Source organism: Agromyces binzhouensis (assembly GCF_042672355.1).
Taxonomy (GTDB): domain Bacteria; phylum Actinomycetota; class Actinomycetes; order Actinomycetales; family Microbacteriaceae; genus Agromyces; species Agromyces binzhouensis.
This window is the reverse complement of record NZ_JBHXVJ010000006.1, coordinates 285,128-331,274: the sequence shown is the minus strand read 5'-3', so window position 1 is coordinate 331,274 and position 46,147 is coordinate 285,128. Positions and strand designations below refer to the sequence as shown.

43 protein-coding genes and 2 tRNA genes (1 of these 45 only partly in view) are annotated in these 46,147 nt (G+C 72.6%); 33 read left to right on the top strand and 12 right to left on the bottom strand.

What is annotated here, in order from left to right; all coding sequences use genetic code 11:
* Positions 1 to 48: 48 nt before the first annotated feature.
* On the bottom strand, positions 49 to 312 hold the full coding sequence (locus ACFVHK_RS12800) for a DUF6458 family protein (protein ID WP_129234796.1): 264 nt from the start codon (positions 310 to 312) through the stop codon (positions 49 to 51).
* A 139-nt stretch (positions 313 to 451) separates the two neighbouring features.
* On the opposite strand from ACFVHK_RS12800, the gene ACFVHK_RS12795 reads away from it, so the two are divergent.
* The 4 genes from ACFVHK_RS12795 (at position 452) to ACFVHK_RS12780 (ending at position 4,041) form a co-directional block, all read left to right on the top strand.
* The gene (locus tag ACFVHK_RS12795) at positions 452 to 1,522 is read left to right on the top strand and encodes a 3-isopropylmalate dehydrogenase (RefSeq protein WP_376929116.1); all 1,071 of its coding nucleotides are present in this window, start codon (positions 452 to 454) and stop codon (positions 1,520 to 1,522) included.
* 47 nt (positions 1,523 to 1,569) lie between these two features.
* On the top strand, positions 1,570 to 2,667 hold the full coding sequence (locus ACFVHK_RS12790; protein WP_376929129.1) for a branched-chain amino acid aminotransferase: 1,098 nt from the start codon (positions 1,570 to 1,572) through the stop codon (positions 2,665 to 2,667).
* Between the two features lie 70 nt (positions 2,668 to 2,737).
* Positions 2,738 to 3,517 carry a fumarylacetoacetate hydrolase family protein gene (locus tag ACFVHK_RS12785; RefSeq protein ID WP_376929115.1) on the top strand — a complete coding sequence of 260 codons (780 nt, stop codon included), beginning with the start codon at positions 2,738 to 2,740 and terminating at the stop codon, positions 3,515 to 3,517.
* Positions 3,517 to 4,041, top strand: a complete 525-nt coding sequence (locus ACFVHK_RS12780) for a group III truncated hemoglobin (protein WP_376929114.1) — start codon at positions 3,517 to 3,519, stop codon at positions 4,039 to 4,041. The genes ACFVHK_RS12785 and ACFVHK_RS12780 overlap by 1 nt, the downstream gene beginning before the upstream one ends.
* Before the next feature lie 34 nt (positions 4,042 to 4,075).
* On the opposite strand, the gene ACFVHK_RS12775 is transcribed toward ACFVHK_RS12780, so the two are convergent.
* Entirely contained in the window at positions 4,076 to 5,167 is a 1,092-nt protein-coding gene (locus ACFVHK_RS12775; protein ID WP_376929113.1) for an aminotransferase class V-fold PLP-dependent enzyme, read from the bottom strand.
* Positions 5,168 to 5,248: 81 nt separating this feature from the next.
* On the opposite strand from ACFVHK_RS12775, the gene ACFVHK_RS12770 reads away from it, so the two are divergent.
* The 3 genes from ACFVHK_RS12770 (at position 5,249) to ACFVHK_RS12760 (ending at position 7,976) form a co-directional block, all read left to right on the top strand.
* Positions 5,249 to 6,265 (top strand): LysR family transcriptional regulator, encoded by a 1,017-nt coding sequence (locus ACFVHK_RS12770; RefSeq protein ID WP_376929112.1) that lies wholly within the window; start codon positions 5,249 to 5,251, stop codon positions 6,263 to 6,265.
* Complete coding sequence (gene gltX, locus ACFVHK_RS12765) at positions 6,258 to 7,772, top strand: glutamate--tRNA ligase (protein ID WP_376929111.1); 1,515 nt, start codon at positions 6,258 to 6,260, stop codon at positions 7,770 to 7,772. Before ACFVHK_RS12770 ends, gltX begins: the two co-directional genes overlap by 8 nt.
* A 132-nt stretch (positions 7,773 to 7,904) precedes the next feature.
* Positions 7,905 to 7,976: transfer RNA gene (locus ACFVHK_RS12760), tRNA-Gln, on the top strand.
* Positions 7,977 to 8,197: 221 nt separating this feature from the next.
* Here the strand turns inward: ACFVHK_RS12760 and ACFVHK_RS12755 are convergent.
* Genes ACFVHK_RS12755 through ACFVHK_RS12740 form a run of 4 tightly spaced genes read right to left on the bottom strand, consistent with a single transcriptional unit; the run spans position 8,198 to position 11,349 of the window.
* Positions 8,198 to 8,671, bottom strand: coding sequence for a DUF3237 family protein (locus ACFVHK_RS12755; protein ID WP_376929110.1), 474 nt, complete (start codon positions 8,669 to 8,671; stop codon positions 8,198 to 8,200).
* Positions 8,668 to 9,165, bottom strand: coding sequence for a MarR family winged helix-turn-helix transcriptional regulator (locus tag ACFVHK_RS12750; RefSeq protein ID WP_376929109.1), 498 nt, complete (start codon positions 9,163 to 9,165; stop codon positions 8,668 to 8,670). The genes ACFVHK_RS12755 and ACFVHK_RS12750 overlap by 4 nt, the downstream gene beginning before the upstream one ends.
* Positions 9,162 to 10,496, bottom strand: coding sequence for a flavin-dependent oxidoreductase (locus ACFVHK_RS12745; RefSeq protein WP_376929108.1), 1,335 nt, complete (start codon positions 10,494 to 10,496; stop codon positions 9,162 to 9,164). Before ACFVHK_RS12745 ends, ACFVHK_RS12750 begins: the two co-directional genes overlap by 4 nt.
* A 40-nt stretch (positions 10,497 to 10,536) precedes the next feature.
* Positions 10,537 to 11,349 (bottom strand): TSUP family transporter, encoded by an 813-nt coding sequence (locus ACFVHK_RS12740; RefSeq protein ID WP_376929107.1) that lies wholly within the window; start codon positions 11,347 to 11,349, stop codon positions 10,537 to 10,539.
* A gap of 44 nt (positions 11,350 to 11,393) precedes the next feature.
* Between ACFVHK_RS12740 and ACFVHK_RS12735 the strand changes: the two genes are divergently transcribed.
* The 3 genes from ACFVHK_RS12735 to ACFVHK_RS12725 all read left to right on the top strand — a co-directional run bounded on the left by ACFVHK_RS12735 (position 11,394) and on the right by ACFVHK_RS12725 (position 15,502).
* A complete protein-coding gene (locus ACFVHK_RS12735; RefSeq protein ID WP_376929106.1) occupies positions 11,394 to 12,302 on the top strand; it encodes a hypothetical protein in 909 nt (302 codons plus the stop codon).
* Between the two features lie 52 nt (positions 12,303 to 12,354).
* Entirely contained in the window at positions 12,355 to 13,032 is a 678-nt protein-coding gene (locus ACFVHK_RS12730; RefSeq protein WP_376929105.1) for an SDR family oxidoreductase, read from the top strand.
* 133 nt (positions 13,033 to 13,165) lie between these two features.
* Positions 13,166 to 15,502, top strand: coding sequence for a transglycosylase domain-containing protein (locus ACFVHK_RS12725; protein ID WP_376929104.1), 2,337 nt, complete (start codon positions 13,166 to 13,168; stop codon positions 15,500 to 15,502).
* A 39-nt stretch (positions 15,503 to 15,541) separates the two neighbouring features.
* Here the strand turns inward: ACFVHK_RS12725 and ACFVHK_RS12720 are convergent, their stop codons facing one another.
* Positions 15,542 to 16,186: an MBL fold metallo-hydrolase gene (locus ACFVHK_RS12720; protein WP_376929103.1), complete on the bottom strand. Its 645-nt coding sequence runs from the start codon at positions 16,184 to 16,186 to the stop codon at positions 15,542 to 15,544.
* Positions 16,187 to 16,247: 61 nt separating this feature from the next.
* Here ACFVHK_RS12720 and ACFVHK_RS12715 point away from each other — a divergent pair, with 61 nt between their 5' ends.
* The 11 genes from ACFVHK_RS12715 to ACFVHK_RS12665 all read left to right on the top strand — a co-directional run bounded on the left by ACFVHK_RS12715 (position 16,248) and on the right by ACFVHK_RS12665 (position 26,742).
* Positions 16,248 to 17,150, top strand: a complete 903-nt coding sequence (locus ACFVHK_RS12715) for a diacylglycerol/lipid kinase family protein (protein WP_376929102.1) — start codon at positions 16,248 to 16,250, stop codon at positions 17,148 to 17,150.
* Positions 17,151 to 17,230: 80 nt separating this feature from the next.
* A tRNA-Glu gene (locus tag ACFVHK_RS12710) sits at positions 17,231 to 17,306 on the top strand.
* Positions 17,307 to 17,475: 169 nt separating this feature from the next.
* Entirely contained in the window at positions 17,476 to 18,588 is a 1,113-nt protein-coding gene (locus ACFVHK_RS12705) for a TerC family protein (RefSeq protein WP_376929101.1), read from the top strand.
* A gap of 120 nt (positions 18,589 to 18,708) precedes the next feature.
* A complete protein-coding gene (locus tag ACFVHK_RS12700) occupies positions 18,709 to 19,572 on the top strand; it encodes a PP2C family protein-serine/threonine phosphatase (RefSeq protein ID WP_376929100.1) in 864 nt (287 codons plus the stop codon).
* Positions 19,573 to 19,638: 66 nt separating this feature from the next.
* On the top strand, positions 19,639 to 20,238 hold the full coding sequence (locus ACFVHK_RS12695) for an FHA domain-containing protein (protein ID WP_376929099.1): 600 nt from the start codon (positions 19,639 to 19,641) through the stop codon (positions 20,236 to 20,238).
* A 121-nt stretch (positions 20,239 to 20,359) separates the two neighbouring features.
* Entirely contained in the window at positions 20,360 to 21,838 is a 1,479-nt protein-coding gene (gene leuC, locus ACFVHK_RS12690; protein WP_376929098.1) for a 3-isopropylmalate dehydratase large subunit, read from the top strand.
* Positions 21,839 to 21,840: 2 nt separating this feature from the next.
* The gene (leuD, locus tag ACFVHK_RS12685) at positions 21,841 to 22,458 is read left to right on the top strand and encodes a 3-isopropylmalate dehydratase small subunit (protein ID WP_376929128.1); all 618 of its coding nucleotides are present in this window, start codon (positions 21,841 to 21,843) and stop codon (positions 22,456 to 22,458) included.
* Entirely contained in the window at positions 22,459 to 23,829 is a 1,371-nt protein-coding gene (gene murA / locus ACFVHK_RS12680; protein ID WP_376929097.1) for a UDP-N-acetylglucosamine 1-carboxyvinyltransferase, read from the top strand. It abuts the gene before it with no gap.
* Between the two features lie 7 nt (positions 23,830 to 23,836).
* Complete coding sequence (locus ACFVHK_RS12675; protein ID WP_242492274.1) at positions 23,837 to 24,613, top strand: lysophospholipid acyltransferase family protein; 777 nt, start codon at positions 23,837 to 23,839, stop codon at positions 24,611 to 24,613.
* Positions 24,606 to 25,742, top strand: coding sequence for an NAD(P)H-dependent glycerol-3-phosphate dehydrogenase (locus ACFVHK_RS12670; protein ID WP_129234435.1), 1,137 nt, complete (start codon positions 24,606 to 24,608; stop codon positions 25,740 to 25,742). The genes ACFVHK_RS12675 and ACFVHK_RS12670 overlap by 8 nt, the downstream gene beginning before the upstream one ends.
* Entirely contained in the window at positions 25,642 to 26,742 is a 1,101-nt protein-coding gene (locus ACFVHK_RS12665; protein WP_376929096.1) for a D-alanine--D-alanine ligase family protein, read from the top strand. Before ACFVHK_RS12670 ends, ACFVHK_RS12665 begins: the two co-directional genes overlap by 101 nt.
* A 39-nt stretch (positions 26,743 to 26,781) precedes the next feature.
* On the opposite strand, the gene ACFVHK_RS12660 is transcribed toward ACFVHK_RS12665, so the two are convergent.
* Positions 26,782 to 27,312: a DUF3515 family protein gene (locus ACFVHK_RS12660; protein WP_376929095.1), complete on the bottom strand. Its 531-nt coding sequence runs from the start codon at positions 27,310 to 27,312 to the stop codon at positions 26,782 to 26,784.
* Between the two features lie 25 nt (positions 27,313 to 27,337).
* Here ACFVHK_RS12660 and thiL point away from each other — a divergent pair, with 25 nt between their 5' ends.
* On the top strand, positions 27,338 to 28,336 hold the full coding sequence (gene thiL / locus ACFVHK_RS12655; RefSeq protein WP_376929094.1) for a thiamine-phosphate kinase: 999 nt from the start codon (positions 27,338 to 27,340) through the stop codon (positions 28,334 to 28,336).
* Here thiL and rsmD read toward each other — a convergent pair.
* Entirely contained in the window at positions 28,306 to 28,908 is a 603-nt protein-coding gene (gene rsmD, locus ACFVHK_RS12650; protein ID WP_376929093.1) for a 16S rRNA (guanine(966)-N(2))-methyltransferase RsmD, read from the bottom strand. The two genes, thiL and rsmD, sit on opposite strands and share 31 nt — an antisense overlap.
* Positions 28,909 to 28,956: 48 nt before the next feature.
* Here rsmD and ACFVHK_RS12645 point away from each other — a divergent pair, with 48 nt between their 5' ends.
* The 10 genes from ACFVHK_RS12645 to mutM all read left to right on the top strand — a co-directional run bounded on the left by ACFVHK_RS12645 (position 28,957) and on the right by mutM (position 39,827).
* On the top strand, positions 28,957 to 29,772 hold the full coding sequence (locus tag ACFVHK_RS12645; RefSeq protein WP_376929092.1) for a hypothetical protein: 816 nt from the start codon (positions 28,957 to 28,959) through the stop codon (positions 29,770 to 29,772).
* The gene (locus ACFVHK_RS12640) at positions 29,769 to 31,958 is read left to right on the top strand and encodes an ATP-dependent DNA helicase RecG (protein ID WP_376929091.1); all 2,190 of its coding nucleotides are present in this window, start codon (positions 29,769 to 29,771) and stop codon (positions 31,956 to 31,958) included. Before ACFVHK_RS12645 ends, ACFVHK_RS12640 begins: the two co-directional genes overlap by 4 nt.
* A 51-nt stretch (positions 31,959 to 32,009) precedes the next feature.
* Positions 32,010 to 32,501, top strand: coding sequence for a pantetheine-phosphate adenylyltransferase (gene coaD, locus ACFVHK_RS12635; RefSeq protein WP_376929090.1), 492 nt, complete (start codon positions 32,010 to 32,012; stop codon positions 32,499 to 32,501).
* A gap of 35 nt (positions 32,502 to 32,536) precedes the next feature.
* Positions 32,537 to 33,511: an AAA family ATPase gene (locus ACFVHK_RS12630; RefSeq protein WP_376929127.1), complete on the top strand. Its 975-nt coding sequence runs from the start codon at positions 32,537 to 32,539 to the stop codon at positions 33,509 to 33,511.
* Between the two features lie 5 nt (positions 33,512 to 33,516).
* Complete coding sequence (locus tag ACFVHK_RS12625; RefSeq protein ID WP_376929089.1) at positions 33,517 to 34,884, top strand: DUF58 domain-containing protein; 1,368 nt, start codon at positions 33,517 to 33,519, stop codon at positions 34,882 to 34,884.
* Positions 34,874 to 37,282, top strand: coding sequence for a transglutaminaseTgpA domain-containing protein (locus tag ACFVHK_RS12620; RefSeq protein WP_376929088.1), 2,409 nt, complete (start codon positions 34,874 to 34,876; stop codon positions 37,280 to 37,282). Before ACFVHK_RS12625 ends, ACFVHK_RS12620 begins: the two co-directional genes overlap by 11 nt.
* 11 nt (positions 37,283 to 37,293) lie before the next feature.
* Entirely contained in the window at positions 37,294 to 37,857 is a 564-nt protein-coding gene (locus tag ACFVHK_RS12615) for a YceD family protein (protein WP_242492394.1), read from the top strand.
* Positions 37,858 to 37,866: 9 nt separating this feature from the next.
* Entirely contained in the window at positions 37,867 to 38,070 is a 204-nt protein-coding gene (gene rpmF / locus ACFVHK_RS12610; RefSeq protein ID WP_092669520.1) for a 50S ribosomal protein L32, read from the top strand.
* 67 nt (positions 38,071 to 38,137) lie between these two features.
* Positions 38,138 to 38,809, top strand: a complete 672-nt coding sequence (gene rnc, locus ACFVHK_RS12605; RefSeq protein ID WP_242492395.1) for a ribonuclease III — start codon at positions 38,138 to 38,140, stop codon at positions 38,807 to 38,809.
* Position 38,810: 1 nt separating this feature from the next.
* Positions 38,811 to 39,827 (top strand): bifunctional DNA-formamidopyrimidine glycosylase/DNA-(apurinic or apyrimidinic site) lyase, encoded by a 1,017-nt coding sequence (gene mutM / locus ACFVHK_RS12600; RefSeq protein ID WP_376929087.1) that lies wholly within the window; start codon positions 38,811 to 38,813, stop codon positions 39,825 to 39,827.
* On the opposite strand, the gene ACFVHK_RS12595 is transcribed toward mutM, so the two are convergent.
* Both ACFVHK_RS12595 and ACFVHK_RS12590 read right to left on the bottom strand, forming a co-directional pair.
* On the bottom strand, positions 39,769 to 40,872 hold the full coding sequence (locus tag ACFVHK_RS12595) for a GNAT family N-acetyltransferase (RefSeq protein WP_376929086.1): 1,104 nt from the start codon (positions 40,870 to 40,872) through the stop codon (positions 39,769 to 39,771). The two genes, mutM and ACFVHK_RS12595, sit on opposite strands and share 59 nt — an antisense overlap.
* Positions 40,869 to 41,942: a GNAT family N-acetyltransferase gene (locus tag ACFVHK_RS12590; protein WP_376929085.1), complete on the bottom strand. Its 1,074-nt coding sequence runs from the start codon at positions 41,940 to 41,942 to the stop codon at positions 40,869 to 40,871. The genes ACFVHK_RS12595 and ACFVHK_RS12590 overlap by 4 nt, the downstream gene beginning before the upstream one ends.
* Positions 41,943 to 42,148: 206 nt before the next feature.
* Between ACFVHK_RS12590 and smc the strand changes: the two genes are divergently transcribed.
* Positions 42,149 to 45,676 (top strand): chromosome segregation protein SMC, encoded by a 3,528-nt coding sequence (gene smc / locus ACFVHK_RS12585; protein WP_376929084.1) that lies wholly within the window; start codon positions 42,149 to 42,151, stop codon positions 45,674 to 45,676.
* A gap of 39 nt (positions 45,677 to 45,715) precedes the next feature.
* Here the strand turns inward: smc and ACFVHK_RS12580 are convergent, their stop codons facing one another.
* Positions 45,716 to 46,147, bottom strand: partial view of an alpha-amylase family protein gene (locus ACFVHK_RS12580; protein ID WP_376929083.1) — the 3' portion only. It continues 1,233 nt past the right edge of the window; the window shows 432 of its 1,665 coding nt (coding positions 1,234-1,665); its start codon lies beyond the right edge, outside the window — the gene reads right to left on this strand; it ends in the stop codon at positions 45,716 to 45,718.

The window sequence follows — 46,147 nt, the reverse complement described above, 5'->3', positions numbered from 1 at the left end:
GCCTCGGAGTGAGGCGGCGCCCCTCGCGGGCGCTTCGGTCGATCGACGTCAGACCGTCGTGGTGTCGTCCGGGCGCGACGTCTCGTTGCGCGTCACGCGGTCGCCCGTCGCGGGGTCGACCGTCGTGCGCTGGGTGGAGACGGAGCTCCGGCGTCGCGCCATCAGGATGATGCCGAGGATGATCACGACGGCGCCGGCCGCCATGAGGATGTAGCCGACCATCTGCAGGTTGATCCAGTCGACCGCCAGGTTCAGCGCGAACGCCAGGACGGCGCCGATGGCGAAGAGGACGATTCCGAGGCCGAGACTCATTGTGCGGTGCCTGCTTTCACTCGGGCGGCGCGGGGCCGCGCGGGGAAGGGGCGGGATGCCGCCCCGATGCGCCCGAGTGTAGTGATCGCCGCTCGCGCCGGACAGTACGCTGGGAGGGCTGGCGTACGAAGGAGTGTTCATGGTAACGACGGTCAGGCTCGCGGTCATCCCGGGCGACGGCATCGGTCCCGAGGTGGTGGGCGAGGCGCTGAAGGCGCTCGACGCCGCGACCGCCGGAACCGACGTGGTGTTCGAGCAGACGCGCTTCTCGCTCGGTGCCGCGCGCTACCTCGAGACCGGCGACACGCTGACCGACGACGACCTCGAGTCCATCAAGGGCCACGACGCGATCCTCCTCGGCGCCGTCGGCGGCGTGCCCGGCGACCCGCGCCTCGCGGGCGCGAACATCGAGCGCGGCCTGCTCCTGAAGCTCCGGTTCGAGCTCGACCACTACGTCAACCTCCGCCCGAGCGTGCTCCACCCCGGCGTCGCGAGCCCGCTCGCCGATCCGGGCGACGTCGACTTCGTCGTCGTCCGCGAGGGCACCGAGGGCCCCTACGTCGGCAACGGCGGCGCGATCCGCGTCGGCACGCCCGCAGAGGTGGCCAACGAGGTCTCGGTGAACACCGCCTACGGCGTCGAGCGCGTCGTGCGCTACGCGTTCGCCGCGGCATCCGCTCGCCCCAAGAAGAAGCTCACGCTCGTGCACAAGACGAACGTGCTCGTCTTCGCCGGATCGCTCTGGAGGCGGCTCGTCGACTCCGTCGCGGCCGAGTACCCGGAGGTCGCGGTCGACTACCTGCACGTCGACGCAGCCACGATCTTCCTCGTCACGGATCCTGCTAGATTCGACGTCATCGTCACGGACAACCTCTTCGGCGACATCCTCACCGATCTGGCCGGCGCGATCAGCGGCGGCATCGGACTCGCGGCCTCGGGCAACATCAACCCCGACGGCCGGTTCCCGAGCATGTTCGAGCCGGTGCACGGTTCGGCTCCGGACATCGCCGGGAAGGGCATCGCCGACCCGACCGCCGCCATCCTCTCGGTGGCGCTCCTGCTCGACCACCTCGGGCAGGCGGCCGCCGCCGACCGGGTGCGCGACGCGGTCACCGCCGACATCGCCGAACGCGGCGACGCGCGGCGATCGACCTCCGAGATCGGCGACGCCATCGCCGCACGCATCGGCGCCACCGTCGGCGCCCACTGACTCGCACCGTTCCGAAGGAGGACACCTTGACCACGTCGAACCTCACCCTGAAGACCCCGTCGCCCGCCGGGCTCGTCTGGCAGGTCACCGCCAACGAGAACGCCAAGTCGGTCGAGGAGCGCGAGGCGATCCTCGCCGACCCGGGCTTCGGCAACCACTTCACCGACCACATGGTCGACATCTGCTGGTCGGAGAAGGGCGGATGGCACCGTCCGCGGGTCTCCCCGTACGGCCCCATCCAGCTCGACCCGGCCGCCGCGGTGCTCCACTACGCGCAGGAGATCTTCGAGGGCCTCAAGGCCTACCGTCACGCCGACGGCTCGATCCGCACGTTCCGCCCGTACGAGAACGCCGCGCGCATGCAGCGGTCCGCCAGGCGGATGGCGCTGCCCGAGCTGCCCGTCGAGATCTTCATCGACTCGCTGAAGCAGCTGATCGCGGTCGACCCCGACTGGGTGCCGAGCGCGCCCGAGACGAGCCTCTACCTGCGTCCGTTCATGTTCGCCAAGGAGGCCTTCCTCGGCGTGCGGCCGGCGAAGAAGGTCAACTACTACCTCATCGCGAGCCCGGCGGCGGCGTACTTCCCCGGCGGCGTGCAGCCGGTGAACATCTGGCTGTCGACGCACTACGCGCGCGCAGGCAAGGGCGGCACCGGAGCGGCGAAGACCGGCGGCAACTACGCCTCCAGCCTGCTGCCCCAGGCCGAGGCGCACGAGAAGGGCTGCCAGCAGGTGCTCTTCCTCGACGACGGCAAGTACCTGGAAGAACTCGGCGGCATGAACGTCGTCCTGGTGAAGAAGGACGGCACACTCCTCACGCCCGAGTCCGAGTCGATCCTCGAGGGCATCACGCGCGACTCGATCCTCCGCCTCGCGGCCGACCGCGGCCACCAGGTCGAGCAGCGGCCGATCACGCTCGACGAGTGGCGCGAGGGCGCGGCATCCGGTGACATCGTCGGCGCGTTCGCCTGTGGCACCGCCGCGGTCGTCGTGCCCATCGGGCGCCTCCTCGGCGAGGACTTCGAGATCGTCCACTCGGGCGCGGCCGCCGAGGAGCTCGCGCTCTCGCTCCGCGAGGAACTCACCGGCATCCAGTACGGGCGCGTCGAGGACCGTCACGGCTGGATGGTGCGACTCGACGCGTAGTCGCCTCACGGCGTCCGCACCGCCCGCACGTCCGCGGGCCGGTGCGGACGCCGCGCAATAGGCTGGCCGCATGAAGATCGCGCGCTTCTCCCACGGTGAGACCATCTCGTTCGGCATCGTCGATGAGGAGGAGCACGAGCTCGTCGTGCTGAAGGCCGATCCGATGTTCGCCGGGTACGAGCCGACGGGGGAGCGCGTGGCGCTCGCCGACGCGAAGCTGCTGGCCCCGGTGATCCCTCGGTCGAAGGTCGTCGCCGTCGGCAGGAACTACCGCGAGCACGCGGAGGAGATGGGCGGCGAGGCGCCGGCAGAGCCGCTGCTCTTCCTGAAGCCCAACACGTCGGTGATCGGACCCGGCGACGCGATCGTGCTGCCACCCGAGAGCGCGCAGGTCGAGTTCGAGGGCGAGCTGGCGGTCGTCATCGGCCGCGTCGCGCGTCGCGTCAGCGAGGAGGACGCCGAGTCGGTGATCTTCGGCTACACGATCGCGAACGACGTGACCGCGCGCGACCTGCAGCGACGTGACGGGCAGTGGACGCGAGCGAAGGGCTTCGACACCTTCTGCCCGCTCGGCCCGCTGATCGAGACCGACGTCGACCTCGCGAACGGCGAGATCACGACGAGCGTCAACGGCACGCGCCACCAGCACGGCCGCTTCGCCGACATGGTGCACTCGGTCGCGAAGATCGTGTCGTACGCGTCCGACGTCTTCACGCTGCTGCCCGGTGACGTGATCCTGACCGGCACGCCGGCCGGCGTCGGCACGATCGTCGACGGCGACTCGGTCGAGGTGGCGGTCTCGGGGCTGGGGTCGCTCGTGAACCCGGTGCGCGAGGCGCCCGCGCGCTGATGTCGGGCGAGGTGTCGCGCGGATCGGCCGTGCCGGCGGGGCCGAACGAGGTGCGCGACGTGCGCGAGCTGCGCGACCGCGACGACATCGCCCGACTCGTGCGCGAGTTCTACGGGCGTGCCTTCGCCGACCCGCTCATCGGGCCGATCTTCACCGAGGTCGCGCGGATGGACCTCGAGCACCACCTGCCGATCATGTGCGACTTCTGGGAGACGGTCGTGTTCCAGGCCGGCACGTATCGCCGGAACGCCCTCGCACTGCACGAGGCAGTGAACCGTCGCGCCCCGCTCGGCGCGGAGGAGTTCTCGCGCTGGCTCGACCTCTGGACCGCCACCGTCGACGACCTGTTCGAGGGCGAGGCCGCCGAACGGGCGAAGGTGCAGGCGCGACGGATCGCGTCGTCGATGCGCCGTCGACTCGAGGGCGGCTCGGGGAGCGCGTTCGACACGATCGGCACTCGTGAGCGGCTCGCTGCGGCGGGCGAGATCGACGAGGTCCGCGGGAGCCGACCGGCCGGCGCGTGAGGGACCGGCGGCGTTCGCGGGCGCGGGTGACGGCTCAGGCCGAGCGGTGGCTCCGCGTGACCGCGGCGGCGGCCATCGCGACGTCCTCCTCGTCGTTCCACACGTGGAACGCGACGCGCGCGCGCCCGGCGCGCCCGGACGCGACGAGCCCCGCCGCGGTCAGCGCAGCGAGGTCGTCCCCGTCGGGATCGGGCCACGTGACGATCGCACTGTCCGACGGTGCGAGCCCGAGGCGCGCGCGGAAGGCGTTCGCGAGCCCGAGGTCGTGCGCGAGCACCGCTGCCGGGTCGTGCCCGGCCGCGAGCTCGAGGGCCGCCTCGGCACCTGCCCACGCGTGCCACGCGGGGGAGACGTCGAACCGCCGCGCCCCGGCGGCCAGGTGCAGCTCGGGCCCGTAGCACGACGCCCACGGGTCCTCGCCCGAGTACCAGCCGGCCGTGAGGGGCGTGATCTCGTCGAGCGCCCGGTCGCCGACCGACATGAACGCCGCGCCGCGCGGCGCGGAGAGCCACTTGTACGCGTGGCAGACGACGATGTCGGCTCCGAGGTCGGTGGTGGGGAGCCATCCGGTCGCCTGCGTCGTGTCGACGAGGCTGAGCGCGCCCGCCGTCCGGGCCGCGGCGATGACGGATGCCGCGTCGGCCACCTCGCCCGTCGCGGACTGCACGAGCGAGAACGCGACCAGCCAGGTGGTGGGCCGAACCTCGTCGGCGAGGTGGTCGAGCGGCACGTGGCGGACGCGCAGGTCGCCGCGGGCGAGGAACGGAGCGATGACCGAGCTGAAGTCGCCGTCGACGCAGACGACCTCGGCGCCGGCCGGGGCGGATGCCGCGACGAGCCCCGTGAACACCGAGACCTGCGAGCCGACGGCGACGCGGTCGGCGGTGGTGCCGAGCAGGGTGGCGGCGTGGCCGCGGGCGCGTTCGACGACGCCGGTGTACTCGGCGGCCGAGGCGCGACCGTCGCGCCAGCGCTCGAGGTCGCGGGCGACCGCCGCGACCGTGGGTGCGGCGGGGATGCCGAGCGTGCATGCCGCGAGGTAGCCGCGCCCGGCGGCGAAGCGCGGGTCGGGCAGGTCGGCGCTCGTGGTGCCGGAGCCGGTCGAGGAGATGGTCGTCGCGGTCATGCCTCCAGCGTGCGCCGCGCCATCCGATCCGTCGAGAGCAGGTCTGCGATCCATTGCATAAGGCGGGCTTATGATCGGGGCATGGATGCCTCGTCCGCCTCATCCGCCTCGCCCGCCGAAACGACCGGACTCGCCGACCTCGACGCGACCAGCCTGCTCGTGCTCCGCGAGATCGCCGAGCGCGGGTCGATCACCGCGGCCGCGAACGCCCTGGGCTACAGCCAGCCGGCACTCAGCCAGCAGGTGCGACGGGCCGAGGCGCGTGCGGGCGTGGCACTCGTGGAACGGACCGGCCGGGGCATCCGCCTCACCCCTGCCGGTCGCGTGCTGGCCCGGCACGGCGGCACCGTCGCGACGGCGCTCGAGGCGGCCCGCGGCGAACTCGCCGAGCTGCGCGGCCTCCGCTCGGGCCGCGTGCGGATCATGGCCTTCCCGTCGGCGTCGCCGACCATCGTGCCCGAGCTCATGGCGGAGATGGCCCGCCGGCACCCGGGCGTGCAGGTCAGCTTCGTCGAGGCCGAGCCGCCCGAGGCGGTCGCCGCCGTGCGCGAGGACCGCGCCGACCTCGCGCTCACGTTCAGCTACCCCGGCGACCGCAGCGACCCGCACCGCGAGAGCGCCAGGGGCCTCGAGGTCACGACCATCGGCGTCGACCCGATGCACGTCGTGCTGCCCGACGCGCACCCGCTCGCGGGCGGCGAGACCGTCGACCTCGCCGGGCTCGCCGCCGAGGCGTGGATCGCCGGCTGCCCGCGGTGCCGCGGCCACCTGCTCGAGCTGTGCGACACCGCCGGATTCGCGCCGCGCATCGCGGTCGAGACCGACAACTTCGTCGCCGTCGAGGAGCTCGTCGCGAGCGGACTCGGCGTCGCGGTGCTGCCCGCGCTCGCGATCGAGTCGGCGGGGGAGCGCGCCGGAGTCGCAGTGCGCGGCACCACGAACGGCGACCGTCGCACGCTGCACCTCGTCACCGCACGCGGCGGTCGCGGCGTCCCAGCGGTCTCGGTGGCCGCCGAGGCGCTCGGGCGGCTCGTCGCCCGACGCGGCGGCACCTCCTCCGACACGGCCCCGCCCCGTACCATTGAGGGCGATGTCTGACACGACCCACCCCACGACGACCGCCACCGGATCCGACATCCGCGTGCGGTTCTGCCCCTCGCCCACCGGAACCCCGCACGTCGGCCTCGTGCGCACGGCCCTCTTCAACTGGGCGTACGCGCGCCACACCGGCGGCACGTTCGTGTTCCGCATCGAGGACACCGACGCCGCCCGCGACAGCGAGGAGAGCTACGCGCAGATCATCGACGCGCTCTCCTGGCTCGGCCTGCAGTGGGACGAGGGCATCGACGTGGGCGGCCCCCACGGCCCGTACCGCCAGTCGCAGCGCGGCGAGATCTACGCCGACGTCATCGAGCGGCTGAAGGCCGCCGGGCACGTCTACGAGAGCTACTCGACCGCCGACGAGATCGACGTGCGCAACGAGGCCGCCGGCCGGCCGAAGCAGTTCGGCTACGACAACTTCGACCGCGACCTCACCGACGAGCAGCGGGCCGCGTTCCGCGCCGAGGGGCGCCAGCCCGCGCTGCGCCTCCGCGTGCCCGACGTCGACCTCGGCTTCGACGACCTCGTGCGCGGCCGCATCGACTTCGCGGCGGGCTCGACGACCGACTTCGTCGTCGTGCGCCCGAACGGCGCCCCGCTCTACACGCTCGTGAACCCCGTCGACGACGCGCTCATGGGCATCACGCACGTGCTCCGCGGTGAGGACCTGCTCTCGTCGACGCCGCGCCAGATCGCGCTGTACCACGCGCTCATCGAGATCGGCGTCACCAGCTTCGTGCCGCGCTTCGGCCACCTGCCCTACGTCATGGGCGAGGGCAACAAGAAGCTCTCCAAGCGCGACCCCGAGTCGAACCTGTTCCACCACCGCGACCGCGGCTTCATCCCCGAGGGCCTCGTCAACTACCTGGCGCTCCTCGGCTGGGGCTTCTCGGCCGACCGCGACGTGTTCAGCCGCGGCGAGCTCATCGAGGCGTTCGACGTCGAGGACGTCAACCCGAACCCGGCCCGCTTCGACCAGAAGAAGGCCGACGCGATCAACGGCGACCACATCCGCCTGCTCGAGCTCGCCGACTTCACCTCGCGCACCGTGCCCTACCTGCAGGCCGCCGGTGTCGTCTCGACGCCGATCACCCCCGGCGAGGAGGCGCTCCTCGTCGAGGCCGCGCCGCTCGTGCAGGAGCGCATCACCGTGCTCGGCGAGGTGCCCGGCCTCCTCGGCTTCCTCTTCACGGATGCCGCGAGCCTCGAGTTCGACGAGGCCGCCGTCGGCTCGCTGTCCGCCGACGCTCCGGCCGTGCTCGCCGCCGCCCGCGAGGCGCTCGAGCGCATCCCCGGCGAGGCATGGACGCACACCGAGATCGAGGAGGCCCTGCGCTCCGCGATCATCGACGGCCTCGGCCTCAAGCCCCGCGTCGCCTTCGGCCCGATCCGCGTCGCGGTCTCCGGCCGCCGCGTCTCGCCGCCGCTCTTCGAGTCGATGCAGATCCTCGGCCGCGTGGAGTCCATCGACCGCATCGACCGCCTCGCCGCGCTGGTCGACTGACCCCGACGGATGCCGCGGCCGGCACCCGAACGGCACGGCCGCGGCATCCGCTCACGAGGCCCCCTCGATTTGGACCGCACCCCGCGATCGGCTACAGTTACATGTCGGCCCGGAACCCCGGTTCAGGGCCATTGGGGTATGGTGTAATTGGCAACACGGCTGATTCTGGTTCAGTTGTTCTTGGTTCGAGTCCAGGTACCCCAGCAAGTGAAAACCCCCGGTCATGCCGGGGGTTTCGTGTTCTCCGCCGTCCTCGTCGCGCGTGGCCGAATCCGGCGAATCGCCGCGGTGGGACGGAACCGCGAAAGGGGCATCGGCGTCCCAGAGGCCGGTCCCGGGGTTGCGACCGTCCGCCCTTCCGGGAGCCGCCGACGCCCCGCGCCTCCCTGCCTCATCTGCGCGCGCAGCTCCGCGTGCGCGGGCGGTCAGGTGACGCGGTACGCGGTGTACCGGACGGCGTCGGCGTCGCGGATGCACGACGCGACGAACACCGAGCGCTGCAGGTGCGCGAGGTGCGGTGCCGACGTCTCGATCGTGACGACGGTGCGGAAGTAGTACGCCGACGGCTCGACCGCGTCGCCGCGGAGCAGCGACTCGAGGACGTCCGGTTCGCCCGAGCGGACCCCGGCGACCCGGAGGAACAGCAGGTCGCCGGCATCGGTGCGTGCCGAGTACCGCCCGTCGATCTCGATCGTGCCGTCGGGTCGTACGAGCTGCCAGTCGGCGCCGCCGGGCAGGATCTCGCCGACGATCGAGCCGGTGATCCGGCCCCCGACGATCCCGATGACCCGACGGCGCCCCGCGCGGGTGTCGCCGTAGTCGTCCACGGCGCCGACGTGCACGACGACCTCGAAGGCCGGCTCGAGTCTGGGCACCGGCGGTGCGGGCCGATCGGTCATGCGAGCCCCTCCGCGTCGCCGTCGGCGCCTCCGCCGCCCGAGGCCGCGTCGCCGTGCCTCAGGTCGACGAGCACGTCGCGCAGCCGTTCCAGCGCCGGCAGCGCGGCGTCGAGGGCGGCGAGGTCCTCCGGGGGCAGGGCGGATGCCGCATCGGCGACGATCGCGGTCGAGGCGCGGTCGAAGCGCACGAACAGGTCGAGGGCGTGGGCGGATGCCGCGACGTCGACGCCCCGGCCGTCGCCGGCCCGTGGGGTGCGACCGACGAGGCCGTCGCGTTCCATGCGGTTCAGCAGGTTGCTGACGGTGGGACGGCCGAGGCCGAGCGACGCCGCGAGCTCGCTCGGCGACGCGACGGTGCCGCGGGGGAGGGCACGGATGACCTCGATCTGCGCGTCGGGCAGCTCTGGAAGCCCCTCGCGGCGGCGCGCGGCGCCGAGGATCGCGCGGCGGAGCGGGGAGACGACGGCGGCGAGCCGGGCGGCGTCGAAGCTCATGGGTTCGCCGTCCGGGTGCGCTCCGTGCGGGCTCCGGCATGCTCGACGGTCATCGATGCCCGCGCGTTGAGCAGGTCGGGGTGGAATCCCGCCGCGCGCTTGTAGGCGGCGGCGATCTCGACCAGCTCCTCCTCGGGGATCACGTCGTGGACGTCGGCGAAGCCGTCGGGTGCGCGCTCGTAGGCGAGTTGCATCACGCGTTCGGGGCCGGTCCGCCTGGTCATCTCGAGCAGGGCCGCCGTCGCCGGGCGTCGGTCGGCCTCGTACGCCTCGAGGGCCGCCGGAACGGTCGGCGCAGTCGCGAGGTGGAAGGCGAGGGTGCGCGCGTCGAGGATCGCCTGGGACCCGCCGTTCGACCCGTTCGGGTACATGGCGTGGGCGGCGTCGCCGACGAGGGTGGTCCGGCCGAAGGTCCACCGCGGCAGAGCGTCGCGGTCGACCATGGGGTACTCGAGGATCTCGTCGGCGGCGGCGATCGCGGCGGGCACGTCGAGCCAGTCGAACCGCCAGTCGCGGAACAGGTCGACGATGGGCGCCGGGTCGACGGCGCGGTTCCAGTCGGCGTCGGGGGAGCCCTCGCCGCGCCGCTCGGCGATGAAGTTCACGCGCTGCCGGCCGGCGCCGTCGGGCGCGCTCAGCGGGTAGGCGACGAACTTCTGGTCGCCGTCGCCGGCCATGACCATCGTCCGTCCGTCGAGGTATCCGGGGATCACCGCGGTGCCGCGCCAGAGGGTGAGTCCGCTCCAGGGCGGTGCGCCCTCGGCCGGGTAGCGGATCGCGCGAAGCGCCGAGTGGATGCCGTCGGCGCCGATGACGAGGTCGCCCGTCGCGTCGACCGGGCCTGCGGCGGTGTCGAACGTCGCCGCGACGGCGTCCGCGCCCTCGGAGACGTCGACCAGGCGATGTCCGGTCTCGATGACCTCGCCCAGGCGTTCCCGCACGAGGTCGACCAGTGCGAGCTGCAGCCGCCCCCGGTGCACCGAGAGCTGCGGCCACCGGTAGCCGGCGTCGAGCCCGCGCGGCTCGGACCAGATCGGCTGGCCGAGCCGGTTGAAATAGGCCAGGCGCGACGGCGCGACGCCCAGCGCCTCGATCCGGTCGGCGACGCCGAGCTCCGTGAGTTCGCGCACGGCATGCGGCAACAGGTTGATGCCGACGCCGAGACCGCGGATCTCGGACGCGCGCTCGAAGATGCGGATGTCGCGGATGCCCGCGGCCTCGAGGCTGAGGGCGGTGGCGAGGCCGGCGATGCCGGCTCCGACGATGACGACGTTCACGATGCGGGCTCCTGTCTGCGCGACCTCGTCGGCGCGCCGAATGTAGTTTTGCACATGAACTACTTTCTGTCGACCCGCGTCGGAGGTCCCCGGTTCACACCAGGAGGTACACCCCCGACGCGAAGGTGAGCAGCAGGACGACGCGCTCGAACCACGCCTGCGAGATGCGGCCCGCCGCCATCCGCCCGCCGAAGGCGCCCAGCACGAGCGCGGGTACGAGGAGCAGGTCGAGCAGCAGCGACTCCGGGGTCATGAGTCCCAGGCCGATCGAGAAGGGCAGCTTCATGGTGTTCACGATGAGGAAGAACCATGCCGCCGTGCCGAGGATCGCCCGCACCGGCAGGCGCGAGGCGACGAAGTAGAGCGTCATCACCGGGCCGGCCGCGTTCGCGATCATCGTCGTGAACCCGCCGAGCGGGCCGAAGACGATCGAGAGCGCCGGCGGAACCGGTCGGGCCTCGAGTCCGGCGGCAGCGTCGGCGCGCCGGCGGAGCATGAGCACGACGCTCAGCGCGACGAGCACGAGGAGCGTCGCGCCGATGATGCGGCGCACCGTGACGTCGTTCGCGGCCCAGAGCACGACGACGCCCAGGAGGATCCCGACGAGTACGGACGGGAGGAGACGGCGGAGGACCTTCCAGTCGGCGTGGGCGTGGTGCATCCGTACCGCGATGAGGTCGCCGACGAGGAGGAGGCCGAGGACCGCCCCGGTCGAGGCCTTGGCGGGCAGGACCGACGCGAAGATCGCGGCCGGGATCGGGCCGAGCGCGGGCATGCCGCTCTTGGCTGCTCCGACCGCGAATGCGGCGAGGCCGAGCAGCAGCCACTCCGGTCCGGTGAACGTGGGCATCACGCTCCATCGTGCCGGACCGGCGCGTTCCGTGCCGACGGGCTCGATCTCAACCATCCGGACGATTCGCCCACCGCGTCGACGCTCCTACGCTGGCCGCCATGGGATCGCGGATCGGGTCATCGGAGTTGCAGAGGTTCATCACCCACACGGAGGGCACGATCTCGCCGAAGGGCGTCGCCGCGCTGTACGGGCGGGCCGAGATGCTCGCGAGGCTGCCCCTCGGCCTGCAGCGCCGGATCGTGTCGCACGCCCGGAGCGAGGACTACATGGGCTTCGTCGTGGAACCGTACTGCACGTTCCTGGCGTACGAGATCCGCGACGAGGTCGCGGCGACTCGGCTGCTGCCTCCGGGCTATCGCCTCATCCCGACCGCCATGTTCGCCGATGACGAGCCACGCGCCTGCGCCATCCTCGGGGCGTTCAACGTCCACGCGTCGGTGTTCTGGGGTGCTCGGGTGGAGCTCTACCTCATCGCGGAGGACACGCGCACGGGGATGCTGACGTGGGTCATCTGCGACTACGAATCCAACACGATCAACTACGACCCCGGGCAGGGGTTCTCGGCCTCCACCACCGATCGAGCCGTGGTGACCACGTCGCATGCCGGCGAGGTGATCGTCGATGTCCGGAGCCGGCAGCGCCCGAACGCGCTCACGATGGCGGCGCCGCTGGCGACGGGTGCGATGCGGCCACTCGATCAGCGGCTGTGGGTGGACGGGAACCTGTCCGTCGACTACGGGGGACGGCTCGAGCACGCGGACTCCGTCCCGTTCGGGCTCGTCTTCGACCCGGGCGAGATGACCCGGGCGCTGGAACTCCCTCTCGAGACCGTCGAGGTGGAGCGCAACACCTTCGGCGCCGATTTCCGGGCCGACGCGCCGTTCTCGGTCGCCTGCTTCCCCTACGCCCAGCACTTCCTCACCACCAGCTACCCTCGGGCGAGCCCGATCCGCGACCGGCGGTCGCTGGAGGACGCCGTCCGCTCCCTGGCGGCCGAAGCTCGCTGACGTCGCCCCATCCGGGTCCACCGTGGTCGGCTCGTCGCGCTAGCGTGAGCGGATGGACCTTCAGCTCACCGGTCGTGTCGTGCTCGTCGTGGGTGGCGGCGGCTTCATCGGATCGGCGATCGTCCGGCGCGCCCGCGCGGAGGGCGCGACCGTCGTCGTCGCGTCCAGGAATCCCAGTGAGGGCATCGTCCTCGACGCGGGCGACGACGACTCCGTGCGGTCGGCCGTGGCACGGGTGATCGACGAACACGGCCGACTCGACGCGGTCGTGGTGACCGCGGCGCCGGCGGCCCAGACGCTCGACGCCTCGCGCAGCGGCGAACCGACGCAGGTCGCCGAGGCGTTCGATGCGAAGGCGCTGGCGTTCCTGCGCGTCGCCAACGCCGCCCTCCCGGTCATGACCGCGGCGGAGTACGGGCGGATCGTCGGCGTGAGCGGGCAGAACGCGTTCGTCACCGGGAACATCACGGGTGCCGTGCGCAACGCCGCGTTGAACGTCATCGCGAAGAACCTCGCCGATTCGGCCGCGGGGTCGGGAGTGACCGTCAACACGGTCAATCCCGGGCTGGTGACGCCCGAGCCGTCGGGGGACGTCGAGGTCGGGAAGGGCGGCGAGTCCTCCCCGACCCAGATCGCGGACCTGGTCGCCTTCCTCATCTCGCCCCTGTCGGCCGTCTCCGGCGAGACCATCGCCGTGGGGCACCGGGTTCGCGGAGTGATCTCCGGCTAGCAGACCAAGGGGCGCGCGTCGCGTCGCTTTACAAGGGCCGATCCCTGAGGTTCGATGGAAGCTGCGCCGAACGCGTGCCGGACCCCTGCGTCCGGCACGGGTGGGGACGGCGGGAAGGTCGGGATTCGGTTCGATGATGTACGGCGACACGCACGATCGCGCGGTCACCCGACCGCGCACGTTCAGCGGTGTCCTCGGCGGCCTGCTCGGCCTCGTCGCGGTCAGCGCAGCCGCGGCGCTGCTCGTCGCCGCCGCGGTGACGCCGGCGATCGCCACGGCCGGTGTCGCGGCATCCGGCACCATCTCGCTCTTCGAGAACCTGCCGAGCTACCTGAAGATCGGCGAGCTCTCGGTGAAGAGCAACATCTACGCCAAGCAGTCCGACGGCAAGCAGAAGCTGCTCGCCTCGTTCTACGACCAGAACCGGGTCGAGGTCGAGTGGGACGAGGTCAGCCAGTACGTCAAGGACGCGGCCATCGCCGGCGAGGACCCCCGCTTCTACGACCACAACGGCGTCGACCTGCAGGGGACGATGCGCGCCGCAGTCACGACGGCGAGCGGGCGCGAGACCCAGGGCGGCTCGTCGATCGCCCAGCAGTACGTCAAGAACGTGCGCGTGCAGGAATGCGAGCGCGAGGTAGTCGACGAGGCGGAGCGCGACGGATGCTACGACGCCGTCACCGAGACCTCGATCGATCGCAAGCTCAAGGAGATGCGGCTCGCGATCGGTGTCGAGAAGCGCTACACCAAGAGCCAGATCCTGCTCGGGTACCTGAACATCGCGGGCTTCGGGGGCACGGTCTACGGCATCGAGGCGGCGGCGAACTACTACTACGGCACGTCCGCGTCGAAGGTGACGCTCGCCCAGGCGGCCTCGCTCGTCGCGATCGTCAACAACCCGTCGAAGTTCCGGCTCGACCAGCCGAACAACGAGGTCAACGGCGCGGCGGACGGGTACGCCGCGAACCATGCTCGGCGCGACTACATCCTGCAGAGCATGCTCGACGAGTCGAAGATCACGCAGGCGGAGTTCGACGAGGCGGTCGCGACGCCGGTGGAGCCGAAGATCACCGAGCCGAGTACCGGATGCCAGACGGCGGGCGGCAGCGCCTACTTCTGCGACTACGTCAAGCACATCCTGCAGAACGACCCGGTGTTCGGCGAGGACGAGGCGTCGCGACTGCTGAACTTCCGCCGTGGCGGGTACAACGTCTACACCAGCCTCGACCTCGACCTGCAGGCCGCTGCTGAGCGGGCCATCGCCGCGCACGTCCCGGCGACCTACCCGGGATGGGACGTCGGCGGCGTCATCTCGACCGTCGAGGTCGGAACCGGCCGCGTGCTCGCGATGGCGCAGAACCGGGCCTACAGCCAGGACCCGAAGGTGCTCGAGAGGGGTCCGCAGTACACGAGCATCAACTACAACACCGACTTCGACTACGGCGGTTCCCGCGGATTCCAGCCGGGATCCTCCTACAAGGTCTTCACGCTCGCCGAGTGGCTGAAACAGGGCCACGGGCTCGCCGAGCGCGTCGACTCGAGGCCGAAGAGCAATTGGGGCGTGTTCCAGGACAGCTGCCTCGGGCCGCACTTCGCGGGCGACTGGAACCCGCGCAACGACGCGAACGAGTCCGGCGCCAACTACAGTGCGCTCGAGTCGACGATCGGATCGATCAACACCGGCTTCATCGGCATGGCGAAGAACCTCGATCTCTGCGGCATCCGCAAGACGGCCGAGTCGTTCGGCGTGCACCGCGCCGACGGGAACGTGCTCGTGCAGGGTCCGTCCTCGGTCATCGGCACGAACGAGGTCGCGCCCCTGTCGATGGCGGTCGCCTTCGCGGGCATCGCGAACAACGGCAAGACCTGCACGCCGATCGCGATCGACCGGATCACGGGCCGCGACGGCGAGGAGATCCCGCCGCCGAAGTCGGAGTGCAGGCAGTCGGTGCCCGAACCGGTCGCGGCCGCGATGCACACCGCGATGGGCATGGTGATGACGCAGGGGACCGCGGTCGCGTCTCGCGCTGCGACCGTCCCGGCCGTGCCGCTCATCGGCAAGACCGGTACGACGGACGGCGCCAAGGACACGTGGATGGTCGGCGCGAGTTCCAAGGTCGCGACGGCGGCCGCCGTGATCAGCGTCAACGGCGACGCGAACCAGCGCGGCATCTGGTTCGCCACCGGCCAGGCGGCGACCGCGCGTCACCGGATGTGGCCGGAGGTGATGTCCGCGGCAGCCGCGAAGTACGGCGGGGACGCGTTCACCCAGGCCGGCCTCGGTCCCGTCGCAGGACCCGGGTCCTTCCCCGACGGACGCGTCGTCGAGCCGGATCCGCCCCCGTCGAACGGGCCCGCCTCGCCGGGCGAGCCTCCCTCGGGCGGCGGCGGCAACGACGGCGGCGGCGACTCCGGCGGTCGGGGCAACGGGAACGGCAACGGCGGCGGCAACGGCGGCCCGGGGGGCTGATCCGTCGATCCGGCGGCGGATGCCGCGGCATCCGCCGCGTCACGCGTCGAACGAGTCGCCCGGTTCGAGGGGAAGGTACTCGCCGCCGCCCTGCTCGGTCGCCCAGCCGAGGCGGGCGTTCGACAGGTCCTTGCCTGCGCGCGAGAGCACCATCTCGTGCGTGGGGAAGGCGCGCTTGGGGCGGACCGCCATGACGAAGTCCATGGCCTCCGAGATCTTCATCCACGGCGCGCCGGCGGGGGCCGCGAGCACGTCGACCTCGACGCCCTCGGGCACGGCGAACGAGTCGCCGGCGTAGTAGAGCGCGTCGTTGACGAGCACGCCCACGTTGTCGATCACCGGGATGGACGGATGGATGACGGCGTGCCGCCCGCCGAAGAAGCGCAGCCTGAACGGGCCGACCTCGACCTCGTCGCCCGGCGCGACGCGCACGACCTCGATGCCGGACTCGGCGGCCGCAGCGACGACCCCCTCGGGTCCGAAGACCCGCACGTCCGGGCTGCGGTCGCGGATGCGACCGAGTTGCTCGGGCGTCCAGTGATCGTCGTGCAGGTGCGTGATCACGACCGCGAGCGCGCCGGACGCCTCGGTGATCGGGGTGGTGAACTTGCCCGGGTCGATGAACAGCCGATCGCCGGAGTGCTCCACGACGAGGGCGGCGTGCTCGAGCTTGGTGACGCGCATGTTCCGAGCCAACACCGTGCGTGTCGTGCGCGCAACCGGGTCGCCCTGCCATGATCACTGCATGTCGCGTGGCCCCCGTCGCCTCCTGCTCGCGGTGAATCCGAGCGCCTCGTTCGGTCGCAACCGGTCCATCGGGCCGGCCACCGCGCGCCGCCTCGAGGCGGAGGGATACGTCGTGACCGTGCTCCGGGCCGACAACTTCGAGCTGCTCCGGCGCGAGGTCCAGGCGGCGTTCGAAGCCGGGACCGACGGCCTCGTCGTCGTCGGCGGCGACGGCATGGTCTCGCTCGGCGTCAACGTGCTCGCGGGCACGCAGGTGCCCATGGGTCTCGTCGCCGCCGGGACGGGCAACGACCTCGCCCGCGCGCTCGGCCTGCCCCACGACGACCCCGAGGCGGGCATCGAGGCGCTCGTGGAGGCGCTCCGGCGGCCGCCGCAGCAGATCGACCTCGGCCACATGCGCCACGGCGGGCTCAGCACGTGGTTCGCCTGCGTGCTGTCAGCGGGGTTCGACGCGGTGGTGAACGAACGGGCGAACCGGATGTCGCGGCCGCACGGTCCGAGTCGGTACACCATCGCGCTCCTGCGGGAGCTCGCGACCTTCCGGCCTCGCCGGTACGCGATCACGATCGACGGCGTCCGGCGCGACCAGGCCGCCATGCTCGTCTCGATCGCCAACACCCCGTCGATCGGCGGGGGGATGCGGATCGTCCCGCACGCCGACCTCGCCGACGGCGTGCTCGACGTGTTCATCGTGCATCCCCTGTCGCGCATCGGCCTGCTCGGCGTGTTCCCGCGAGTATTCGCGGGTCAGCATGTGGACCATCCGGCCGTCGAGTTCGTGCGGGCGCGTCGGGTCCGGGTGGAGGCCGACGACATCATCGCGTACGCAGACGGCGAGCGCGTCGGCCCGCTGCCGATCGAGGTCGAGGTGGTGCCCGGCGCACTCCGGATCTTCGCCTGATGCGCGGGTCCGGATCCGCCCGGCGGCGCCGATTTGGAATGCGCCGGAGTCGTATGCCATACTCGATGACGTCGCAGCGAGGCCCCATCGTTTAGCGGCCTAGGACGCCGCCCTCTCACGGCGGTAGCGCGGGTTCAAATCCCGCTGGGGTCACCAATGACAGGCGAACGCCCCCGCATCATCGTGCGGGGGCGTTCGTCGTTTCCGCGGGCGTTCGCCTAGACTCGTCCGAGCGAAGGGGAGTATCCCGTCGGGCCGTTCGGTCCGGGCCACGATCGTCAGTACGAGCGCCGTCGATGCCGCTCCGGGCGTGGCGGCGCATCCGATGCGCCGGGAGAGACTTTCGGTCCTCGACGCACCCTCCGAAAGGCCCTCCGTGACCGCATTGCCCCTCTGGTTCGAAGTCGGTTCGCTCGTCGTCCTGACGCTGATCCTCGTCGCCGACCTGCTGATGGTGATCAAGCGACCGCACGTCCCGTCCTTCCGGGAGTCGACCCTGTGGGTCGTGTTCTACATCGCGCTCGCGCTCGTGTTCGCGGGGCTGATGTTCGTCATCGGCGACGCCGAGCACGGTGCCCAGTTCCTCGCGGGCTGGCTCACCGAGTACAGCCTCTCCATCGACAACCTGTTCGTCTTCGTCATCATCATGGCGAGGTTCGCGGTGCCGAGGAAGTACCAGCAGGAGGTGCTCATGGTGGGCATCATCCTCGCCCTCATCCTCCGAGGGATCTTCATCCTGCTCGGCGCGCAGCTGATCGAGAACTTCAGCTGGATCTTCTACATCTTCGGCGCGTTCCTGCTCTACACCGCGGCGCAGCAGGCGTTCGGCGACCACGAGGACGAGGGGCGGGACTCCGCGCTCATCCGACTGCTCCGCCGCCGGCTGCCGATCACGAACGACTACGACGGCATCCGGCTCCGCACGATGATCGACGGTCGTCGCTTCTTCACGCCGATGCTGATCGTGTTCGTGGCGATCGGCACCACCGACCTGATCTTCGCGCTGGACTCGATCCCGGCGATCTTCGGCATCACCCAGAGCCCGTTCATCGTGTTCACGGCCAACGTGTTCGCACTCATGGGCCTCCGCCAGCTGTACTTCCTGCTCGGCGGCCTGCTCGAGCGCCTCGAGTACCTCAAGTACGGCATCGCGTTCATCCTCGCGTTCATCGGCGTGAAGCTCGTGCTGCACGCGATGCACGAGAACGAACTGCCGTTCATCAACGGCGGCGAGCACATCGAGTGGGCGCCGGACATCTCGACCTGGACCTCGCTCGCGGTGATCATCGCGGCGATGGCGGTGGCGACCGTGGCGAGCGTCGTGAAGGCGAACCTCGACGCCCGCCGCCGCGGCCACACGCTCGGCGAGGAGATCCCGCACTTCACCGAGGAGAACGAGCACGACCGCGACTCCGACAGCACCTCCGTCGAGCGCTGAGCGGCGCGCCCGTCCGATCACTCCCGGCGAGAGTGCCGTGCGCGCCGCGAGCGCTTGCTAGCGTGGAGCGACTGCGCCCCGCGGCGTGAACTCTGCCCTGTCCAGAGAGGACCCGATCACGTGACGTCTGACGGCAGCGGTGTCGTGCCCATCCGCACGGGATCCGCACGGATCGCGCACAGCGCCCGCACCCACGTCGGCAACGTCCGCACGGTGAACGAGGATTCGCTGCTCGCGCAGCCGCCCGTCTACCTCGTCGCGGACGGAATGGGCGGTCACGCTCGCGGCGATGCCGCGAGCCGGGCGGTCGTCGACACCTTCCGCCGGCATATCGACGCGGGTGCCCCGTCGACCCCGGAGCGCGTGCTCGATGCGATCCACAGCTCGAACGACGTGGTCCGCGGGCTCTCCGACGAGGGCGACGAGGGCACGGCCGTGGCCGGAACGACCGTCTCGGGGATCGCGCTGGTCGACGCCGGCGACGGCCGCGGCGTGCACTGGATGGTGTTCAACGTCGGCGACTCGCGGGTCTACCTCTGGGACGGCCGCCGCCTCGAGCAGGTCACGGTCGACCACTCGGCCGTGCAGGAGATGGTCGACGCGGGCCTCATCGGTGCGGACGAGGCGGAGCGGCATCCGGACCGGAACGTCATCACGCGGGCGGTCGGGGCCGATGCGCACGTCGAGCCGGACGTCTGGCTGATCCCGGCATCCGGCCGACAGGTGTTCCTCGTGTGCTCCGACGGGCTGACCAAGGAGGTCGACGACGCCGGGATCGGGCGGATCCTGGCCGGGCACTCGATGCACGCGGCCGGCCTGGCCGGGGAACTGGTGGATGCCGCGTTGGCGACGGGGGCACGCGACAACGTGAGCGCGATCGTGGTGGAGTCCGTCCTCGGCGGCGCCGCCGACGACGACGCGACGCGCGAGGAGGCGCCGGCGGTGCCTCCGTCCGGTCGCGTCGATGGCCTGCCGGGGCGCTGACCGCTCCCGCTTCCGTCGACGCCGATGACGCCGGGTCGCGCCGTCGCCTCGCGTTAAGGTGGGGGCGTGAGCGAGCCGGACTCCATCGTGCCCCCGCCGGGGGTCGTGCCGGACGAGCCCGAGGCGGATCGGGCGGATCGGGCTGGGGGCACCGGGCGCGTGCAGCGCGCGGTTCCGGCGTTCCGCCCGCCCCCCGGCATCCGCCCGCCGTCGGCCCTGCCCATCGCGCCGCCCGCGTCGGCGTTCCCGGCCGCCGCGCCGGGCGCGGAGCGAGGTGCGGCACCGAGTACGGCCGATCCGCGCGATCCGCCGGCCGCGACGGGCCCGTGGCACCTGCGGAGCGCCGACGGGATCGAGTTCTCCGTCCCCGATCGCGTGGTGGCCGGCCGCGACCCGAAGCCGCCGGCCTGGCTCCAGGGGGCGACGGTCGTGGCGATCCCCGACCACACCCGTTCGATGTCGAAGACGCACGCCCTCCTCGAGGTACGGGACGACCGGCTCATCGTGACCGACCTCGACTCCACGAACGGCGTGCGAGTCTGGCCCGAGGGGTCGGAGCCCGCCGACCTCGAGTCGGGTGTGCCCGCCGAGGTGCCGCTCGACGCGGTCATCCTGCTCGGCGACGTCGCCTTCCTCGTGGAACGGGCCCCCGCCGACTCGGTGTAATCTGTCGGCATGCGTGCTCGGCGACGTCTCCTTCCGTGCCGCGGCGGGGCCCGGTTCTGAGGCCTTCCCCGCCGCGGAGTCCGTCGACGGCCGACCACTCTCCCGAAGGAAGACGAACCGCATGAACGACAGCACCTCGAACCCGGCACGTCCGCGCACCCTGGCCGAGAAGGTGTGGGACGCCCACCTGGTCGCCAAGGGCGAAGCCGGCACGCCCGACCTCATCTACATCGACCTCCACCTCGTGCACGAGGTCACGAGCCCCCAGGCGTTCGACGGGCTCCGCATGGCCGGCCGCCCCGTCCGCCGCCCCGACCTCACGATCGCGACCGAGGACCACAACACCCCGACGCTCGACATCGACAAGCCGATCGCCGACCCGACGAGTCGCACGCAGATCGAGACGCTGCGCCGCAACGCCGCGGAGTTCGGCATCCGCCTGCACTCGCTGGGCGACAAGGAGCAGGGCATCGTCCACGTCGTGGGTCCGCAGCTCGGGCTGACCCAGCCCGGCATCACGGTCGTCTGCGGCGACAGCCACACCTCGACGCACGGCGCCTTCGGCGCCATGGCGTTCGGCATCGGCACCAGCGAGGTCGAGCACGTCCTCGCCACGCAGACGCTGCCGCTGAAGCCGTTCAAGACCATGGCGATCACGGTCGAGGGCACGCTCCGGCCCGGCGTCACGGCGAAGGACGTCATCCTCGCGGTGATCGCGAAGATCGGCACGGGCGGCGGCCAGGGCTACGTGCTCGAGTACCGCGGCAGCGCCATCCGCGCGCTGTCCATGGACGGCCGCATGACGATCTGCAACATGTCGATCGAGGCGGGTGCCCGAGCCGGTATGGTCGCGCCCGACGAGACCACGTTCGAGTACCTGAAGGGCCGCGCGCACGCGCCGCAGGGCGAGGACTGGGACGCGGCGGTCGAGTACTGGAAGACGCTGCCGACCGACGAGGGCGCGGTCTTCGACGCCGAGGTGTTCATCGACGCCGATGAGCTCGAGCCCTTCGTCACCTGGGGAACGAACCCCGGGCAGGGCGTCTCGCTCAGCGAGTCCGTGCCCGACCCCGCCGCGATCGATGACCAGCACGAGCGGGCCGCCGCCGAGCGCGCGCTCGAGTACATGGACCTCGAGCCGGGCACGCCGCTGAAGCAGATCCCGGTCGACGCGGTCTTCATGGGCTCGTGCACGAACAGCCGCATCGAGGACCTCCGCGCGTTCGCGTCGATCATCGAGGGCCGCACCAAGGCCGAGGGCGTGCGTGTCATGGTCGTGCCCGGCTCGGCGCGCGTACGCCTCGAGGCCGAGGCCGAGGGGCTCGACAAGGTGTTCGAGGCGTTCGGCGCCGAGTGGCGCTTCGCGGGCTGCTCGATGTGCCTCGGCATGAACCCCGACCAGCTCGCCCCGGGCGAGCGCTGCGCGTCGACGTCGAACCGCAACTTCGAGGGCCGCCAGGGCAAGGGCGGCCGCACCCACCTGGTCTCGCCGCTCGTCGCGGCAGCCACCGCGGTGCGGGGCACGCTGTCGAGCCCGTGGGATCTCGAACAGGATTCCGCCGCCGAACCTGTCGGCGCCGGCGCGAAGGGCGGCAAGTGACCATGGAGAAGTTCAGCACCGTCACCGGCGTCGCCGTCCCGCTCCGCCGCTCGAACGTCGACACCGACCAGATCATCCCCGCCGTCTTCCTGAAGCGCGTCACCAAGACGGGCTTCGACGACGCGCTGTTCCACGCCTGGCGACAGGATCCGGAGTTCGTGCTCAACCACCCGGCGCACGCAGGCGCATCCGTCCTGATCGCCGGTCCCGACTTCGGCACGGGATCCAGCCGTGAGCACGCCGTGTGGGCGCTCCGCGACTACGGCTTCAAGGTGGTCGTCTCGAGTCGCTTCGGCGACATCTTCCGCGGCAACTCGGGGAAGCAGGGGCTGCTCGCGGCCCAGGTGGCCTACGAGGACATCGAGCGCCTGTGGGAGGCCATCGAGGCCCAGCCGGGAATAGCAGCGACCGTCGATCTGGTTGAGCGTACGGTGAGCATCGGGAGCCTCACAGTCGCCTTCGATATCGATGACTACACTCGGTGGAGGCTGCTCGAGGGGCTCGACGACATCGGGCTCACCCTCCGGGACGAGCAGGCCATCTCCGACTTCGAGGCGACTCGGGCGGGATGGCGGCCGACGACGCTCCCCATCAGGGAGCCGGCAGAGACAGGGAACTGAGTGAACACACTCGTGGATGACGCGAAGCAGCACGGCACGGCGGTCGGCCTCCAGGTCGACCGCATCACGATCAACGGGGGCAAGCCGCTTCGTGGTCGGATCGAGCTGAAGGGGGCCAAGAACCTCGTCACGAAGGCGATGGTCGCGGCGATCCTCGGCGACACGCCGAGCGTCCTGAAGGACGTCCCGAACATCAGCGACGTGCGCATCGTGCGCGGCCTCCTCGAGGTGCACGGGGTGACCGTCACCGAGGGCGCGGAGCCCGACGAGCTCATCCTCGACCCGTCGGCGGTCGAGACGGCGCACATGGCCGACATCGACGCGCACGCGGGCTCGAGCCGGATCCCGATCCTGTTCTGCGGTCCGCTGCTGCACCGCCTCGGCGAGGCGTTCATCCCCGACCTCGGCGGCTGCCGCATCGGCGACCGGCCGATCGACTACCACCTCGAGGTCCTGCGCAACTTCGGCGCGATCGTCGAGAAGCTGCCGAGCGGCATCCGCATGTCCGCACCGACCGGGTTGAAGGGCGCGAAGGTCTCGCTGCCGTACCCGAGCGTCGGGGCGACCGAGCAGGTCCTCCTCACCGCGGTGCTCGCCGACGGCATCACCGAGCTGTCGGGCGCGGCCATCGAGCCCGAGATCATGGACCTCATCAACATCCTCCAGAAGATGGGCGCGATCATCACGGTCGACACCGACCGGGTGATCCGCATCGAGGGCGTCGATCGACTGCAGGGCTACACGCACCGCGCGCTGTTCGACCGGAACGAGGCGGCGAGCTGGGCCGCGGCCGCACTCGCGACGGAGGGCGACATCTTCGTCGGCGGCGCCCGCCAGCCCGAGATGCTGACGTTCCTCAACGTCTTCCGCAAGGTCGGCGGCGCGTTCGAGATCGAGGACGACGGCATCCGCTTCTACCACCCCGGCGGGGACCTCAAGCACGTCATCATCGAGACGGACGTGCACCCGGGCTTCATGACCGACTGGCAGCAGCCACTCGTCGTGGCGCTCACCAAGGCCAAGGGCGTCTCGATCGTGCACGAGACCGTCTACGAGCAGCGTTTCGGCTTCGTCGACGCGCTCGTCGAGATGGGCGCGTCGATCGACGTGCACAAGGAATGCCTGGGCGGGCGCCCGTGCCGGTTCGGACAGCGCAACTTCAAGCACTCCGCGGTGATCTCCGGTCCCTCGCAGCTCCGCGGCGCCGACATCGAGGTCCCCGACCTGCGCGGCGGGTTCAGCCACCTCATCGCGGCGCTGACCGCCGAGGGCCGCTCGACCGTGTCGAACGTCGGGATCATCGCGCGCGGCTACGAGAACTTCATCATGAAGCTGGAGCTGCTCGGAGCGGACTTCGCGCTCGAAGGATAATGGGTCAGTGCCCCATCGTGACCCCGCCGTCGTGCCCGCAGTGAAGCCCGGCGCCGAGAAGCGCCGACCGTCGTTCTTCTGGGTGCTGGCCGTGCTGGTCCTCCCGATCTGGAGCCTGGGCGTGAAGTACCGCTTCCACCACCCCGAGCGGATGCCGCAGGCCGGCGCCTTCGTCCTGTCGCCCAACCACTACAGCGAGATCGACCCGATCGTGATGGGCGTCGCCTCGTGGCACCTCGGGCGCCTTCCCCGCTTCCTGGCGAAGGCCTCCCTGTTCAAGATCCCCGTCGCCGGGTGGTTCCTCCGCAGGTCGGGCCAGATCCCCGTCGAGCGGGCCGGCAGCAGCAGCCACGCGGCGATCCGCGCGGCCGAGGAGCTCGTCGAGAAGGGGCGGATGGTCATCGTCTACCCGGAGGGCTCGCTGACGCGCGATCCCGACCTGTGGCCGATGCGCGGCAAGACCGGCGCGGTGCGCATCGCGCTCGAGCGCGGCATCCCGGTGATCCCGGCGGCCCACTGGGGCACGCAGCAGATCATGCCCCGGTACGCGAAGAAGGTCAGCTTCTTCCCGCGGAAGACCGTCGACGTGATCATCGGCGAGCCGCTCGACCTGTCGGCCTACGAGGGGAAGCCGCTCGACCAGGCGACCCTGCTCGCCGCCACGAACGACCTGATGAACGCGATCGCCGCACTCGTCGGCGAACTGCGCGACCAGCCGCCGCCCGCGGAGCGCTGGGACCCGACCAAGCACGGGCAGAAGGAGACGGGGCGCCTCGATGGCTAGGGGAGCGGGGCGCCGCGTGCCCGGCAAGCGCGTCGCCGTGCTCGGGGCGGGCAGCTGGGGCACGACGTTCGCGAAGATCCTCGCCGACGGCGGGGCCGACGTCATGCTGTGGGCCCGGCGCCCCGAACTCGCGCGCGAGATCCAGGAGGCCAAGCGCAACAGCGACTACCTCGCCGGCATCAACCTGCCGATCGGGCTCCGTGCGACGAGCCGGCTCGACCTCGCCCTCGCGGGTGCCGAGCAGGTCTACATCAGCGTGCCGAGCCAGACCCTCCGCCAGAACCTGATCGCGGCCGAGCCGCACCTGCACGCCCAGGCGACGATCGTCTCGCTCATGAAGGGCGTCGAGAAGTCGACGGGCCATCGCATGAGCGAGGTCATCGCCGAGGTGCTCCCGATCGCCGAGTCGAAGATCGCGGTGATCTCCGGCCCGAACCTCGCGCTCGAGATCGCCCGGGAGCAGCCCACGGCGGCCGTCGTGTCGTCCTCGAGCCTCGAGACCGCGCAGTCCGTGGCATCCGTCTCGCGCAATCGCTACTTCCACTCGTTCGTGAACACCGACGTCATCGGCACCGAGTTCGGCGGGGTCCTCAAGAACCTCATCGCGGTCGCGATCGGCATCGTCGACGGGGCGGGGTACGGCGAGAACACGAAGGCGTCGATCATCACGCGCGGCCTCGTCGAGATGACCGACTTCGCGGTCGCGTACGGCGCGCACCCCGACACGCTGTCGGGCCTCGCGGGCCTCGGCGACCTCATCGCGACCTGCCAGTCGCCGCTGTCGCGCAACAACACCGCCGGGCGCCTGCTCGGCCAGGGCTACAAGCTGCCCGAGGTCGTCAACCAGATGCAGCAGACCACCGAGGGGCTCGCGTCCGTCGGTCCGATCCTCGAACTGGCGCGCGCCAAGGGCGTCGAGATGCCCATCGTCGAGCAGGTCCGGCAGGTGCTGGCCGGGACGCTCGAGCCGAGGGACATCGCGCCGCACCTCACGACCGACGACGAGCCGCAGGGCGAAAGGACGATGGATGGACAAGCTCAGGGTGGTTCTGCTCTTCGGCGGGCGCTCCAGCGAGCATTCGATCAGCTGCGCCACGGCGGCGGGGGTGCTCCGGGCGATCGACCGTGACCGCTACGAGCTGATCCCGGTCGGGATCACGCGCGACGGCGCGTTCGTGCTGGAGGCCGACGACCCCGAGCGGTTCGCGCTCGACCCCGAGCACCTGCCCGAGGTGCACGACAACGGCACGCGCGTGCGCTGGCCCGAGTCGGCGGCGTCCCGCGAGCTCCGCGTGGTGACCGCGAGCGGCGAGGAGGCCTCGCTCGGCGAGGTCGACCTCGTCTTCCCGATCCTGCACGGTCCCTTCGGCGAGGACGGCACCATCCAGGGCCAGTTCGAACTGCTCGGCCTGCCGTACGTGGGCTCGGGCGTGCTCGCGAGCGCACTCGGCATGCACAAGCACTACACGAAGACCGCACTCGCCGCCGCCGGCATCCCCGTCGCGCCGTGGCGCACCGTGACCGCCAGGGAGTGGGCGGACGACCCGGCCGCCGTTCGCGCGGACGCGGCGTCGCTCGGCCTGCCGCAGTTCGTGAAGCCGGCCCGGGCGGGCTCGAGCGTCGGCGTGAGCAAGGTCTCCGGCGGGGACGAGCTCGACACGGCGCTCGAGGTCGCGTTCGCCGAGGACGACACCGTGCTCGTCGAGTCCGCGGTGATCGGCCGCGAGGTCGAGATCGGCGTGCTCGGCGGTGCGCCCGGCGAGCCGCCGCGCGCGTCGGTCGCGGGCGAGATCGTGCTCACGGGCGACGGGTTCTACGACTTCGCGGCGAAGTACCTGGACGCGCCCGGCGTCGACCTCGTGTGTCCGGCCGACCTCGGCGACGGCCGGCTCGATGAGATGCGCGACCTCGCGATCCGGGCGTTCGAGGCGATCGGCGCCGAGGGGCTCGCGCGCGTGGACTTCTTCCTCACCGAGGACGGGTTCGTCGTCAACGAGCTGAACACGATGCCGGGCTTCACGCCGATCTCGATGTTCCCGCGGTGCTGGCAGGAGTCGGGGGTGAGCTATCCGGAACTGATCGACGAGCTCATCCGGGTGGGACTCGCGCGGGGCGTCCGCGTCGGCTGAGGCGGGTCGCCGCGGCCCCGAACGGACGGCGCGACCGGGTCAGCCGGCGTCGGCCGCCCCGTCGGTCGCGGGCGCGAGGTCCTCGAGGTCGGTGCACGCACCGTCGGCGGGGATCGCCGCGACCGCACCCGAGAGGTCGGCGATGGCCGTGGAACCGGCGACCGTGTCGTTGTCGACGACGACCTCGACGGCGGGCGTGCGCCCGTAGGTCACGAAGCGGTAGGTCGGCGCGTCGGACTCGTCGATGATCCAGTCGACGTCGTCGACGCTCACGCAGCGCAGGGTCGTCGGCCCGGGCGGCTCGACCCCGCATCGGAGCAGCACCGACGCCGGCGAGCCCCAGGCGCCCGTGCCCTGCGCGGTGGTCTCGCGGGCGTCGAGCCCGGCGACCCGGTCGGGGAGGCGGACGACGACCGACGCGCAGTCGGCGTCCGCGGCATCGGGTGCCGCATCGAAGGGGACCGGTTGGGTGCAGGCGGCGAGGAGCGGCACGGCCGACGCGGCGACGAGCGCGGCCGCGGCGAGGCGCGCACTGCGGCGCCGGGGGCGGCCTGACGGGGGAACTGGCATCGTCGATCAGGCTACCGTGGGAGCCATGGAGCAGCCTGCACTCGAGCCCTCTCCGACGATCGGGGAGCTTGGCGAGACGGCGGTGCTCGCCCGCATCCTGCCGCGCCTGGAACCCGGCGACGCCGCGCTCCTCGGCGCGGGCGACGACGCGGCGGTCGTGGCCGCCGCGGACGGGCGGTTCGTCGTCACGACCGACCTCATGGTGCACGGGCCGGACTTCCGTCTCGCATGGTCGCGCCCGCACGATCTCGGCTGGAAGGCGGCGGCGACCAACCTCACCGACGTCGCCGCGATGGGGGCGCGCCCGACGGCGCTCGTCGTCTCGATCGCCGCGCCGCCCACGACGCACGTCGGGTTGCTCGAGGGCATCGCCGACGGGCTGCGCGACGCGCTCGCCGAGCTCGCACCGGGTGCCGGGGTGGTCGGCGGCGACCTGTCAGCGTCATCCGTGCTCACGATCGCGGTGACCGCGTTCGGCGACCTCGAGGGGCGCGCTCCGGTGCTGCGCTCCGGGGCCCGGCCGGGCGACGTCCTCGCGCACGCCGGAGCGCGCGGCGACGCGGCGCGCGGGCTCAAGCTGCTCTTCGCCGAGGCACGCGACGCCGACGGCGAGCCCGACGCCGGCCTCGCCGACGCGGCCCGGGCGAGGCATCCGCGGCTCGTCGGAGCGCAGCTCGCGCCCTCGCCGCCGGTCTCGGCCGGCGTCACGGCGGCGACCGCCGGGGCGACGGCGATGCTCGACGTGAGCGACGGGCTCGCACGCGACGCACGGCGCCTCGCCGAGGCGAGCGGGGTCGGGCTCGACTTCCACGCCGATGCGCTCGGCCCGGATCCGCTGACGGCGCTCGCCGGCGCCGAGGATCACGGCCTGCTCGCGACGTTCCCCGCGGGTGCGGTGCCTCCCGAGCCGTTCGAGGTCGTGGGCGTCGTGAACGCCGACGCCGGGCGGCTCACGCTCGACGGCGAGCCCGTCGACACCAGCGGATGGGACCCCTACTCGGGCTGGGACGGCGGCGCCGGCTGATCCGGCCCGGTCGCTGCGGCCCACCACAGCGTCGTCTCGCCGTAGTCGCGGCGGCGCTCCGGCTCGATGCCGTCGGGCCAGGCGGGCTCGGGGGAGCGGCTGCTGCGTTCGACGACGACCGTCGCCGCGTCGGCCAGGAGCGGGGCGAGCAGCGACAGGTCGCGAGCCAGCTCGACCTCGCCGAGGTCGTACGGCGGGTCGATGAAGGCCAGGTCGACGCCCCCGGCCGCCGACTCGAGGTACGACGCGACGCTCCGCGCCTCCACGCGGATGCGCGGGGGTCGCACTCCGCGCGCGGCCCTCGCGAGCGCCGCGACGTTGCGGCGGCAGACCTCCGCGGCGGGTCGCGCCTTCTCGACCAGGACGACCTCGGCGGCGCCGCGGCTGGCGGCCTCGAGCCCGAGCGCGCCCGAACCGGCGTACAGGTCGAGCACCGCCGCGCCGTCCACGGCATCGCGTGCCTCGAGCGCGGAGAAGATCGCCTCGCGCACGCGATCGCTCGTCGGACGCGTGCCCGAGCGGGGCACGGCGAGGGTGAGCGAACCGGCGAAGCCGGCGATGATGCGCGTCATGTCTCGGGAGCATAACGGCCCCTCCCCGGGCGCTGCCATGATGGTCTGGTGGATGATTCGACCGACGCCCTGCACGCCGATCCGTCGCACCACCGGGCGCAGGAGCAGCTCGCCATCGACCGGATCTGGGACTTCGCCGATCCCGCGGCGAGCGAGGAGCGCTTCCGCGCCGCCGCGGCCGACGAGACGCTGACCGCCCACGGTCGCGCGGTCATGGCCACGCAGCTGGCCCGCGCCATGGGGATCCAGCAGCGCGAGGACGAGGCGCTCGCGGTGCTCGCCGAGGTCGAGTCGGCCGACGCGGGCGATTCCGACGAGGAGGCCGCGGAGCTGCGCGCGCGCATCGCGCTCGAGCGGGGTCGCATGGCCGCGGCCGGCGAGCGCGTCGACGAGGCCGTGCCCGAGTTCACGCGCGCCGTCCGCGAGGGCGCGCTCGGCGGCTCGACGTTCCTCGTGCTCGACGCCCTGCACATGCTCGCGCTGAACGACGCCGGACACGAGGAGGAGTGGGCCGCCGAGGGCTTCGACATCCTCGAGGGCGTCCGCGACCCTCGCCTCAAGCGGTGGGGCGTGGCCCTCCACAACAACCTCGGATGGACCAAGCACGACGGCGGCGACGCGCAGGCTGCGCTCCACCACTTCCGGAAGGCCGTCGACGCCGCCGACCGCTACGGGACGGCCGGGCAGCAGCACGTGGCGCGCTGGTCCGTCGGGCGCGCGCTGCGCACGCTCGGCCGCACCGACGAGGCGCTCGAGATCCAGCGCGAACTCGCGCTCGCGCGCCCCGACGACCCCTACGTGCGTGCGGAGCTCGAGGCCCTCGCGCCCGCACCGACGGAGGCGGAGCCTACGATCGAGCCATGACGGCCGATCGCGTGGCGGAGGGAGCGCTGACCCTCGACAGCCGCCTCACCGGCGCGCTCGGCGGTCGTACCGCGCAGGCGCTGCAGCGCGCGTTCGGGTACACGACCGTCGGCGACCTGCTCGCGCACTATCCGCGTCGCTACGCCGCGCGCGGCGAGCTGACGGCCCTCGCCGAGCTCCCGCTCGACGAGAACGTCACGATCGTGGCCGAGGTGCTCGAGGTGCGAGAGCGCACGATGCGGTCGCGTCGCGGCTCGATCCTCGAGGCCAAGATCTCCGACGGCACCGGCATCCTCACCCTCACGTTCTTCAACCAGGCGTGGCGTTCGCGCGAACTCAAGCCCGGCGCACGGGGCATGTTCGCCGGCAAGGTGTCCGACTACCGGGGTGCCCGCCAGCTCGCGCACCCCGACTACCAGCTGTTCGACGAGGCGGTACCGACGAGCGGGGCGGATGCCGCGGCCGTGCGCTGGGCGACGGCGCCGATCCCGATCTACCCGGCCACCGGCTCGCTCTCCAGCTGGCAGCTGCAGACCTCGATCGGCGTCCTCCTCGACGGGCTCGGTCCCGTCGACGACCCCATCCCCGAGCCGGTGCGGCGGGCCCGTGGCATCCGTTCGCACCGCGACGCGCTCGAAGGCGTGCATCGACCCGAGCGGGAGGAGGACTGGAAGGCAGCGCGCCGCGCGCTCCGCTTCACCGAGGCGTTCGTGCTGCAGACCGCGCTCCTCGAGCGCCGTGCCGCGGCGCGCGCGCACGAGGCCGTGCGCCGCGAACCCCGCCCGGACGGCCTGCTCGAACGGTTCGAGGCGTCGCTGCCGTTCTCGCTCACCGACGACCAGCGCGAGGTCGGCGGCGAGATCCTCGCCGACCTCGCCGAGCCCGTACCCATGAACCGGCTCGTACAGGGCGAGGTGGGCTCGGGCAAGACGGTCGTCGCGCTCCGCGCCATGCTCGCGGTCGCCGAGTCCGGCGGGCAGTCGGCGCTCCTCGCGCCGACCGAGGTGCTCGCCGCCCAGCACCTGCGCTCGATCGCCCGCATGCTCGGCCCCGAGCTGGCGGCCGAGCTCATGCCCACGCTGGTCACCGGACAGCTCCCCGCAGCGGAGCGGCGGAAGGCCGCGCTGCGCGTCGCCGCCGGGCAGTCGCGCATCGTGGTCGGCACGCACGCGCTCCTCGGCGACACCACGACGTTCGCCGACCTCGGCCTCGTCGTCGTCGACGAGCAGCACCGCTTCGGCGTCGAGCAGCGCGAGGCGCTCCGGCTGAAGGGACGTCACCCGCACGTGCTCGTGCTCACCGCCACGCCGATCCCGCGTACCGTCGCGATGACCGTCTTCGGCGACCTCGACGTGAGCACCATCCGCCAGCTGCCCGCGGGCCGGGCCGGGATCGAGACGCACCTCGTGCCGCTCGCCGAGCGCCCGACCTGGCGTGCGAGGGTCTGGGAACGCCTCGCGGAGGAGCTCGCCGAGGGCCGGCAGGGGTTCGTCGTCTGCCCGGCGATCGAGCCGAAGGTGGCGGAGGAGGATGCCGAACCCGCGGAGGGCGAGCCGGCCCCCGGCGCCGGCCCCGCGGCATCCGTCGCCTCGGTGCTCGCCGAGCTGCGGGCGCTGCCGTCGCTCGCCGGCGCGCGCATCGCGCCGCTGCACGGGCGGATGTCGGCCGACGACAAGGACGACACGATGCGCGCGTTCGCCGCGAAGGAGCTCGACGTGCTCGTCGCGACGACCGTGATCGAGGTCGGAGTCGACGTGCCGAACGCGAGCACGATGGTCGTCGTCGACGCCGACCGGTTCGGGGTCTCGCAGTTGCACCAGCTGCGCGGGCGAGTCGGCCGGGGGAGCGTGCCCGGCCTCTGCCTGCTCGTCTCGCACGCCGAGGCCGGCACCGTCGCACGCGAGCGCCTCGAGGCCGTCGCCACGACGCTCGACGGATTCGAGCTCGCGCGCGTCGACCTCGAGCTCCGACAGGAGGGCGACGTGCTCGGCGCGACGCAGTCCGGCGGGCGCTCATCGCTGAAGCTGCTCCGCGTCGCGCGCGACGGCGACCTCATCGCCGACGCCCGCGACGCCGCCGCCGAGCTGCTCGCGGACGACCCGGGACTCGCCCGGCACCCGGCGCTCGCGGCCGCCGTGCGGCGCCGCCTCGACGACGAGTCGAGCGAGTACCTGAGCAGGGGCTGAGACTCTCCGGCACCGCTCCCGGAGCGCCGAACGCGCACTACGCTGGCACGTATGCAGCGGATCGCCGTCGTCCCCGGATCGTTCGACCCTGTCACGCGCGGACACCTCGATGTCATCGAGCGGGCCGCCGGCCTGTACGACCAGCTGCACGTCGTCGTGGTGCACAACCCCGACAAGTCGGCGCTGCTGCCGATCGCGCAGCGCGTCGCGCTCATCGAGCAGTCCATCGCCGACGCCCGCATCCCCGGCGACATCGTGGTCGCGTCGTGGAGCATGGGCCTGCTCGTCGACTACTGCACCGACGTCGGCGCCTCGGTGCTGGTGAAGGGCATCCGCTCGCAGGTCGACGTCGGCTACGAGACGCCGATGGCGATCGTGAACCGGCACCTCGCCGGCGTCGAGACGATCTTCCTCCTGCCCGACCCGGCGAACGCGCACGTGTCGAGCTCGCTGGTGCGGCAGGTCTCCGCGCTCGGCGGCGACGTCGCCCCGTACGTGCCCCGGTCCGTGGCCGAGTACCTCCAGGGGGCGATGCGGGCATGAGCGACACCGAGGGCGCCGTCGGCCTCGCGGGCGCGATGGAGATCGACGAGGTCGGCGATCGTGCGGCGGCCATCGTCCGCAACGTCGAGACGGTGATCAGCGGCAAGCGCGATGCCGTGACCGCCTCCCTCACCGTGCTCCTGGCCGAGGGGCACCTGCTCATCGAGGATGTGCCGGGCGTCGGCAAGACGATGCTCGCCAAGGCGCTCGCCCGATCCGTGGACTGCACGGTCAGCCGCATCCAGTTCACCCCCGACCTGCTGCCGAGCGACGTCACGGGCGTCTCCGTCTTCGACCAGGTCTCCCGGCGGTTCGAGTTCAAGCCCGGTCCGGTGTTCGCGAACATCGTGATCGGCGACGAGATCAACCGCGCCAGCCCGAAGACCCAGTCGGCGCTGCTCGAGTGCATGGAGGAGCGCCAGGTCACGGCCGACGGTACGACGTACCACCTGGATCAGCCGTTCACCGTCGTCGCCACGCAGAACCCGGTCGAGATGGAGGGCACGTACCCGCTTCCCGAGGCGCAGCGCGACCGCTTCATGGCCCGCATCTCGATGGGGTACCCGGCGAGCGCCGACGAACTGGCGATGCTCGCCCAGCGCGAGACCGCGAGCCCGCTCGACAGCCTCCAGCCCGTCGTCTCGCTCGCCGAGCTCCGCGCGATGATCGAGACGGTCCAGCGCGTGTTCACCTCGGAGCCCGTCAAGGCGTACGCGGTCGACCTCGCGCGGGCGACGCGCGAGGACCGCCAGCTCCGGCTCGGAGCGAGCCCCCGGGCGACCCTCCAGCTGATCCGCGCGGCGAAGGCGCACGCCGCCATGCACGGCCGCGACTTCGTGCTGCCCGACGACGTCGATGCGCTCGCCGTGCCCGTGCTCGCGCATCGCCTCGTGCCGACCAGCCGTGCCGTCGGCGGGCACGACCACGACGGCGGCCCGCTCATCGACCAGATCGTGCGCCGCATCGTCGGCGAGACGCCCGTCCCGGTCGGCAGCGCGCGGAGGGAGTGATCCTGATGGCGCGGGACGGCCGGGTGCGGCACCAGGCGCGTCCGCGCCTGACCCCGCGAGGGATCGCACTCATGGTCGTGGGCGGCATCCTCTTCGGCGTCGCGCTCTGGTACGACCTGCGCGACATCCTCCTCCTCGCCGCGGTCGGCCTCGCCATGCCGATCGCTGCGCTCGGCTTCCTCGCCGCGCGTCCGCCGCGACTCGCCGTCCACCGCACCTTCGAGCCGCCGGTCGTCGGCGCCGGGCACTCGACGACCGTCCGGCTGCGCGTGCACAACCGGAGCCGCCGGGCGTTCGACGGTGCGCACTGGCGCGACCTCGCCTCTCCGGCTCTCCGACCGCCGCCCGAGGCGATCCTGCCCGCGATCGGGCGCACCGAGGGGATCCTTCCCTCGGGCGACGACACCGTCGGCCTCGAGTACCGGCTGCGGACGCCTCGGCGCGGGGTGTTCGACGTGGGGCCGCTCCGCGTGGCGGTGACCGACCCGTTCGGACTCGCGCGCATCGATCGGGTGGCGGGCGGCGCCAGGGACCTCGTCGTGACGCCGCGCGTCACGCCCCTCGAGCCGGCGGTCGGCCTGCTCGCCAGCGTCGACGGCACGGTGCACGCGCTGCAGCGCCGCACGCGGCCGAACAGCGACGAGCTCATCGCGCGCGAGTACCGGTACGGCGACCCGCTCCGGCGGGTGCATTGGGCCGCCACCGCCCGTCGCGGCGAGCTGATGGTGCGCGACGAGGAGCAGCGCGGCGACCCCGAGCTCCGCATCCTCCTCGACACGGCCCTCGGGGGGCGTGTCGCGCACCCGGCGTCGGGCTCGCGCGACCGCTCCGACGCCCTCGACCCGGCGTTCGAACTCGGCGTCGAACTCGCCGCATCGCTCGGCGTGCACCTGCTCGGACGCGGTTTCCGGGTGCGACTCGACCCGGTCGAGGACCCCGCGGCGCACATCGAGCCGATCGCGCCGGAGGCGGGCGGCTACCGCGCCCCGGGCGGAGACCTCGCGCTGCTCGAGGACCTCGCCCGGTTGGACCCGGCTCGTCGCGACGTCGGGCGCGGCGAGCAGCGTGAGGCCCGGCGGCATCCCACCGCCCCCGTGACGTCGGTGCGTCGCGACACGCGGATGCCGGCGATCGCCGTGCTCGTGGACCCGTCCGGCGATGCCGCCGAGGCGCTCGTCGCACTCCGCAGCTCGGTCGAGCCCGCGATCGCGTTCGCCGCCGACGCCGTCTCCGCCCGCATCGTCGAGCGGCTCGAGGAAGCCGACTGGCGGGTCATCCGCGTGCACCGGGCCGCCGACCTGCCCGCCGCCTGGCAGGACGCGTGGCGGTCCGCCCGCGAGGCGGTGCGCTCGGGAGGTCGCCGTGGGCCCTGACCGCTACCCGCTGACCCGCGCGCAGTCGCTCGCGCTGTCGGGGGTGAGCCTGCTGCTCCTCCTCGTGGCGACGACGGCGCTCGGGCCGCTGATCGCGGGAAGCGGATGGTGGTGGGCCGGCGCCGTCGTCGCGGTCGCGGTGATCGGCGGTGGAGCAGCGCTCCGGGCCGTCCGGACGCCGCCGTCGCTGGTCCCGCCGCTCGAGCTCGTGGTCATGCTGCTCGCGCTCACGCTGCTCTTCGGCGGCGGGACGAGCCTCGCACTGGTGATCCCGACGACCGAGACGTTCGCGGTCTTCGGGGAGCTCACCGAGGGCGCGCGCCGCACGATCGAGCAGCAGTCGGTGCCGGCGATCCCGGTTCCCGCGCTCGTCTTCGCGATCACCGTCGGCGTGGGACTCATCGCCGTCCTCCTCGACCTGCTCGTCCAGACCGTGCGCGTCCCCGCGCTCGCCGCGATCCCGATGCTGGTGCCGGTCCTCGTTCCGGGACTGTTCCTCGCGGACGGCGCCGAGGTGCCCGCGCTCGTGCTCACCGCGGCGGCCTACCTGCTGCTGCTCCGCGTCGACGTGCGCGTGCGGCGCGCCGCGGAGCTCGTCCAGGAGGACGATCGCGACGACGCACCGGTCGTCAGCGCGCCCAAGCGGGCGCCGATCGTGTCGACCATGGGCGCATCGCTCGGCCTCGCCGCGATCGGGCTCGTCGCGGCATCGGTCATCGCCGCCGCCACGCCGAGCGTGAGCACCAGCTTCCTGGTCGGCACCGGCGGGCCGGCGACGCTCTTCGCCAGGGGCGTCAGCCCGTACGTCGACCTCGGTCGCGACCTGCGCAGGCCCGAGCCGGTGCCCGCCTTCTCGTACGTGTCGCCCGAGGGCGAGCGACCGTACTTCACCCTGCTCACGATCGAGCGACTCGAGGGCCAGGTGTGGTCCGCGACCGACCGTGCGGTCGACGGGGACAACACCCTCGGGACGCTGCCCGGGCCCGACGGACTCGCGGACGACGTGCTGGTCGAGCCCCGTCCGATCGCCGTGCAGGTCGACCAGGTCCGCACCGCGTGGCTTCCGGTGCCGTACCCGACGACCGAGGTCAGCGGCGTCAGCGGGTCGTGGTTCTGGGACCAGGGCACGCTCAACGTCCGCAGCGTCGACTCGACGACGCTCGGGCAGCAGTACCGCCTCACCCACCTCGACGTGCAACCCGATATCGCGCAGCTGCGCTCGGCGCCCGTGCCGTCACCCGGCGCGGTGGCCGACGCGACGCGCCGACTGCCCGACGACGTTCCGCCGATCATCGCCGAGACGGCGGCCGCGGTCACGGCCTCGGCGCCGACGCGGTACGACGCGGCCGTCGCGATCCAGGCGTACCTCCGCGGTTCGGACTTCGAGTACTCCGAGAGCGCCCCGGTGGTCGACGGCTACGACGGAGCGGGGTTCGACGCCATCGCCGCGTTCCTCGAGCAGGGTGCGGGCTACTGCGTGCACTTCGCGTCGACCATGGCCGTGCTCGCCCGCGAGGTCGGCATCCCGTCGCGCATCTCGATCGGGTACACCGCCGGGACTCCGGGCGACGGGCGGGTGGACGACCAGGTCGTGATCGAGGTGGACTCGCACGACCTCCACGCGTGGCCCGAGCTCTACTTCGAGGGCGTCGGGTGGGTGCCGTTCGAGCCCACGCCCGGCCGCGGGACCGTGCCCGACTACACGCGACCGAACGCCGGACAGGCCTCGCCCGGGGTGGTCCCGACCGGGCCGGCCGCGACGCCGGGGGCGACGGGCCGGCCGGAGGGCGATCCCGACCGGGCGCTCGGCGGTCCCGGCGGCACCACCTCGGCCGGGGCGCGGGCCGCGCAACTCGGCCTCATCGGGCTGGCCGTGGCGCTCGTCCTCCTCCTGCCGGCGATGATCCGCGTCGGCGTGCGCTCGGTGCGCCGCGGCGCCATCCGCTCCGGAGACCGCCCGGCGGATGCCGCGTGGCGGGAACTCCTCGCGACCGCCGTCGACCTCGGGCTCCCGGTCGATCCGCGGCGCACCGTGCGCGGGCTCGCCGCCGAGCTCGCCGACCGGCCGGCCTTCCGCGCCGACCCGGAGTCGCCGCCGGGCGGCCGCCCGGCGGCGCGCGACGCGCTGGAGCGCGTGCGCGACGCGGTCGAGCGCGAACGCTACGGTCGCGTCCGCGGCCGGGACGCGGCGGCGGGCGCCGTCGACGTCGGCCCGGCCGGCTCCACGGACCGGGAGCGCGCGCGCCGGGTCGCACTCGCCGCCGACCTCGAGGCGTCCTCCGCCGCGCTCCGTGCCGACGCGCCCGCTGCGCGCCGCGCGGCGGCGGTGCTGCTGCCGATGTCGCTCCGCCCGTCGGCGCGAGTCGCGTTCGGCCGCCCCGCACCGCCCGGCGAGTAGGATCGTCGTTCGTGGCCGTACAGCATTCCCCATTCCGCATCAGCGTGCGCGACCTCGTCAACCGTCCCGGCGAGATGCGCGAGCAGCAGTTCGACGTGCCTGCGCCCGAGCCGCTGGGCGAGGGACTGGTGTCGATCCGGCAGGGGTCCGACCTCGCGATCGACGTGCGCCTCGAGTCCGTCCACGAGGGCATCCTCGCCAGCGCGGAGGTCGACGCGACGGCCGAAGGCGAGTGCGGTCGATGCCTCATCGACATCGCGCTGCCCGTCCGAGTCGAGTTCCAGGAGCTTTTCGCGTATCATTCTGGGGAAGCTTTCGAGTATGAGGTTCAAGACGACCACGTGGATCTTGAACCGCTCATCCGAGATGCGGTGGTGCTGGCACTGCCGTTCCAGCCGGTGTGCCGGCCTGACTGCCCGGGTCTCGACCCAGAGACCGGACAGCGTCTGGCCGATCATCCGGAACTCGTCACCCCTGTAGAGCACGACCCGCGTTGGGCTGCGCTCGCAGGGTTCACGGCTTCCGAAGACGAGGGCGCGGATGCTTCATCCGACGCCGACCTGCAGAGAGATTGAGAGAGAGTCATGGCTGTTCCCAAGCGGAAGAAGTCACGCGCCAACACCCACGCGCGCCGTTCGCAGTGGAAGGCCGAGGCCCCCACGCTCGTCAAGACCGTCGAGAACGGCAAGGTCACCTACAGCCTCCCGCACCGCGCACGCGTGGTCGAGGACTCGGCGGGCACCCCGCTCTTCCTCGAGTACAAGGGCCGCAAGGTCGCCGACGTCTAGTCGGCCCGTGAACGACGAACGACCGGTCGTGAGGCGCGTCGAGCGCACGGACACCGGGGCCGACGAGCTGGCCGAGCTGCAGCGCACGCTGCGCGTCGAGCTCGACCCCGATCTCCTGCTCCTCGCACTCACGCACCGGTCGTTCGCGTATGAGAACGGCGGCATCCCGACCAACGAGCGTCTGGAGTTCCTCGGCGACTCGATCCTCGGGCAGGCGGTGACCGTCAAGCTGTTCACCGACCACCCCGAACTCGACGAGGGCGAACTGGCCAAGCGCCGGGCGAGCCTCGTCTCGAGCGTCGCGCTGGCCGAGGTCGCCCGGGCGATCGGCCTGGGGCCCTACATCCGACTGGGCCGCGGCGAGACGATGACCGGCGGCGCCGAGAAGCCGTCGATCCTCGCGGACACCGTCGAGGCGATCATCGGCGCGGTCTACCTCTCGCGGGGCGGCGAGGTCGCGACCGACCTCGTGCTGCGGCTCATCGCGCCCCTCATGCGCGACCCCGACCGGTTCGGGGCGGCGATGGACCCCAAGACGAGCCTGCAGGAGATCGCCGCCCGCCGCGGTGCGACCGCGCCGTCGTACTCCGTGAGCGAGAGCGGCCCCGATCACAGCAAGCACTTCGTCGCGACCGTCACCGTCGCGGGCCTGGTGACGGCATCGGGCGAGGGCTCGAGCAAGAAGCAGGCCGAGATGGCGGCCGCGCTCGAGGCCTGGACCACCCTGAACGACCGCTGACGTGCCCGAACTGCCCGAGGTCGAGGTCGTCCGCGCCGGGCTCGCGCCCGCGGTCACCGGCGCACGCGTCGCCGCGGTCGAGGTGCTCGACGCCCGTTCGCTGAAGCGCCACGAGGCGGCATCCGGCGACTTCGAGACGCTGCTCACCGGCGAGCGCATCGAAGCCGCGGTGCGTCGCGGCAAGTTCCTCTGGATGCCGCTCGCGGGCGGCGGTGCACTCGTGGGGCACCTCGGGATGAGCGGCCAGCTCCTGCTCCGCACACCGGACCATCCGGGCGACGACCGCCATGCGCGGATCCGGTTGCACCTCGAGCACCCGGAGCACGGCGAGCTCCGGGTCGACTTCGTCGACCAGCGCATCTTCGGTTCGATGGCGATCGATCGCATGGCGCCGACCTCGGACGGACGCGTGGCGGGGTTCTCGGCCGACGTCACCGGTCCGTGGGCGCGATCGATCCCGTCGCAGGTGGCGCACATCGCCCGCGACCCGCTCGACCCGGCGTTCGACGACGACGGGTTCGCCGCCGCCCTCGCCCGCCGGGCGACCGGCATCAAGCGCGTGCTGCTCGACCAGGGCGTGGTGTCGGGCATCGGCAACATCTACGCCGACGAGGCGCTCTGGGCGGTCCGCATGCACGGCGAGCAGCCCGCGTCGAGCCTCAGCCGGCGGCGGGCGCGCGAACTGCTCGCGGCCGTGCGCGAGGTGCTGCAGCGGGCGCTCGCCGAGGGCGGCACGAGCTTCGACGCGCAGTACGTCAACGTGAACGGCGCATCCGGGTACTTCGCCCACTCGCTGAACGCCTATGGTCGCGCCGGCCGTCCCTGTCCGCGGTGCGGGACGCCCATCGTGCGCGAGGCGTTCATGAACCGATCGTCGCACCGCTGCCCGCGGTGCCAGCGGCTGCGCGCCGGCGTCCGCAGCGGTGCGTCGACGGGCGCCTCGACGCCGGTCGCACGGGTCATCCCCGCTGCCATGTCGCCTGGATCGAGTGCGGGCGGAACCCCAGTTCGCGGTTGATCGCGAGCATGGGCCCGTTCTCGTCGGCGTTCCAGGTGTAGACCTCCGTCCGCTCTGGTGCGGCGTCGGTCAGCGCGACCAGGTTCGCGAGCTTCATCCGCATGCCGAGGCCGTGTCCGCGGTGCGGGCCGAGGACCAGCGTGTCGTCCTGGTACGCCCCGCGCTTGCCGGGGGCGAGCGTGAGGATGGTGAAGCCGGCGACCTCGCCGCCGGGCGCGATCGCGGCGACCGTCAGGTGCGTGCGCCCGGCCGCCACGGCGCGCGCCTCCTCGTCGAGGATGCGCGCCGCGTCCCAGTGCTCGTCGGGGAAGTCGACGGCTCCGCTCGGCGCCTCCGCCACCATCTGCGAGCGGGCGAGGGCGAACGCGTCGAGGTGCTCGGCGGGCGTGTGGTCGCGCCAGTGCTCGAGGCGGTAGCCGTCGGACCGGGCTGCCTGCTCGGCGAGGCCGCGGACGCGTGCGGCGATGCCGGAGACGGGGAGGGCGCTCGCCACGAGGAGCTGGCCGAGCCGGTAGCCGCGCGACCGCGCGAATCGGACCGACGGCGCCCCGGCGGGCAGGGACGCACCGCCCTGCGGTGCGTGGAGGCGCTCCCCGGAGCCGTCGTCCGTGCGGTGCTCCGAGATCATGATCGTGGCCTCGCGTCCGGCGTCGCGAGCGGATGCCTCGATCGCATCGAGCACGCGACCGCCGAGTCCGCGCCGGCGATACGCGGGGTCGACGCCGACCATCGTGATCATGGGCGCGGCGTCCTCCTGCTCGCGCTCCCACCACGCGGCGACCGCCGCGACCAGGCGACCGTCGTCGAAGATCCCGAACCGACGTCGCTCGAGGTACGGGTTGCCGCCGAGCACCGCGAGCTCGGCCGCCGAGTGGCTGAACTCGTCCGTGCCGACGGTCTCGAGCTGGATGCGACGGGCGAAGTCCGCGTACGCCTCGAGGTCGGCCGACTCGGGGATGCCGATGCGATCGGAGGCCAGGATCGGACGGAGCGTGCCCGGACCGTCGGTCGCTGCGGCGCCGGCCGCCGGCGCGTCGCCGTTCACGGCCGCTGCCAGACGGACTCGAGGGCGAACGGCCGGAAGCCGAGGTCGAGGTTGATGGCGAGCATGTGCTCGTTCTCGTCGGCGTTCCAGGTGTAGACGCGTTCGCGCGAGGCATCCGTTCCCTGGAGCAGGAGGAGGTTCTCGAGCTTCAGGCGCATGCCGAGCCGGTGGCCGCGGTGGTCGGCGAGCACGATGGTGTCCCACTGCTCGACGGCCGGGGAGCCGGCGAGCAGCGACAGGACGGTGAAGCCCGCGACGGTGCCGTCTGGCGCGACGGCCGCCGCCGTGAGCGTGGTCCGCCCCTTGGCGAGGGCACGACGCTCCTCGTCGCGGACCCGGTCGGCGTCCCAGTGCTCGAGTTCGTACGCGATGGCGCCCGACGGTGCGTCGACCGACATGCGCTCGTGGGCCACGGCGAGCGAATCGAGGAGGTCGTCGGGTGCACGGTCGACCCAGGTGCGCACCCGGTAGGGATCGGATGCACCGAGGTCCGCGAGCCGCGAGCCGAACTCGGCTGCGCGCCCCACGACGTCGAGCACGCTGACCCGGTCGAGCTGGCCGAGCGCGTAGCCGTGCGACAGGGCGAACCGCGCGGCCGGGTCGTCGGCCGGGATCGTCGCGTCGCCCTGGGGGGCGCGCAGGAGCGCCTCGGCCGGGCGTACCAGGTGGTCCGCTCCGTGGTCGGCCGACAGCACGAGGGTCGGGCGCCCCGCGTCGGACGCGACCCGTTCGGCGTGCGCGAGCAGCGTCGAGCCGACGTCCTGACGGCGGCGGTCGGGCGCGACGCCGAGCATCGCGAGGTACGCGGTCCGGGCATCGTCGTCGCGCTCCCACTCGAGTTCGGCGATCCCGATGAGGACGTCGCCGTCGAACGCGCCGAGCGGCACGTGCGCCCGATACGGGTCGTCCGCGAACTCGCGGAGCAACTCCGCCACGGGCCGCGCGAGCTCGTCGGTGCCCAGGCGCTCGACGTCGAGCCCTCGGATCAGCGCGGCGTACGCGTCGAGTTCGGAGGGTGGCGCGGCATCCGCCGCCGTCGGCAGCCGGATCTCCCGGACCTCTGCGCCCATGCGTCCTCCCTCGACTCGGAGCAGCCTGCCAGCCTAGCCAAACGGCGGTCCGCCCGGTACCGCGATCCGAGCCGGTGCCCCGTGGACCGGGCGCACCCGGCCGACCCGATCCGCCCGAACGCGGCGAGCGAACCGGGCCCGCGGCATCCGCTCGGGTACGCTCATCCGAGGCATCCAGCACCATCACGCCGCGACACCGGGGGGACATGTACCTCAAGAGCCTCACCGTGAAGGGCTTCAAGTCCTTCGCGCAGCCGACCACCTTCGCCTTCGAGCCCGGGGTCACGTGCATCGTCGGCCCGAACGGCTCCGGCAAGTCGAACGTCGTCGACGCGCTCGCCTGGGTGATGGGGGAGCAGGGCGCCAAGACGCTCCGCGGCGGCAAGATGGAGGACGTCATCTTCGCGGGCACCTCGACCCGCGGGCCGCTCGGCCGCGCCGAGGTGAGCCTGACCATCGACAACTCGGACGGCGCGCTGCCGATCGAGTACACCGAGGTCACGATCTCGCGCACGCTGTTCCGCAACGGCGGCAGCGAGTACGCCATCAACGGCGAGCAGTGCCGCCTGCTCGACGTGCAGGAGCTGCTCAGCGATTCCGGGCTCGGCCGTGAGATGCACGTCATCGTCGGGCAGGGCCAGCTCGACCAGGTGCTGCACGCCAGCCCCGAGGACCGTCGCGGGTTCATCGAGGAGGCCGCGGGCATCCTGAAGCACCGCCGCCGCAAGGAGAAGACGCTCCGCAAGCTCGACGCGATGCAGGCCAACCTCACGCGCCTGACCGACCTGGCCGCGGAGCTGCGCCGCCAGCTGAAGCCGCTCGGACGCCAGGCCGAGGTCGCGCGCGAGGCCGCGGGCATCGCCGCGGTCGTCCGCGACGCGAAGGCCCGGCTCGTGGCCGACGAGGTCGTCGAACTGCGCCGCGCCCTCGAGGCCGCCGGACGCACCGAGCACGAACGGCACGCCGAGCGTCTCGTGCTGCAGCAGGAGCTCGAACGCCACCAGGCGCACATCGAGCGGCTCGAGCAGGCGCAGGGCGGCGACGACGTCGACGCGGCCCGTGCCGTGAGCTTCGCGCTGGAGCAGTCCGAGGCCCGGCTCCGCTCGCTCGACTCGCTGGCGCGCCAGCGCATCGCGCTGCTCTCCGCCGCCGACGAGGGCACGGATGCCGCGCCGACCGTGACGCTCGCCGACATCGATGCGGCGCGCGGCGAGCTCGACGGCATCCGCGGCGGCGTCGGCGACGCGGCGTCCGCGCTCGAGCAGGCGGCCGCGACCACCCGCGATGCCAGGACCGCGCTCGACGCCGTCGACGAGGAGATCGCCGCGCAGGCGGCGCGCGTCAGCGAGTACGACCTGCGTGCGTCCCAGCTCTCGGGCCGCGCCGACACGGCCGCCTCGAAGCTCGCAGGGGTCCGCGGCGAGGTGCTCCGGCACCGGAACGCGCTCGATGCGGCGCAGCTGCGCCGGGAGACCGCCGCCGCCGACCTCGCACGGGTCGAGGCCGAGTCCGACGCCGATCCCGCCGCCGCGACCGACCTGGACGAGGCGTACGAGCTCGCACAGGCAGCGGTCTTCGAGGCCGAGGCCGAGATCGAGAAGCTGCGCGAGGCGCTCCACGACCGCGAACGCGAACGCGACGCCCTCGGGGCGCGCGTCGGCGCGCTCTCGCTCGCGCTCGACCAGAAGGACGGGTCGGCCGCGCTCGCCGCATCCGGCACCGCGGGCGTGCGTGGCCTGCTCGCCGAGCACCTGCGCGTCGAGCCCGGCTACGAGGCCGCGATCGCCGCGGCGCTCGGGCCGCTCGCCGAGTCGGTGCTCGTCGACGACCGCGACGCGGCGCTCCGGGCCGTCGAGGTCGCGACCAAGGGCGACTTCGGGCGCGTCGCCCTCACGATCGCCGAGCCCGGCGCCGGAGCCGGCAGCCCCGGGAGCGCTGCGGTCGACGGGCTCACCCCCGCCGCCGCCGTGGTCACCGCACCCGCCGGCGTCCTCGCCCTCCTCGGCGAGGTGCTCGTCGCAGACGACCTCGACGCCGTCCGCGCTGCCGAGCACGCGCTCGCCGCGCTCGACCGGCCGGCGACCGTGATCACGCGCGACGGCACCGTCGTCGGGCGCTACGTCGTGCACGGCGGCTCGGGCCGCACGCAGAGCCGCATCGAGCTGATCGCCGAGCGCGATCGAGCCCGGGCCCGGCTCGACGAGGTCCGATCCGACATCGAGCGCGCTCGCTTCGACCTCGACGAGCAGCGCGGCGACGCCGAGCACGCCAAGGAGCAGTCGAAGCTCGCGCTCGCGGCGCTCCGCGAGTTCGACGCGCAGCTCGCCCAGCGCACCGAGTCCCTGAACCGGGCCCGCGTGCAGGCCGAGGCCGCCGCCGCCGAGACCGAGCGGCTCGCCGAGGCCCTCCGCACCGCGGAGGAGCGCATCGCCGAGGCCGAGCAGGCGGCGACGACGGCGAAGGAGGAATTCGAGGCCGCACGCGGCGAACCGCGACCCGTGCTCGACGCCGACCGCCGCGACGGCGCGCTCGCCGCACTCGAACGCGCCCGCGAGGGCGAGGTCGAGGCGCGACTGAGGCTCGAGACCGCGCGCGAGCGGGTCCGCGCCGAGGAGGCGCGCATCGTCGCGATGGAGCGCCAGCACGAGGCCGAACGCCGCGCCGCCGAGGAGGCCGCGCGTCGCGCCGTCATCCGTCGCGCCCAGCTCGAGGCCGCGTCGCGCGTCGCCGACGCGCTTCCGCCGGTCCTCGCCGCGGCGGGTCGGTCGGTCGCCGAGGCCCGCGTCGCGCTCGCCGCCGCCGAAGCAGAGCGGGCGAGCCGCAACGAGGAGGTCCAGGTCGCACGTCGGGCCGAGGCATCCGCCCGCGAACGCCTGCAGGCCGTGACCGAGGACGTGCACGGCCTCGAACTGCGCATCTACGAGAAGAAGCTCCACGTCGGCTCGCTCGTCGAGCGTGCCGAGAGCGAGCTCGGGCTCGGCGAGGAGGTCCTCGTCTCCGAGTACGGGCCCGACCAGCCGATCCCGGACGAGGCCGACGCCGAGGCCGAGCCGCGGCCGTTCGTGCGCGCCGAGCAGCAGAAGCGACTGCAGGCGGCCGAGCGCAAGCTCGCCCAGCTCGGCCGCGTCAACCCGCTCGCGCTCGAGGAGTTCGCGGCGCTCGAGCAGCGCCACCAGTTCCTCACAGAGCAGCTCACCGACCTCGCGAACACCCGGAAGGACCTGCTGACGATCATCGAGGAGATCGACGGGCGCATGGAGTCGATCTTCCGCTCCGCCTTCGAGGACACGCGCGCGGCCTTCGCCGAGGTCTTCCCGATCCTCTTCCCGGGTGGTGAGGGGCGCATCGCGCTCACCGACCCCGACGACCTGCTCACGACCGGCATCGAGGTGAGCGTGAAGCCCGCGGGCAAGAAGATCGAGCGTCTCTCGCTGCTCTCCGGCGGCGAACGCTCGCTCGCCGCGGTCGCGCTGCTCATGGCGATCTTCAAGGCCCGCCCGAGCCCGTTCTACATCATGGACGAGGTCGAGGCGGCCCTCGACGACGCCAACCTGGGGCGCCTGCTGACGACCTTCGAGTCGCTGCGCGAGGAGAGCCAGCTCATCGTCATCACGCACCAGAAGCGGACGATGGAGATCGCCGACGCCCTCTACGGCGTCTCGATGCGCCAGGACGGCGTCTCGGCGGTCGTGGGGCAGCGCGTGCGCGAGGAGTTCGGCGCGAAGGCGAGCTGAGCAGCGCGGCCGAGCGGATGCGGCGGCCGCGCCATCCGGTCAGGTGAGCCGTCTGTCGCCCGGCGCGAGCACCCGGAACCAGCGGTACCCGTACGAGTCCAGCTCGACGTCGACCCGGCCGCGATCGTCGATCGGGTCGGCGTCGACGGCGAACAGGTCGGAGAGCACCGCGTCCTCCGGCAGGTCGCCCAGTTCGAGGGTGACCCGCACCGGGTGGGGCGCGAAGTTGTGCAGCGCGACGAACCGCAGGTGGTCCTCGGTGATGCGGTGTGCGAGGACCGCGGGTTCGCCGACGTCGAGCAGCTCGAACCGGCCCCAGCCGATCTCGGGCGAGCTGCGGTACCTGGTCACGAAGCCGCGGATGACCGCGAGCAGCGAGTCGGGATCGTGCATCTGCGCCTGGACGCTGACGTGCTCCGGGGCGTACCCGTCGGAGGGCGGTGAGGCCGCGAGCCGCCCGGGCGCCGCCCG

Coding starts and splice junctions, on each gene's coding strand:
- ACFVHK_RS12795 (WP_376929116.1), top strand. CDS start 452: ATGGTAACGACGGTCAGGCTCGCGGTCATCCCGGGCGACGGCATCGGT.
- ACFVHK_RS12740 (WP_376929107.1), bottom strand. CDS start 11,349: ATGGTTGAGATCGAGCCCGTCGGCACGGAACGCGCCGGTCCGGCACGA.
- rpmF (WP_092669520.1), top strand. CDS start 37,867: ATGGCTGTTCCCAAGCGGAAGAAGTCACGCGCCAACACCCACGCGCGC.
- ACFVHK_RS12800 (WP_129234796.1), bottom strand. CDS start 312: ATGAGTCTCGGCCTCGGAATCGTCCTCTTCGCCATCGGCGCCGTCCTG.
- ACFVHK_RS12755 (WP_376929110.1), bottom strand. CDS start 8,671: ATGACCGATCGGCCCGCACCGCCGGTGCCCAGACTCGAGCCGGCCTTC.
- ACFVHK_RS12785 (WP_376929115.1), top strand. CDS start 2,738: ATGAAGATCGCGCGCTTCTCCCACGGTGAGACCATCTCGTTCGGCATC.
- smc (WP_376929084.1), top strand. CDS start 42,149: ATGTACCTCAAGAGCCTCACCGTGAAGGGCTTCAAGTCCTTCGCGCAG.
- ACFVHK_RS12735 (WP_376929106.1), top strand. CDS start 11,394: ATGGGATCGCGGATCGGGTCATCGGAGTTGCAGAGGTTCATCACCCAC.
- ACFVHK_RS12630 (WP_376929127.1), top strand. CDS start 32,537: ATGGAGATCGACGAGGTCGGCGATCGTGCGGCGGCCATCGTCCGCAAC.
- ACFVHK_RS12780 (WP_376929114.1), top strand. CDS start 3,517: ATGTCGGGCGAGGTGTCGCGCGGATCGGCCGTGCCGGCGGGGCCGAAC.
- ACFVHK_RS12720 (WP_376929103.1), bottom strand. CDS start 16,186: ATGCGCGTCACCAAGCTCGAGCACGCCGCCCTCGTCGTGGAGCACTCC.
- ACFVHK_RS12670 (WP_129234435.1), top strand. CDS start 24,606: ATGGCTAGGGGAGCGGGGCGCCGCGTGCCCGGCAAGCGCGTCGCCGTG.
- ACFVHK_RS12705 (WP_376929101.1), top strand. CDS start 17,476: ATGCGCCGGGAGAGACTTTCGGTCCTCGACGCACCCTCCGAAAGGCCC.
- gltX (WP_376929111.1), top strand. CDS start 6,258: ATGTCTGACACGACCCACCCCACGACGACCGCCACCGGATCCGACATC.
- ACFVHK_RS12725 (WP_376929104.1), top strand. CDS start 13,166: ATGATGTACGGCGACACGCACGATCGCGCGGTCACCCGACCGCGCACG.
- ACFVHK_RS12640 (WP_376929091.1), top strand. CDS start 29,769: ATGACGGCCGATCGCGTGGCGGAGGGAGCGCTGACCCTCGACAGCCGC.
- ACFVHK_RS12730 (WP_376929105.1), top strand. CDS start 12,355: ATGGACCTTCAGCTCACCGGTCGTGTCGTGCTCGTCGTGGGTGGCGGC.
- ACFVHK_RS12770 (WP_376929112.1), top strand. CDS start 5,249: ATGGATGCCTCGTCCGCCTCATCCGCCTCGCCCGCCGAAACGACCGGA.
- ACFVHK_RS12625 (WP_376929089.1), top strand. CDS start 33,517: ATGGCGCGGGACGGCCGGGTGCGGCACCAGGCGCGTCCGCGCCTGACC.
- ACFVHK_RS12715 (WP_376929102.1), top strand. CDS start 16,248: ATGTCGCGTGGCCCCCGTCGCCTCCTGCTCGCGGTGAATCCGAGCGCC.
- coaD (WP_376929090.1), top strand. CDS start 32,010: ATGCAGCGGATCGCCGTCGTCCCCGGATCGTTCGACCCTGTCACGCGC.
- ACFVHK_RS12590 (WP_376929085.1), bottom strand. CDS start 41,942: ATGGGCGCAGAGGTCCGGGAGATCCGGCTGCCGACGGCGGCGGATGCC.
- leuC (WP_376929098.1), top strand. CDS start 20,360: ATGAACGACAGCACCTCGAACCCGGCACGTCCGCGCACCCTGGCCGAG.
- ACFVHK_RS12660 (WP_376929095.1), bottom strand. CDS start 27,312: ATGCCAGTTCCCCCGTCAGGCCGCCCCCGGCGCCGCAGTGCGCGCCTC.
- ACFVHK_RS12750 (WP_376929109.1), bottom strand. CDS start 9,165: ATGAGCTTCGACGCCGCCCGGCTCGCCGCCGTCGTCTCCCCGCTCCGC.
- ACFVHK_RS12775 (WP_376929113.1), bottom strand. CDS start 5,167: ATGACCGCGACGACCATCTCCTCGACCGGCTCCGGCACCACGAGCGCC.
- ACFVHK_RS12665 (WP_376929096.1), top strand. CDS start 25,642: ATGGACAAGCTCAGGGTGGTTCTGCTCTTCGGCGGGCGCTCCAGCGAG.
- thiL (WP_376929094.1), top strand. CDS start 27,338: ATGGAGCAGCCTGCACTCGAGCCCTCTCCGACGATCGGGGAGCTTGGC.
- leuD (WP_376929128.1), top strand. CDS start 21,841: ATGGAGAAGTTCAGCACCGTCACCGGCGTCGCCGTCCCGCTCCGCCGC.
- rsmD (WP_376929093.1), bottom strand. CDS start 28,908: ATGACGCGCATCATCGCCGGCTTCGCCGGTTCGCTCACCCTCGCCGTG.